The 55,638-nt window shown below is 62.8% G+C and carries 56 protein-coding genes and 2 pseudogenes (1 of these 58 only partly in view); 20 read left to right on the forward strand and 38 right to left on the reverse strand.

The window, feature by feature from the left end; translation table 11 throughout:
* Nucleotides 1-216 precede the first annotated feature (216 nt).
* Nucleotides 217-702 (forward strand): acyl-CoA thioesterase, encoded by a 486-nt coding sequence (locus LOY69_RS30055; RefSeq protein ID WP_102862374.1) that lies wholly within the window; start codon nt 217-219, stop codon nt 700-702.
* A gap of 261 nt (nt 703-963) precedes the next feature.
* Nucleotides 964-2,358, forward strand: coding sequence for an APC family permease (locus tag LOY69_RS30060; protein WP_265073955.1), 1,395 nt, complete (start codon nt 964-966; stop codon nt 2,356-2,358).
* A gap of 21 nt (nt 2,359-2,379) precedes the next feature.
* Here LOY69_RS30060 and pdxY read toward each other — a convergent pair whose 3' ends face one another.
* On the reverse strand, nt 2,380-3,252 hold the full coding sequence (pdxY, locus tag LOY69_RS30065; RefSeq protein WP_102862376.1) for a pyridoxal kinase PdxY: 873 nt from the start codon (nt 3,250-3,252) through the stop codon (nt 2,380-2,382).
* A 117-nt stretch (nt 3,253-3,369) separates the two neighbouring features.
* On the opposite strand from pdxY, the gene LOY69_RS30070 reads away from it, so the two are divergent.
* Nucleotides 3,370-3,762, forward strand: a complete 393-nt coding sequence (locus tag LOY69_RS30070; RefSeq protein ID WP_102862377.1) for a DUF3301 domain-containing protein — start codon at nt 3,370-3,372, stop codon at nt 3,760-3,762.
* A 21-nt stretch (nt 3,763-3,783) separates the two neighbouring features.
* On the opposite strand, the gene LOY69_RS30075 is transcribed toward LOY69_RS30070, so the two are convergent.
* From LOY69_RS30075 to dksA, 4 genes are all read right to left on the reverse strand, one after another.
* Nucleotides 3,784-4,746, reverse strand: a complete 963-nt coding sequence (locus LOY69_RS30075) for a CobW family GTP-binding protein (RefSeq protein WP_170001399.1) — start codon at nt 4,744-4,746, stop codon at nt 3,784-3,786.
* A gap of 168 nt (nt 4,747-4,914) precedes the next feature.
* The gene (locus LOY69_RS30080; RefSeq protein ID WP_102881364.1) at nt 4,915-5,622 is read right to left on the reverse strand and encodes a DUF1826 domain-containing protein; all 708 of its coding nucleotides are present in this window, start codon (nt 5,620-5,622) and stop codon (nt 4,915-4,917) included.
* Nucleotides 5,622-6,830: a zinc metallochaperone GTPase ZigA gene (zigA, locus tag LOY69_RS30085; RefSeq protein ID WP_102862380.1), complete on the reverse strand. Its 1,209-nt coding sequence runs from the start codon at nt 6,828-6,830 to the stop codon at nt 5,622-5,624. Before zigA ends, LOY69_RS30080 begins: the two co-directional genes overlap by 1 nt.
* Nucleotides 6,831-6,860: 30 nt before the next feature.
* The gene (dksA, locus tag LOY69_RS30090; protein WP_102862381.1) at nt 6,861-7,265 is read right to left on the reverse strand and encodes an RNA polymerase-binding protein DksA; all 405 of its coding nucleotides are present in this window, start codon (nt 7,263-7,265) and stop codon (nt 6,861-6,863) included.
* A 122-nt stretch (nt 7,266-7,387) separates the two neighbouring features.
* Here dksA and LOY69_RS30095 point away from each other — a divergent pair, with 122 nt between their 5' ends.
* A complete protein-coding gene (locus LOY69_RS30095; protein WP_102881365.1) occupies nt 7,388-7,765 on the forward strand; it encodes a glutamine synthetase in 378 nt (125 codons plus the stop codon).
* Between the two features lie 36 nt (nt 7,766-7,801).
* On the opposite strand, the gene LOY69_RS30100 is transcribed toward LOY69_RS30095, so the two are convergent.
* Nucleotides 7,802-9,025 (reverse strand): N-acetylmuramoyl-L-alanine amidase, encoded by a 1,224-nt coding sequence (locus LOY69_RS30100; protein ID WP_253084129.1) that lies wholly within the window; start codon nt 9,023-9,025, stop codon nt 7,802-7,804.
* Between the two features lie 130 nt (nt 9,026-9,155).
* Here LOY69_RS30100 and folE2 point away from each other — a divergent pair, with 130 nt between their 5' ends.
* From folE2 to thrS, 8 genes are read left to right on the forward strand one after another with little or no spacing between them, the layout of a single operon-like run.
* The gene (gene folE2, locus LOY69_RS30105) at nt 9,156-10,049 is read left to right on the forward strand and encodes a GTP cyclohydrolase FolE2 (RefSeq protein WP_102862384.1); all 894 of its coding nucleotides are present in this window, start codon (nt 9,156-9,158) and stop codon (nt 10,047-10,049) included.
* Nucleotides 10,049-10,717, forward strand: coding sequence for a metal ABC transporter ATP-binding protein (locus tag LOY69_RS30110; protein ID WP_213664476.1), 669 nt, complete (start codon nt 10,049-10,051; stop codon nt 10,715-10,717). The genes folE2 and LOY69_RS30110 overlap by 1 nt, the downstream gene beginning before the upstream one ends.
* Entirely contained in the window at nt 10,717-11,583 is an 867-nt protein-coding gene (locus LOY69_RS30115; RefSeq protein ID WP_213664477.1) for a metal ABC transporter permease, read from the forward strand. Before LOY69_RS30110 ends, LOY69_RS30115 begins: the two co-directional genes overlap by 1 nt.
* A gap of 11 nt (nt 11,584-11,594) precedes the next feature.
* Nucleotides 11,595-12,479, forward strand: a complete 885-nt coding sequence (locus LOY69_RS30120; RefSeq protein WP_265073956.1) for a metal ABC transporter substrate-binding protein — start codon at nt 11,595-11,597, stop codon at nt 12,477-12,479.
* Complete coding sequence (hisI, locus tag LOY69_RS30125) at nt 12,476-12,919, forward strand: phosphoribosyl-AMP cyclohydrolase (RefSeq protein ID WP_102862388.1); 444 nt, start codon at nt 12,476-12,478, stop codon at nt 12,917-12,919. Before LOY69_RS30120 ends, hisI begins: the two co-directional genes overlap by 4 nt.
* A complete protein-coding gene (locus tag LOY69_RS30130; protein WP_102862389.1) occupies nt 12,909-13,469 on the forward strand; it encodes a carbonate dehydratase in 561 nt (186 codons plus the stop codon). The genes hisI and LOY69_RS30130 overlap by 11 nt, the downstream gene beginning before the upstream one ends.
* Before the next feature lie 2 nt (nt 13,470-13,471).
* Nucleotides 13,472-14,806: a dihydroorotase gene (locus tag LOY69_RS30135; protein ID WP_265073957.1), complete on the forward strand. Its 1,335-nt coding sequence runs from the start codon at nt 13,472-13,474 to the stop codon at nt 14,804-14,806.
* 30 nt (nt 14,807-14,836) lie between these two features.
* On the forward strand, nt 14,837-16,726 hold the full coding sequence (gene thrS, locus LOY69_RS30140) for a threonine--tRNA ligase (RefSeq protein ID WP_265073958.1): 1,890 nt from the start codon (nt 14,837-14,839) through the stop codon (nt 16,724-16,726).
* A gap of 94 nt (nt 16,727-16,820) precedes the next feature.
* Here the strand turns inward: thrS and LOY69_RS30145 are convergent, their stop codons facing one another.
* Nucleotides 16,821-17,345 carry a DUF3617 domain-containing protein gene (locus LOY69_RS30145; RefSeq protein ID WP_102862392.1) on the reverse strand — a complete coding sequence of 175 codons (525 nt, stop codon included), beginning with the start codon at nt 17,343-17,345 and terminating at the stop codon, nt 16,821-16,823.
* A 132-nt stretch (nt 17,346-17,477) separates the two neighbouring features.
* Here LOY69_RS30145 and cls point away from each other — a divergent pair, with 132 nt between their 5' ends.
* Nucleotides 17,478-18,917 carry a cardiolipin synthase gene (gene cls, locus LOY69_RS30150; protein WP_102881371.1) on the forward strand — a complete coding sequence of 480 codons (1,440 nt, stop codon included), beginning with the start codon at nt 17,478-17,480 and terminating at the stop codon, nt 18,915-18,917.
* Between the two features lie 36 nt (nt 18,918-18,953).
* On the opposite strand, the pseudogene cfaB reads toward cls, so the two are convergent.
* The 5 genes and pseudogenes from cfaB to LOY69_RS30175 all read right to left on the reverse strand — a co-directional run bounded on the left by cfaB (nt 18,954) and on the right by LOY69_RS30175 (nt 22,472).
* Nucleotides 18,954-20,140 (reverse strand): annotated as a pseudogene (cfaB, locus tag LOY69_RS30155) (C17 cyclopropane fatty acid synthase CfaB).
* A gap of 54 nt (nt 20,141-20,194) precedes the next feature.
* Nucleotides 20,195-21,013, reverse strand: a complete 819-nt coding sequence (locus LOY69_RS30160; RefSeq protein ID WP_265073959.1) for a DNA-binding domain-containing protein — start codon at nt 21,011-21,013, stop codon at nt 20,195-20,197.
* On the reverse strand, nt 21,004-21,849 hold the full coding sequence (locus LOY69_RS30165; RefSeq protein WP_102862396.1) for a DUF692 domain-containing protein: 846 nt from the start codon (nt 21,847-21,849) through the stop codon (nt 21,004-21,006). Before LOY69_RS30165 ends, LOY69_RS30160 begins: the two co-directional genes overlap by 10 nt.
* A gap of 65 nt (nt 21,850-21,914) precedes the next feature.
* Nucleotides 21,915-22,166: a hypothetical protein gene (locus LOY69_RS30170; protein ID WP_102862397.1), complete on the reverse strand. Its 252-nt coding sequence runs from the start codon at nt 22,164-22,166 to the stop codon at nt 21,915-21,917.
* 147 nt (nt 22,167-22,313) lie between these two features.
* Complete coding sequence (locus tag LOY69_RS30175) at nt 22,314-22,472, reverse strand: hypothetical protein (RefSeq protein ID WP_185021130.1); 159 nt, start codon at nt 22,470-22,472, stop codon at nt 22,314-22,316.
* Between the two features lie 472 nt (nt 22,473-22,944).
* Between LOY69_RS30175 and LOY69_RS30180 the strand changes: the two genes are divergently transcribed.
* Genes LOY69_RS30180 through LOY69_RS30205 form a run of 6 tightly spaced genes read left to right on the forward strand, consistent with a single transcriptional unit; the run spans nt 22,945 to nt 28,694 of the window.
* A complete protein-coding gene (locus LOY69_RS30180) occupies nt 22,945-23,568 on the forward strand; it encodes a CDP-alcohol phosphatidyltransferase family protein (RefSeq protein ID WP_102881374.1) in 624 nt (207 codons plus the stop codon).
* Between the two features lie 10 nt (nt 23,569-23,578).
* The gene (locus LOY69_RS30185; protein WP_213664481.1) at nt 23,579-25,336 is read left to right on the forward strand and encodes a bifunctional alpha/beta hydrolase/class I SAM-dependent methyltransferase; all 1,758 of its coding nucleotides are present in this window, start codon (nt 23,579-23,581) and stop codon (nt 25,334-25,336) included.
* Nucleotides 25,336-26,682 (forward strand): phosphatase PAP2/dual specificity phosphatase family protein, encoded by a 1,347-nt coding sequence (locus tag LOY69_RS30190; protein ID WP_265073960.1) that lies wholly within the window; start codon nt 25,336-25,338, stop codon nt 26,680-26,682. Before LOY69_RS30185 ends, LOY69_RS30190 begins: the two co-directional genes overlap by 1 nt.
* On the forward strand, nt 26,672-27,127 hold the full coding sequence (locus tag LOY69_RS30195; protein WP_102881376.1) for a hypothetical protein: 456 nt from the start codon (nt 26,672-26,674) through the stop codon (nt 27,125-27,127). The genes LOY69_RS30190 and LOY69_RS30195 overlap by 11 nt, the downstream gene beginning before the upstream one ends.
* Before the next feature lie 9 nt (nt 27,128-27,136).
* The gene (locus LOY69_RS30200; RefSeq protein ID WP_102881377.1) at nt 27,137-27,760 is read left to right on the forward strand and encodes a lysophospholipid acyltransferase family protein; all 624 of its coding nucleotides are present in this window, start codon (nt 27,137-27,139) and stop codon (nt 27,758-27,760) included.
* A gap of 1 nt (nt 27,761) precedes the next feature.
* Nucleotides 27,762-28,694, forward strand: a complete 933-nt coding sequence (locus tag LOY69_RS30205; RefSeq protein WP_102881378.1) for a phosphatidate cytidylyltransferase — start codon at nt 27,762-27,764, stop codon at nt 28,692-28,694.
* A gap of 75 nt (nt 28,695-28,769) precedes the next feature.
* Here LOY69_RS30205 and LOY69_RS30210 read toward each other — a convergent pair whose 3' ends face one another.
* Complete coding sequence (locus LOY69_RS30210; protein ID WP_011064366.1) at nt 28,770-29,243, reverse strand: Lrp/AsnC family transcriptional regulator; 474 nt, start codon at nt 29,241-29,243, stop codon at nt 28,770-28,772.
* Between the two features lie 160 nt (nt 29,244-29,403).
* On the opposite strand from LOY69_RS30210, the gene LOY69_RS30215 reads away from it, so the two are divergent.
* Complete coding sequence (locus tag LOY69_RS30215) at nt 29,404-30,018, forward strand: LysE family translocator (protein WP_222933553.1); 615 nt, start codon at nt 29,404-29,406, stop codon at nt 30,016-30,018.
* Between the two features lie 206 nt (nt 30,019-30,224).
* Here the strand turns inward: LOY69_RS30215 and LOY69_RS30220 are convergent, their stop codons facing one another.
* From LOY69_RS30220 to LOY69_RS30340, 25 genes and pseudogenes are all read right to left on the reverse strand, one after another.
* Nucleotides 30,225-32,360, reverse strand: coding sequence for a hypothetical protein (locus LOY69_RS30220; RefSeq protein ID WP_265073961.1), 2,136 nt, complete (start codon nt 32,358-32,360; stop codon nt 30,225-30,227).
* A complete protein-coding gene (locus LOY69_RS30225) occupies nt 32,347-33,549 on the reverse strand; it encodes a DUF3142 domain-containing protein (protein WP_265073962.1) in 1,203 nt (400 codons plus the stop codon). Before LOY69_RS30225 ends, LOY69_RS30220 begins: the two co-directional genes overlap by 14 nt.
* Nucleotides 33,550-33,705: 156 nt before the next feature.
* A pseudogene (locus tag LOY69_RS30230) lies at nt 33,706-34,581 on the reverse strand (pyridoxamine 5'-phosphate oxidase family protein); the annotation flags it as partial.
* Nucleotides 34,582-34,606: 25 nt separating this feature from the next.
* Nucleotides 34,607-35,236: a glutathione S-transferase family protein gene (locus LOY69_RS30235; protein ID WP_265073963.1), complete on the reverse strand. Its 630-nt coding sequence runs from the start codon at nt 35,234-35,236 to the stop codon at nt 34,607-34,609.
* 125 nt (nt 35,237-35,361) lie between these two features.
* A complete protein-coding gene (locus tag LOY69_RS30240; RefSeq protein WP_253129045.1) occupies nt 35,362-36,264 on the reverse strand; it encodes a LysR family transcriptional regulator in 903 nt (300 codons plus the stop codon).
* 70 nt (nt 36,265-36,334) lie between these two features.
* Nucleotides 36,335-36,655: a hypothetical protein gene (locus LOY69_RS30245; protein WP_253163585.1), complete on the reverse strand. Its 321-nt coding sequence runs from the start codon at nt 36,653-36,655 to the stop codon at nt 36,335-36,337.
* Between the two features lie 98 nt (nt 36,656-36,753).
* A complete protein-coding gene (glmS, locus tag LOY69_RS30250) occupies nt 36,754-38,586 on the reverse strand; it encodes a glutamine--fructose-6-phosphate transaminase (isomerizing) (RefSeq protein WP_265073964.1) in 1,833 nt (610 codons plus the stop codon).
* A 10-nt stretch (nt 38,587-38,596) separates the two neighbouring features.
* A complete protein-coding gene (locus LOY69_RS30255) occupies nt 38,597-39,364 on the reverse strand; it encodes a DeoR/GlpR family DNA-binding transcription regulator (protein WP_265073965.1) in 768 nt (255 codons plus the stop codon).
* Between the two features lie 187 nt (nt 39,365-39,551).
* A complete protein-coding gene (gene glmU, locus LOY69_RS30260) occupies nt 39,552-40,919 on the reverse strand; it encodes a bifunctional UDP-N-acetylglucosamine diphosphorylase/glucosamine-1-phosphate N-acetyltransferase GlmU (protein WP_265073966.1) in 1,368 nt (455 codons plus the stop codon).
* A gap of 115 nt (nt 40,920-41,034) precedes the next feature.
* Nucleotides 41,035-41,460 (reverse strand): F0F1 ATP synthase subunit epsilon, encoded by a 426-nt coding sequence (locus LOY69_RS30265; RefSeq protein WP_011064380.1) that lies wholly within the window; start codon nt 41,458-41,460, stop codon nt 41,035-41,037.
* A gap of 45 nt (nt 41,461-41,505) precedes the next feature.
* Nucleotides 41,506-42,882 carry a F0F1 ATP synthase subunit beta gene (gene atpD, locus LOY69_RS30270; RefSeq protein WP_007924510.1) on the reverse strand — a complete coding sequence of 459 codons (1,377 nt, stop codon included), beginning with the start codon at nt 42,880-42,882 and terminating at the stop codon, nt 41,506-41,508.
* 27 nt (nt 42,883-42,909) lie between these two features.
* Nucleotides 42,910-43,770, reverse strand: a complete 861-nt coding sequence (gene atpG / locus LOY69_RS30275; RefSeq protein ID WP_011064382.1) for a F0F1 ATP synthase subunit gamma — start codon at nt 43,768-43,770, stop codon at nt 42,910-42,912.
* Between the two features lie 50 nt (nt 43,771-43,820).
* A complete protein-coding gene (gene atpA / locus LOY69_RS30280) occupies nt 43,821-45,365 on the reverse strand; it encodes a F0F1 ATP synthase subunit alpha (protein ID WP_102862412.1) in 1,545 nt (514 codons plus the stop codon).
* Between the two features lie 21 nt (nt 45,366-45,386).
* Nucleotides 45,387-45,923 (reverse strand): F0F1 ATP synthase subunit delta, encoded by a 537-nt coding sequence (locus tag LOY69_RS30285; protein WP_102862413.1) that lies wholly within the window; start codon nt 45,921-45,923, stop codon nt 45,387-45,389.
* Nucleotides 45,924-45,935: 12 nt separating this feature from the next.
* Nucleotides 45,936-46,406, reverse strand: a complete 471-nt coding sequence (locus LOY69_RS30290) for a F0F1 ATP synthase subunit B (RefSeq protein WP_011064385.1) — start codon at nt 46,404-46,406, stop codon at nt 45,936-45,938.
* Between the two features lie 57 nt (nt 46,407-46,463).
* Complete coding sequence (gene atpE / locus LOY69_RS30295) at nt 46,464-46,721, reverse strand: F0F1 ATP synthase subunit C (RefSeq protein ID WP_002555987.1); 258 nt, start codon at nt 46,719-46,721, stop codon at nt 46,464-46,466.
* 133 nt (nt 46,722-46,854) lie between these two features.
* Nucleotides 46,855-47,727 carry a F0F1 ATP synthase subunit A gene (atpB, locus tag LOY69_RS30300; protein WP_102862414.1) on the reverse strand — a complete coding sequence of 291 codons (873 nt, stop codon included), beginning with the start codon at nt 47,725-47,727 and terminating at the stop codon, nt 46,855-46,857.
* 16 nt (nt 47,728-47,743) lie between these two features.
* Entirely contained in the window at nt 47,744-48,151 is a 408-nt protein-coding gene (locus LOY69_RS30305) for a F0F1 ATP synthase subunit I (protein WP_016964883.1), read from the reverse strand.
* 148 nt (nt 48,152-48,299) lie between these two features.
* Nucleotides 48,300-49,172 (reverse strand): ParB/RepB/Spo0J family partition protein, encoded by an 873-nt coding sequence (locus LOY69_RS30310; RefSeq protein ID WP_011064387.1) that lies wholly within the window; start codon nt 49,170-49,172, stop codon nt 48,300-48,302.
* 9 nt (nt 49,173-49,181) lie between these two features.
* On the reverse strand, nt 49,182-49,979 hold the full coding sequence (locus LOY69_RS30315) for a ParA family protein (protein ID WP_011064388.1): 798 nt from the start codon (nt 49,977-49,979) through the stop codon (nt 49,182-49,184).
* An 18-nt stretch (nt 49,980-49,997) separates the two neighbouring features.
* Nucleotides 49,998-50,633, reverse strand: coding sequence for a 16S rRNA (guanine(527)-N(7))-methyltransferase RsmG (gene rsmG / locus LOY69_RS30320; protein ID WP_265074927.1), 636 nt, complete (start codon nt 50,631-50,633; stop codon nt 49,998-50,000).
* Between the two features lie 5 nt (nt 50,634-50,638).
* Entirely contained in the window at nt 50,639-52,531 is a 1,893-nt protein-coding gene (mnmG, locus tag LOY69_RS30325) for a tRNA uridine-5-carboxymethylaminomethyl(34) synthesis enzyme MnmG (RefSeq protein WP_170001381.1), read from the reverse strand.
* A 560-nt stretch (nt 52,532-53,091) separates the two neighbouring features.
* A complete protein-coding gene (locus LOY69_RS30330) occupies nt 53,092-53,430 on the reverse strand; it encodes a hypothetical protein (protein WP_265073967.1) in 339 nt (112 codons plus the stop codon).
* Nucleotides 53,431-53,552: 122 nt separating this feature from the next.
* Nucleotides 53,553-54,374: a phytanoyl-CoA dioxygenase family protein gene (locus LOY69_RS30335; RefSeq protein ID WP_265073968.1), complete on the reverse strand. Its 822-nt coding sequence runs from the start codon at nt 54,372-54,374 to the stop codon at nt 53,553-53,555.
* 48 nt (nt 54,375-54,422) lie between these two features.
* Nucleotides 54,423-55,638, reverse strand: partial view of an amino acid permease gene (locus LOY69_RS30340; protein ID WP_265073969.1) — the 3' portion only. Its footprint extends 173 nt past the window's final position; 1,216 of the gene's 1,389 nt are visible here — the last part of the coding sequence; its start codon lies off the right edge, out of view — the gene reads right to left on this strand; the stop codon is at nt 54,423-54,425.

Here is a 55,638-nt window from a genome sequence, read left to right on the forward strand (position 1 = left end):
TATCCAAAAAATTAGAGGAAAAAGCCCTGAAACGGGTGTTTCGCAGGTTAACACCGGGACTTCTGGCAGAAAGGCGATGCAATATTAGGAAACAGATCCACCGGAGCGTGACGGCACGACGCGGCCCGGCGTCCCGTTATCGATGGTTTGAAAATCCTTGAAACCAGCACCCGCAGAGGTGCTCCAGCAACCCCTGCCTTGAACCGTGAGTGTGCTATGGAACCCGGAAACGCCCAGCTGTCGATGACGGTATTGATGACCCCTGACATGGCCAATTTCTCTGGCAATGTCCACGGCGGCACCCTGCTCAAGTACCTCGACGAAGTCGCCTATGCCTGCGCCAGCCGTTATGCCGGCCGCTACGTAGTGACCTTGTCGGTGGACCAGGTGATCTTCCGCGAGCCGGTGCATGTCGGCGAACTGGTGACCTTCCTGGCCTCGGTCAACTACACCGGCAACACCTCCATGGAGGTGGGCATCAAGGTGGTGACCGAGAACATCCGCGAGCGCTCGGTGCGCCACACCAACAGCTGCTTCTTCACCATGGTGGCGGTGGACGACCAACGCAAACCGGCCCAGGTGCCACCGCTGCAGCCCGAGACCGCCGACGGCAAACGCCGCTATATCCAGGCCCAGCAGCGTCGGCAGATCCGCCAGGAGCTGGAAAAGCGCTACCAGGAAATCAAGGCCGACGGCCCTTGATCCTCAGACAGATACGCTGATTCAGCAGGACCACGGACGGTCCCCTCGCCACGCCCCTGCAAAGCCTTGCGCACTCGCCCCCTCTCCTTCCGCTGCTCCAGGCAGTCTTCTGCGGTCATCCCGAATGGCCACATCCATCCCTTTTTGACCACATAGAGAGTTATGCCCCAGGGGCACCGCTGCCAGAATCGTTGGGCAAGGCACAAGCGCACTCCCCGTTTGGGGAGCCTTCGAACCCACGAACGCGTGAGAACAATAACAATGCCCAGCGCCAATACTCTCTCCGACAATCCCGCCCTCGTCCCCAGCGATTTCACCCACAGTGCCCAGGGCACCTCCCTGCGCCGCATCCTCGGGCTGCCGGCCCTGGTGTTCTTCGGCCTGGTGTACATGGTCCCGCTGACCGTCTTCACCACCTACGGCGTGGTCACCCAGATCACCGGCGGGCGTACCGCCGCCGCCTACGTGATCACCCTGCTGGCCATGATCTTCACCGCCCTGTCCTACAGCGTCATGGTCAGGAAGTACCCGATTGCCGGCTCGGCCTATTCCTACGCCAGCCTCAGTTTCGGACCGGGCATCGGCTTTCTTGCCGGCTGGTCGCTGCTGCTGGATTACCTGTTTCTACCGATGATCAACTACCTGGTGATCGGCCTGTTTCTCAACCTGGCCTTTCCCGCCGTGCCGGCCTGGGTCTTCGTGGTGGCGACCATCAGCCTGGTGACGCTGCTGAACATTCGCGGCATCGGTTCGGTATCGAGCATGAGCAACCTGATCGTCTGCGCGCAGATGGTGTTCGTGGTGGTGTTCGTGGCCCTGGTGATTCGCCAGTTGGCCGGGGCCGAGAGCCTGGACCTGAGCGCGCCCTGGATCGGCGACGGCAGCCAGAGCGGACTATTGCCGTTGATGGCCGGAGCGGCGGTGCTGTGCCTGTCGTTCCTCGGCTTTGACGCGGTGTCGACCCTGGCCGAGGAAACCCGCGACCCGCGCCGGGACATCCCCCGGGCCATTGTCATCACCACCCTGGGCGCAGGCCTGCTGTTCATCCTGCTGGCCATGACCAGCCAGCTGGCCTTCCCCGGCAGCAGCTTCAAGGACGCCGATTCGGCAGCCAGCGAGGTGATGCTGCACGCCGGCGGACGTTTCCTGGAGATGTTCTTCACCGCCACCTATGTCGCTGGCGCCGCCGGTTCGGCCCTGGCGTCACAGGCCTCGGTGTCGCGCATCCTGTTCAGCATGGGCCGCGACGGCATCTTGCCACGGCGAGTGTTCGGCACCCTGTCCGAGCGCTACAAGACCCCGGTGATCGCCATTGTCCTAGTGTCGCTGGTGTCCTTGCTGGCAGTGGTCATCGACCTCACCACCCTGGCGTCGATGATCAGCTTCGGCGCGCTGGTGGCGTTCTCGGTGGTCAACCTGGCGGTGATCAAGAGTCACCTGGGGCAGGGGCAGCCGCGCACGGGGGCGCGACTGCTGCAGTACGGCCTGCTGCCGTTGATCGGCTTCGGCCTGATCGTCTGGCTGTGGACCAGCCTCTCGGCCCTGACCCTGGGGATTGGCCTGGCCTGGTTCGCCTTGGGCCTGGCGTACCTGGGCGTCCACACCCGGGGCTTCCGTCAGCCGGCGCCGACGGTGCAATTCTCCGAACAGGCCTGACTCAGCGCCCGCCGGTCGCCATCAGAAGCCGATCGGCGTGGCCTCGAACCGTACTCGCGGATGGGCAATGCGATCCTGGGCCCGCACCAGCTCCAGCTCGTAGCTGGCGCAGGCCTGGGTTTCCAGCAGCACTTCATGCACCGCCGCGGCGGTGAATTCGAACGCCGCCACCAGGCTGTCACCCAACAGCACCCGGGCCAGGAACAGACCCGACGTCAGGTCGCCCACTCCCACCGGCTGGCGCGGAAACGCCAGCAGCGGGCGCCGCAGGTGCCAGCTGCCCTCGGCGGTCACCAGCAGCATCTCGAAGCCTTCCGCCAACTTGCCGGGGTAGTCCAGGTGCTTGACCAGCACCGCCTTGGGGCCCTTCTCCAGCAGCGAGCGGGCCATGCCCAGGCAATCGAACAACGATTGCGGCTTGCGTCCGCAGAAGCTGTCCAGTTCCAGCTGGTTGGGGCAGAGAAAATCCGCCATGGCCACCGCTTCATCCAGCAGGAAGTCGCTGACCTCCGCCGGCACGCTGCAGCCCTTCTCCGGATGACCCATCACCGGGTCGCACAAGTACAAGGCCTTGGGGTTGGTCGCCTTGATCCGCGCCACGCCACTGAGAATCGCCCGGCCCTGGGCCGCGCTGCCCAGGTAACCGGAGAGAATCGCATCGCAGTTGCCCAACTCGCCGATGGCGGCGATACCTTCCACCAGCTCGGGAATCTGCTGGGGCGCCAACACTTCTCCGGCCCAGTGACCATACTGAGTGTGGTTGGAGAACTGTACGGTATTCAGGGGCCAGACATTCACCCCGACCCGCTGCATGGGAAACACCGCAGCACTGTTACCGGCGTGGCCGAAAACCACATGGGACTGGATCGCAAGCAGGTGGGGCGTACGTTTCATGCAGGATTTTCCATAAAACCGGTGGAATTCAAGCCGCGCAGTATGCGACTAAACGCAGCCTGTACGACAGACCGGAGACGCAGTTAAGCTGACGCCACTTCGTTGGAGCAAACCTTCATGCTGACCCTTGGAAACATTTTTGTGCTGATGCTGCTGGCGACCGGCGCCGCCTGGCTATGGCACAACCACGGCCTGCGGGAGCGGGCGCTGGCGCGGGTCAAGCAGCACTGTGCACGGCTCGACATCGAGCTGCTGGACGGCAACGTCGCACTCAAGCGCATCGGTTTGGTCAAGGACGCCAACGGTCGTCGGCGCCTGGCGCGAATCTACAACTTCGAATTCACCGTGACTGGCGAAACCCGCCACGCCGGAACCATCACTCAGTTCGGAGCCCACAGCGCGCACATCGAGCTGGCACCCTATCCATTCGAAGTGAAAGAGCCGTTGCCCAGCGCCGAGGTGATCGAGCTGAGCCAGTGGCGCGAAGAGCATCGCAAGTTCAAGCCGTGAGATGCGCAGGCAAGCCTGCGCCTACAGGCGGCAAGCGCTGAGGCTGGCTTGCAGGGCGGCCATGTCCTGAGGGGCACTGAAAATCAACTCCAGGCGCGAATCCCGTCGCCATTCGCTGGGCAGCCAGTTCAGCGGTGAATTATCCAAGCCATTGCCCGAGCGCCAGCCCTCATCGCTGTGGATCACCAGTTTGGCCCGACGCCAGTCGAGGTTCTGCAGCCAGTGATCGACCCGGGTCAGGTCGAACTGCTGGCTCGGGTGCCAGCGCCAGCCGATGCTCCAGCCCTCCTCTTGAGACTGACTGAGGCAGATCGGCAACGCCGGATCGCTCCACACCGCCGGTAACTGTGCCAGGCCCTGGGGAACATCCAGGTGCTCCAGCGCCGCCCCGGCGCTGGCCTCCAGGCCCGGTAGCTCGGCCAGGGGCAAGGCGGCGTGGCGCGTCCAGAACAAGGGCAGGTCCGGCAACTGCTCCAGCACCCGCAGCCGATCGCTGTCGCTGAGCAGTTCGTCCTTGTTCAACACCAACAGGCCGGCGCTGGACAGGGCGTCCTGCTGGGCCTGGGGCAGCGGCTTGCCGGCCGCCAGGGCCTGGGCGTCGAGCACCAGCACACAGGGCTGCAACGCCAGCACCCCTTGCCAGGGCGCGACGCTCAGTTGCTTGAGCAATTGCGCCGGGTGACCGAGGCCGGACGGCTCGATGAACAGACGATCCGGCTTGGCCTTGCGCAGCAGGCGCCCCAAGCCCACCTGAAACGGTGCGCCGTTGACGCAGCACAGGCAGCCGCCGGCCACTTCGCCGAGGGCGATGCCATCGTCATCCCGAGTCAGCAAGGCCGCGTCCAGGCCGATCTGGCCGAACTCATTGATCAGCACCGCCCAGCGCTCATGGGCCGGGCGCTGGCTCAGCAGATGACGGATCAGGCTGGTCTTGCCGGCCCCCAGGGGGCCGGCGATCACATGGGTAGGAATGTTCTGCAGCATGGGAAGGGGGTCCGGAAAGCCTGTGAGGTGATGCTACGCCCTTCCCGTGCAGGGCGAAAATCCGCGCGCTCAAGAACGACGCCGCAGCAGACGCCGTTCTTGAGCGCACTGAAGGTCCTGCGGACCTTGGCGCAGCCTCACAGGCTCGGCAGCGGCTACACGCCTGACTCAGCCCAGCCAATCAAGGGTAAGGATCAGCCGGCGCTCCCCCGGCGCCGGTTGCGGCGAGCGGTGGATCAGGCCGAAACCTTCGTTACCGTGCCACTTCTCGCCCTTGAACAGCGCCACCTCACCGCTGCCGATCTGCTGGATCAGCGCCGGGTCTCGGGGTTCAGCGCTGGCCTGTCCCAGTTGCCGACGGTCCATCGCCCCTTCGCGCAACCACTGGCTGCCAATCCCGGCATAGGTGGTGATCAGGCGCACGGGCACATGGTCGACGTGAAAGCGCGGGCACATGGCCTTGTCCAGCACCCGCAAGCGCAAGCCCACGCGCTTGGCGCCCAACAGGCAGGCAAAGGCGCTGACCAGCCAGGAAACGTCGGCGATAAAGCCGTCATAACCGTGCAAGTCGCTGAAGCGCGAGGCCAGGCCCCGCAGGTTCGGTGGGCAATCCTCATCCGGCAGTTCCAGGGACAGGGACTCGGCCAAGGGCTCGTTGAGGGACAACAGCAACTGGCCGAAGTCCTCGATGTGCGCCGGCAACTGGCGCTGCCAGAGGCCGAGGTTGACCTCGTCGTCCAGCACCTCGGCCAGGACCGCCGGGGTCGGGCCAATGGCCGCGCGCCGGGAAACCAGCGGCACCGCACAAGGCAGCAGCAAGCTCCTGGCCGCCAATGGAATGCTCAGTGGAGTCACCGGGGAACTCAGGGTCAGCATCAGGCCGCCTCCTCTTCATGCCAGGCACCGAAAGGGTCGGTCATCAGGCTCCAGCCCTCGACACCCAGGGCCATTTCATCGTCATCCAGCAGGCACAGGTCGAGCTCGGCACAGAGCCGGGTGAAGTCGATGTTCTGGCCGATGAACACCAGCTCCTGGCGACAGTCGCCCGTGGCCGGGGTCCAGTTGTGCAGGATCGCCGCCATGCTTTCCTCGTCCTGGGGCCATTGCTGCTTGGGCACGAAGCGCCACCAGCGCCCGGCAAAACCGTGGCGCATCAAGCCACCGGCCTGGGACCAGCTGCCCGCCTCCTGGTACTTGCTGGCCAGCCAGAAGAAGCCTTTGGAGCGTAGCAGCTTGCCGTTGACCCAGGGCCGGTTGATGAAGTTGAAGAAGCGCTGCGGATGAAAGGGACGCCGCGCCCGATAGGCGGTTGAAGCGATTCCGTACTCCTGGGTTTCCGGCACGTGCTCGCCGCGCAACTCCTGCAGCCAGCCCGGCGCCTGGGCCGCGCGTTCAAAGTCGAAGCGCCCGGTATTGAGGATCTTGGCCAAGGGCACCTGGCCCATGACCATGGGGATGATCTCTGCCTGGGCGTTGAGCCGCGCCAGGATCGCCATCAGCTCCTGGCGCTCGGCGCTGCTGATCAGGTCGATCTTGCTGACCAGGATCACGTCGGCAAACTCCACCTGCTCGATCAGCAGGTCGGTGATCGAACGCTCGTCTTCCTCGCCCAGGGTTTCACCGCGACTGGCGAGGCTCTCCGCCGCCTGGTAATCCAGCAGGAAGTTCATGCCGTCGACCACAGTCACCATGGTGTCGAGGCGGGCGATGTCCGCCAGGCTCTGCCCGGCCTCATCGCGAAAGGTGAAGGTTTCCGCCACGGGCAGCGGCTCGGAGATCCCGGTGGACTCGATCAGCAGGTAGTCGAAGCGCCCGTCGCGGGCCAGCTTGCCCACTTCCTCCAGCAGGTCTTCGCGCAGGGTGCAGCAGATGCAGCCGTTGCTCATCTCCACCAGCTTCTCTTCGGCGCGGTTGAGGCTGACATCGCGCTGCACCTCGCTGCCGTCGATGTTGATTTCGCTCATGTCGTTGACGATCACCGCTACCCGCAGGTTGTCGCGATTACGCAGGACGTGATTGAGCAGGGTGCTTTTGCCCGCGCCAAGAAAGCCGGACAGCACGGTAACGGGAAGACGCTCGGTCATGGGGGGTTCCTCATCAGGTTCGCGGCTGGGTCAAAGCGCCCGTTGGTGGCGTTCGCGCAGCTCTTGGCGTTCTTTGGCCTCGATACACAAGGTGGCGGTGGGCCGCAGCAGCAGGCGCTGCAGGCCGATGGGCTCGCCGGTGTCGCGGCACCAGCCGTACTCGCCGCGGGCCAGGCGCTCCAGGGCCTCGTCGATCTTGTCCAGGAGCTTCTTTTCCCGCTCCAGCAGGCGCAGTTGCCATTGCCGCTGCTCTTCGGCGCTGCCGATGTCGGCGGGGTCGCTGTGGGGTTCCTGCTCGCGCAGTTGGTCGAACTCAGCGGCAATGCGCTCCTGTAATTCGCTGCGCTGGGCCAGCAGCAGATCGCGGAAGAAGCCCTGCTGGGCGTCGTTCATGTAATGCGCCGAGGGTTCGGCGAGGAGCTCTTGTTCAGTCATGGCGGGGGTCACGGGTCAGGCTTTATTTTATGTTATATTATAACAATGCAGATTAGCCAATACTCCCTTGCCGACCACGACGAAGGGCGCAATGCTGCGCCCCTGTCGCAACGAGAACTGCCATGCGCCTTGTCCTGCCCACCCTGCTTTCAAGCCTGATGCTGCTGGCCGGCCACGCCACAGCCGCCGTGCCCAGTACCTTGGCCACCTGCACCCGCAGCGCCACCCTGCTGGCCTGCGTCGATCCCTTGGGCAACGCCTACAGCGTCGCCACGGCGGGCAGCACCACTTACTTGCGCGGGTTCGAGGTGATCGGCAAACGCTACTGGGCGCAGACCAACAGTCGCTACGGGCAACTGACCTTCTTCACCGGCCTGGCCTCCGATGGTGAAGCCTGGGTGGGCTACAGCCAGCGCGTGGGCTGGACCACCCGCAATCGCTTTTCCAGTTCTGGCGGCAGCAGCGCCAAGTTCACCTGCAGCCGCATTAGCGGTTGCTAGCCGCCCCCACATCGCGCCCGGTGCAGGCGCTGGTGGCTACACGGTGCGGTTGTTCTTTGTTTCCTGGAGCCAGGCCAGATAGCTGTTGGCCGGCGGGTTCTTTTCGAAGTAGCGCTGCAAACCCTGGAACAGGCCGTCGGCAATCGCCTGCTGATGCCGCGTGGTGACCAGTTGCTGGCTGTCGCGGCGGTTGGAGATGAAGCCGGTTTCCACCAGGATCGATGGCACGTCTGGCGACTTGAGCACCGCGAACCCGGCCTGTTCCACGCGCTTCTGATGCAGGGTGGTGATCCCCGACAGGCTGTCCAGCACCGTGCCCCCTAGCTGCAGGCTGGCGGCAATAGTGGCATTCATCGACATGTCGAGAATCACCCCCGCCAGCATCGGGTCCTTGTCCTTGAGATTGAGCAGGCTGCTGGCCCCCAGCAGGTCGGCATCGTTTTCCCGCTGGGCCATGAAGCGCGCAGTGGCCGAAGTCGCCCCGCCTTCGGACAAGGCATACACCGAGGCACCGGAGGCGCTAAGGCGCGGCGCCGCATCGGCGTGCACCGAGATGAACATGTCGGCCTTGTGCTTGCGGGCTATCTCCACCCGCTTGCGCAGCGGCACGAAGAAGTCGTCGTTGCGCACCAGCTTCACGGCAAAGCCCTTCTCGCGCTTGAGCCGCTTGGCCAGCAACTGGGCAATGGACAGCACCACATCCTTCTCTCGCTCACCCTTGGCCCCCACGGCGCCGGGGTCCTTGCCACCGTGGCCGGGGTCCACCACCACGATGATGTCGCGCTTAGGATGAGGCTTGCCCGGCGACGCCTCGGGTTTGGCCAGGGGCGCAGCGGCCGCGGCGATCTGCAACGGCGCCTTGCCGGGCGCAGACAGGTCCAGCACCAGTCGATGGCCCTGCCCATCCTGGGGCGGCAGGAGAAAACTGTTGAGCTGCACCGGCTCATTCAGGTCGAGGACGATCCGCGTATCGCCCTGGCCAAAATGCCCGGAGCGGATCGCACGGATCACCGTACGGGCCAGGGGCAACTGACTGAAATCGCCACTCAGGCGAGCGCCGTTCAAATCGATGATCAAGCGCTCCGGTGCGCTCAGAGTGAAGGTCTTGTACTGCACCGGGCCACTCAGATCGAGCACCAGCCGCAGCTTGTCGGCGTCTTTCCACAGCCGCGCATTACGGATCTGCGCGGCAGAAACAGCCCAGGGCAACATCAGGGCCGTACCGGCCAACAGCAGGTTGAGCAATTGACGTCTGTGCATGACAAATACCGCAGATGAGGGAGTGTCCGTACTCACAAGAACAGGCCAAAGAACCGCCGAGGAAAAATGTTTCATCGGATGTATTGTTATAATATAACATGCAGAAATATTCCTAACGACGGACCTGTTCATGAACGCGCTGACTCTGCCGGATATCGCCGCGCAGGCCTCACGCCAAGCCTTGCCCCTGGAATGGGTGGGCATGTGCGGCATTGCCTTACCTGTACTGATGGACAGCCAACGGATCGCTGCCAAAGCGGACGCCGGAGTCAGCCTCGACGACGGCGAGGCGCGAGGCATTCATATGTCGCGGCTGTACCTAGCCCTGGAAATGCTCGAACAGGACAACCTCACGCCTGCTCTGCTGCGCCAAGTGCTACAGCGCTTTCTCGACAGTCACGAAGGCCTGGCCAACAGCGCCTACCTGCGCCTGCACTTCGATCTGCTGCTCAAACGCCCGGCATTGGTCAGTCCTTTGGCCGGTTGGAAGAGCTATCCGTTGAGCATCGAAGCACGGCTGAAAAACGCGATGTTCCACGTGGAACTAAAAATTGTCGTGCCTTATTCCTCCACTTGCCCTTGCTCGGCCGCCCTGTCCCGTCAGTTGATCCAACAGCAATTCGTCGACGATTTCGCCAACCGGCCACTGCAGCACGCCGAGATCCTGGCCTGGCTGGGCTCGACCCAAGGCATAGTTGCCACGCCCCATAGCCAACGCAGCAACGCCGAACTGCACCTGCGCCTGGACGACTTCCTCGACGAACTGCCGTTGATTGCACTGATCAACGACGCGGAAAACGCCCTGGGCACTGCCGTGCAGACGGCGGTCAAACGCGCCGATGAACAGGCCTTCGCCCTGGCCAACGGACAAAACCTGATGTTCTGCGAAGACGCCGCCCGCCGGCTGAATCTGGCCCTGCGTCGCTCCCCCGGGGTCAACGCCTTCCAACTGCGGGTCGTGCATGCGGAAAGCCTGCACGCCCACGACGCCGTGGCGCAAAGCCGCTGGAACTGGGAGGCCTGATGATCCGCTGTCGAGGTTTGCGCTGGGGCGCGCCGGGCCAACCCCTGACTCCAGCCCTGGACCTGCACCTGCCCAGCGGCAGCCTGAGCGCCATCATCGGCGCCAACGGTTCGGGCAAGAGCAGCCTGCTGAAAGTCCTGGCCGGGCTGCAAAAACCCTTGGCCGGCAAGGTCGATCTGGCGGCGCCCAAACGGGGCGGCTTTTCGTTTCTGCCGCAACAGCAACACCTCGATCGCCAGTTCCCTATCAGCCTTGAAGCGCTGGTGGCCGGTGGCTTCTGGGGCAAGCGTGAACCCGCCAGGGCCCGGGCAGAAAAACTTCAGGCGGTGCTCGAAGACTGGCATTTGAGTGGCTTGGAAAGCCGCCCGTTGATGGCCCTTTCCGGTGGGGAATTACAGCGCGCGCTGCTGGCCCGACTGAGCCTGACCGAAGCGCCTCTGCTGTTCCTGGACGAACCCCACGCCGCCCTCGACGAAGCGGGCCAGACCCTGCTCTGGCAACACCTGCACAGCTGGCACGCCCAGGGCCGAACGCTGGTAGTGGTTTGTCATGACCTGGCCGCCGTGCGCCAGCACATCCCTCAGACCTTGTGGGTCAAAAGCAGCGGCTGTGTCTTGGGCCAGAGCCAAGAACTGATCGCCCCGCCCTTCCAGACGCAGGTGGCGTGATGCAGTTCGCCGCACAGCTCTGGCAGCCCTTCAGCGAATTCGTGTTCATGCGCCGGGCCTTGCTCGGCGGTTTGGTCCTGGCCTGCAGCACCGCCCCCCTGGGCGTCTTCCTGATCCTGCGGCGCATGAGCCTGATCGGCGATGCGGTGGCCCACGGCATCCTCCCCGGCGCCGCTCTGGGTTTCTGGTTCGCCGGTCTCAGCTTGCCGGCCCTGACCCTCGGCGGCCTGGGCGCCGGCTTGGGCATGGCCGGCCTCGCGGCCTGGATCACCCGCCGCACCGGCCTGCGGGAAGACGCCAGCATCGCGGCTATCTACCCCATCTCCCTGGCCAGCGGCGTGTTGATCCTCGGGCTGGCGGGCAAACGCCTGGACCTGTTGCACCTGCTGTTCGGCTCGGCCCTGGCGGTGGACGGCCCGACCCTCAACGGCATGCTCCTGGTCTCGGCCTTCAGCCTGCTGGCCATGGCCCTGATCTACAAACCCCTGCTGCTGGACACCCTCGACCCACTGTTCCTGCACAGCGTCAGTCGCCTGGGTCCCCTGGCTCACGGCCTGTTCCTGACCCTGGTGGTGCTCAATCTGGTGATCGGTTTCCAAGCCATCGGCGCCCTGATGGTGGTGGGGCTGATGATGCTGCCGGCCGCCGCCTCGCGCTTCTGGAGCCGGCGGCTGCCGCTGCTGATGGGCATCGCGGCGCTGCTGGGTTGTCTCTCGGTGTGGCTCGGCCTGTTGCTGTCATTCCATTACTCGCTGCCCAGCGGACCGGCCATCGTGCTGGTGGCGGGCAGCCTGTACCTGCTGTCCGTGGTGTTCGGTCCGGTACACGGTCTGTTGCACCGCCCGCCGTTGCTCACATCCCCATGAGGTGTTTCCCGATGCGCGCTCTACTCGTGCTGTTCAGCCTGCTGCTGCCACTGTCGTGGTCCACCGCCCAGGCCGCGGACAAGCTGGCCGTGGTCACCAGCTTCAGCATCCTCGCCGACATCACCCGCCAGGTCGGCGGCGAGCATGTACAGATCACCAACCTGGTAGGCGCCGATGAAGACGCACACACCTACGAACCCACGCCGGACGATGCCAAGGCCCTGCTCAAAGCCCGGCTGATCATCAAGAATGGCCTGGGCTTCGAACCCTGGCTGGATCGCCTGGTGGCCAGCTCGGCCACCAAAACTCCAGTCATCACCGCCAGTCGCGGGGTGATTCCACGGACCCTGGACGAGGACGGCGAACAGGTGCCCGACCCGCACGCCTGGCACAACCTGGCCAACAGCGAACGCTATGTGAACACCATCACCCAGGCGCTGATCGCCGCCGACCCGGCCCACCAGGCCGACTACCAGCGCAACAGCCAGGCCTACCTGCAACAGATCTACCGCCTGCTGGCCGAGGCCAAGACCAAACTCGGCGCCCTGCCCCCGGGCAACCGCAAGATCGTCACCTCCCACGACGCCTTCGGCTACCTGGGCCAGGCCTACGGTATCGACTTCATGGCGCCCCAGGGTCTGTCCACCGAACGCGAACCCTCGGCCGCCGAAGTCGCGGCGCTGATCACCCAGATCCGCAACGCCAAGGTCAAGGCGGTGTTCATGGAGAACATCAAGGACGCCCGCCTGCTCAAGCAGATCGCCGACGAAAGCGGCGCCCATATCGGCGGCACCCTGTACTCCGACGCGCTCTCCGCCACGGGTCCGGCCAGCACCTTCATCGGGCTGTTCGAATACAACCTCAACACCCTGTACGACGCCCTGAGCCGACCATGATCCAACGCCCGCCGCTGACACTGCTGGACCTGGAAAGCGCTGCCCAGGGCAGTCGCTGGCCGCTGACCGCGGTGCTCGATGCCCTGCCCTGGAACAGCGACGGACTGATCGCCGCCATCGCCCAGCAACACGACAGCGGCGAGGTGCTGATGCTGGCCTGGATGAACCGCCGGGCCCTGGCCGAAACCCTGGCCAGCGGCCAGGTCTGCTACTGGTCGCGCTCGCGCCAGTGCCTGTGGCGCAAGGGCGAAAGCTCGGGCCACCGCCAGCGCCTGATCGAAGCGCGCCTGGACTGCGATGGCGACGCCGTGTTGCTGCAAGTGGAGCAACAAGGCCCCGCCTGCCACACCGGCCGCCCCAACTGTTTCTACAACGCCATTCGCGATGGCGCGGTGGAAGTCATCAGTTCCCCCTTGAAGGACTCGCGCCATGATTCGTAAAAACCCTTCCGGCGATCTGCCGGTAATCGCCGAATCCGCCTACGTGGACAAGACCGCCATCATCTGCGGCAAGGTGGTGATCGGCGACAACGTGTTCGTCGGCCCCTACGCGGTGATCCGCGCCGACGAGGTCGACGCCAGCGGCCAGATGGAAGCCATCACCATCGGCGCCAATTCGAACATTCAGGACGGCGTGGTGATCCACTCCAAATCCGGCGCCGCCGTCACCATCGGCCAGCACACCTCCATCGCCCACCGCTCCATCGTCCACGGCCCCTGCGTGGTCGGCGACCGGGTGTTCATCGGTTTCAACAGCGTGCTGTTCAACTGCGTGGTGGGCGACGGCAGCGTGGTCCGCCACAACTCGGTGGTGGACGGTCGCGACCTGCCCCCAGGCTTCTACGTGCCCTCCACCACCCGCATCGGCCCCAAGACCGACCTGGCGCAGTTCCCTCCGGTGAGCATCAGTGCCTCGGAGTTTTCCGAGGACGTGGCCCGCACCAACGTCGATCTGGTCCGCGGCTACAAGGCCCTGCAGAACGAGTTTTGAGCATGAGCCGAATCCTTATCCGCAATGCCCGCCTGGTGAACGAAGGACGGGAGTTCGACGCCGACCTGCTGGTCAATCACGGGCGCATCGAGACCATCGGCAGCCTCGACCACCTCAGCGCCGAACTGGAAATCGACGCCCAGGGCCAATGGCTGCTGCCGGGGATGATCGACGACCAGGTGCACTTTCGCGATCCCGGCGCCCCGGAAAAAGGCAGCATCCATAGCGAGTCGCGCGCCGCAGTGGCCGGTGGCATCACCAGCTTCATGGACATGCCCAACACCTCGCCGGCGACCTTGACCCTGGCCGCCCTGGCCGACAAGAAACGCCGCGCAGCGATCACCTCGGTGGCCAACTACGGCTTTCACTTCGGCGTCAGCAACGACAACCTCGACACCGTCGCCGCCCTCGACCCCACCGAGGTCGCCGGGGTCAAGGTGTTCATGGGCGCCTCCACCGGCAACATGCTGGTGGACGATCCGCACGTGCTGGACCGGCTGTTTCGCCAGGTACCGACCCTCCTCCTGGCGCACTGCGAACACACCCCGAGCATCCAGCTCAAGCAACAACGCTGGCAGCAACTCTATGGCGAGCAGATTCCCGCCGCAGCTCACCCACGCATTCGCGACGCCGAGGCCTGCTACCGCTCCTCGTCCCTGGCGGTGGAACTGGCGAAGAAACACGGCACCCGCCTGCACGTCCTGCACCTGACCAGCGCCCGGGAACTGGCCCTGTTCGAGGACCGGCCCCTGGCCGAAAAGCGCATCACCGCCGAAGTCTGCCTGCACCACCTGCTGTTCGATGACCGCGACTACTCGCGTCTTGGCCACCTGATCAAATGCAACCCGGCGATCAAGACCCAGGCCGATCGCGACGCCTTGCGCCAGGCCCTCAACAGCCAGCGCCTGGACATCATCGGCAGTGACCACGCGCCCCACACCTGGGAACAGAAACAGCAGCCCTACACCCGTGCGCCCGCCGGACTGCCTCTGGTGCAGCACGCCTTGCCGGCCTTGCTGGAACTGGTGGCGGACCAGGTCCTGCCCCTGACCACCCTGGTGGCCAAGACCAGCCACCGGGTCGCCGACCTGTTCGCCATCCCCGACCGTGGCTACCTGCGCGAAGGCTACTGGGCCGACTTGGTGCTGATCCGTGCCGAGCCCGAGGGCCTGGCTGTGGACCGCCAGCCGATTCTTGCCCAATGCGGCTGGACGCCGTTTGCCGGCCAACGCTTTCGCCATGGCGTCGCCACCACCCTGGTCTCGGGTCAGCTCGCCTGGCACCAGGGGCGTCTGTACGACCACTGTCAGGGCCTGCCCCTGCGCTTCATCCGCTAATCCCCCAAGCCTGACCAAGGACCACCGAAGATGATCCGCATCACCCTGCCTGATGGCGCGTGCCGTGAGTACGACCAGCCGTTGTCCGTGTTCGAAGTGGCCGCCAGCATTGGCAGCGGCCTGGCCAAAGCCGCCGTGGCCGGACGGGTCGATGGCCGGCTGGTGGACTGTGACTACCTGTTGGACACCGACAGCCGCCTGAGCATCGTCACCGCGACCGATGCCGATGGCCTGGAAGTCCTGCGTCACTCCTGCGCCCACCTGCTGGCCATGGCGGTGAAGCAGCTGTATCCATCGGCCCAGGTCACCATCGGCCCGGTGATCGAGGACGGCTTCTTCTACGACTTCGCCTACGAGCGCCCTTTCACCCCCGAGGATCTGGAACTGATCGAGGCGCGCATGCACAGCCTTGCCGCCACCAATCACACCTTGCGCCGCCGCGAGCTGTCCCGGGAGCAGGCGCTGCAACACTTCGCCGACCAGGGCGAGCACTACAAGGTCGAGCTGATCCGCGACCTGCCCCCGGAGGCCGTGCTGTCGCTGTACCGCCAGGGCGATTTCGAAGACCTGTGCTGCGGCCCCCACGTGCGTACCACCGGCCAGTTGCGGGCCTTCAAGCTGACCAAGGTGGCCGGCGCCTATTGGCGCGGCGATGCCAGCAACGCGCCGTTGCAACGGATTTACGGCACCTGCTGGGCCACCCGCCAGGATCTGGACGCCTATCTGCTGCGCCAGGAACAGGCCGCCAAGCGCGACCACCGCAAGCTGGGGCAGCAACTGGACCTGTTCCACTTCGACGATTGCGCGCCGGGTTCGGTGTTCTGGCACGCCAAGGGCTGGACCCTGTTCAAGCTGTTGATCGGCTACATGCGCCAGCGCCAGGAACAGGCCGGCTACCAGGAAGTGAACACCCCGGACGTGATGGACCGCAGCCTCTGGGAAACCTCCGGGCACTGGCAGAACTACCGCGACCACATGTTCACCACCAGCACCGAGGACCAGCGCACCTTCGCCCTCAAGCCCATGAACTGCCCCGGCGCGGTGGCGATCTTCGGCCACGGCTTGAAGAGCTACCGCGACCTGCCCCTGCGCATCGCCGAATTCGGCAAGGTCCATCGCTACGAACCTTCAGGGGCACTGCACGGCTTGCTGCGGGTCCGCCACTTTACCCAGGACGACGCCCACATCTTCTGCACCCCGGAACAGATGCAAGACGAATGCGCCCGCACCATCGCCCTGGTGTTCGACATCTATAAGGAGTTCGGTTTCGAAGACGTGGCGGTGAAGCTCTCCACGCGCCCGGCCAATCGCATCGGCAGCGACGAGACCTGGGATCAGCTGGAAAGCGCCCTGGTCGGCGCCCTGCAAAGCATGCAGATCGACTATCGGCTCAACCCGGGAGAAGGCGCCTTCTACGGTCCGAAACTGGAGTTCGTGCTGCGCGACGCCATCGGCCGCGACTGGCAGTGCGGCACCCTGCAAGTGGATCTCAACCTCCCCGAGCGCTTCGCCATCAGCTACATCGCCGACAACGGCGAACGCCGGCAACCGGTGATGCTGCACCGCGCGCTGTTCGGTTCACTGGAGCGCTTCATCGGCATCCTCATCGAGCACCATGGCGGCGCCCTGCCCTTGTGGCTCGCGCCGCAGCAGGTGGTGGTGCTCAACATCAGCGAGGCTCAGGCGGACTATGCCTGGGAAATCAGCGAACGCCTGCGCCGAGAGGGGCTGCGGTCCAGTGCCGACCTGCGCAACGAAAAGATCGGCTACAAGATCCGTGAGCACAGCCTGCAGAAAGTGCCCTATCTGCTGGTGATCGGGGACAAGGAAAAAGCCGGAGGCTACGTCAGCCTGCGCAGCAGAAATGGCGAGGATCTGGGACAGCTGACGCTGGAGCAGGTAGTGGAACGGATTAGCTAGCCGGTGCCCGGGCTTGTCGGCGAGGGCCCTGGTCCAGGTGACTGGAGGGCCGCTTCGCCGGCAAGCGCAGCGGCCGTCGCTGCTACAGGGTTGGTCAGGAAGCGCGAGGTTTGACCGTGCCGCAGTCCTGGCCCAGCCATACGGCGCGGGTGTCCATGCTGCCTTTTTGCTGCAGGCCGGTGGCATTGAAGGTGCCAATCACGTTGGTGGTGAACTCGCGATCACTGATGAACTTGGCCACCCCGTTGCCCTGGGCCTTGGGACAACTGAAACGAAACTTCCATTGATTGCCGTTGCGCTCGGTGACCTGCTGCTGGCAACCCGATTGCGGGTCCTGCAGCGGAATGGTGTCGGATTTCACCTGGTCCGGCGTCAAGCACACCCGAATACCCTTGCCGCCCATGGTCACGCCCTGTTTCTCCAGCATCGCCCGTTGTTCCGGGGTCATCTGTTGCTGCAGTTGGCCAAGAATCAGCGACAAGTCCGGCAAGTTCTGGTCATCGACCTTCATGTTGCTGCTGGTCAGTTCCCACAAGCCCGGTTGCAGCATCTGCGCCTGCGCAGCCAGTGGTAGCGCCAATCCCGCCGCCAAGGCCCAACCCAGTAAACGAAGTTTCATCGAATGACTCCTAGACATTAGTGGCCGTTAGACTTCGGCCAAGGCACGGCGTTGCATGCAGAATAAAATAGCGACATTCGCTGTGGAACATGGTCTGTTAGGCATTGAATCTTCAGGAGCAAAGGTTGCCCCATGGATTATTTTGGCCCGCACATCTTCGGCTATCTCATCGCGCTGTTGCATTTTCTCGGGCTGATCGCCGCGATCCACGCGGTGCTGACCGTCAGGACCGCCCAAGGCGCCATTGCCTGGGCCCTGTCACTGATGTTCATGCCCTACCTGACCCTGATTCCCTACCTGGTGTTCGGCCGCAGCACCTTCGATGCCTACATCCAGGCCCGGCGCCAGGCCAACGTGGAAATGCACAAGGCCATCAATGAGCTGAACTGGCGGCCCTGGGTCGAAGAGGCGCTCACTGCCCGTGCCTCCCAGGCCTATGCCACGCTGCGGGCCATGCCCAAGCTGGGGCGCATGCCGTGCCTGGCCAACAATCAGGTGCGCCTGCTGGTCAACGGCGACGCCACCTTCGAAGCGATCTTCAATGCCATCCGCCGCTCCCACAAGGCGGTGCTGATCCAGTTCTTCATCATTCACGACGACGAGCTGGGCCGGCGCCTGCAACGCCTGCTGCTGGAAAAGGCCGCCGAAGGCGTCTCCATCCACTTGCTCTACGACCGCATCGGCAGCCATTCCCTGCCCGCCGCTTATGTGCAGACCCTGCGTGACGCCGGGGTCCAGGTGCATGCCTTCGCCACCCGCAGTGGCTGGCTCAACCGCTTCCAGGTGAACTTCCGCAATCACCGCAAGATTGTGGTGGTGGACGGCTTGCTGGGTTTTGTCGGCGGGCACAACGTCGGTGACGAATACCTGGGCAAGAAACCGCCCCTGGCGCCCTGGCGCGATACCCACGTGCAGGTCAGCGGTCCGGTGGTGGCCTGCCTGCAGGAGTCCTTTGCCGAAGACTGGTTCTGGGCGGCCCGGGAACTGCCGCCGCTGATCCTTCCGGACACCTACCCGGATGACGGCGTGCTCTGCCAATTGCTCGCCAGCGGCCCCGCCGATGCCTACGAAACATGCTCGCTGTTCTTCGTCGAAGCGATCCATGCCGCCACCGAACGGGTGTGGATCACCAGCCCGTATTTCATTCCCGATGAAGCGGTCTTCGCCGCCCTGCGCCTGGCCGTGCTGCGGGATGTGGACGTGCGCATCCTGCTGCCCTCGCGCCCGGACCATCGCATCGTCTACGCCGCCTCCAGCCTCTACGCCTTCGAGGCGGTGCGCGCCGGGGTCCGGGTCTTCCGTTATCAACCGGGGTTCCTGCATCAAAAGGTGGTGTTGATCGACAACGAGATCAGCGCCATTGGCAGCGCCAACCTGGACAACCGTTCGTTCCGCTTGAATTTCGAAGTGATGCTGCTGACCGTGGATGACGACTTCGCCACCGAGGTGGAGCAGATGCTGGAAGCCGACTTCGCCAAGGCCCGGGAAATCGCCCGGGAAGAAAGCCGCCAGACCCACCGCCTGCAACAACTGGGCATGCGGGTCGCGCGGCTGATTTCACCGATCCTGTAGGGAGCCACTCAGGGTCTGCAGCAAACGCTGCCGGGCCTAGGGGTGATAGAGGTCGTCCCGGGTCCAGGGCAACTCATGACTGCCATCGGCATGGGTCTTGACCGCGAGGATCTGGTGCAGATTGATCCAGCCCTTGGCAAACGCATAGGCGCAACCCGCCAGGTACAGCCGCCAGATCCGTAGCGCTTGCGGCGGCACCTGCTGGCCGGCCGCCTCCAGGTTGTCCTCCAGGCGCTCGCTCCAGTGATCCAGGGTGCGGGCGTAATGCAGGCGCAGGCTTTCGACATCGACGATTTCCAGCCCGGCCTCGCTGATTTGCGCCGAGATCATCGCCAGGTGCGGCAGCTCGCCATTGGGGAATACATACCGCTCGATGAAATCCCCGGCGCCCCGGCCCACGGGACGTCCGTCGGTGTGCTTGGCGGTGATGCCGTGGTTCATCACCAGGCCGCCCTCGCGCACCGCGTTGAACAGGGTCCGGCAGTATTCCGGCAGATTGGCATGGCCCACATGTTCGAACATGCCGACGCTGACCACCTTGTCGAAGCGGCCGTCCTGAGGCAGGTCGCGATAGTCCAGCAGCTGCAGCTCCACCAGATCGTCCAGGCCTTCGGCCCTGACCCGTTCACGGGCCAGGGCCAGTTGTTCCTTGCTCAAGGTGATGCCAAAGACCTTGGCGCCGAACTCGCGGGCAGCGTAACGGGCCAGCCCGCCCCAACCGCAACCGACATCCAGCAGGTAATCCCCGGTTGCAGGCGCAGCTTGCGGCACAGGTGGCGGAATTTGGCTTGCTGGGCCTGTTCCAGGGACTCGCTGCCGGTCTCGAAGTAGGCGCAGGAATAGGCCATGTCACTGTCGAGCCAGAGCTGATAGAAGGCGTTGGAAAGGTCGTAATGGTAGGAAATGGCCGCCGCGTCCGTGGCCTTGTCGTGCTGCGTGCGCACCGGCTGATCGTCGTCATCCTCATTCAGCAAGGCCTGGCTCAGCTCATCGCACACCCGGATGACTTCACTGATGGAGCCTTCGAGTTCCAGCTTGCCCTCGACAAAGGCGCCCCCCAGTGCGTCCAGGCTGGGATGGGTAAATTGCGCAACCAGCTGCGGGTCCTTGACCACGATGGTGACGCTGGGCTCCGGCCCAAGATTGAATTCATGGCCATCCCAGAGCCGCAGGCGCAAGGGTAATTGCAGATTCTGTAAGGCCGGTGGAAGTTGCGCGAGCATGAAAAATCCCCCCTGTTTCAGACGTCTGAAATGAGGGTAGACCATCTTGGAAAATTAGCTGGCTATCGAATTTCCAGCGGTTTTCCAGGACTCGCGGCGTACCACCAGGCCGTCTTCGACCCACTGTTTGAGCCAGGTAACGGCCTGCAACGGGGCCCCCTCAAGGTAAGTGACGGCCAGCTCGGCACAGAGTTCCGCGAAACTCCACTGCGCCTCGATCATGCCTCGCAACCCTTGGGCTTCTGCTGACGACAAGCTGCGATAGCGGCAGACCCGATCCACCCGCCATACCAGGCAAGGCTGCTCTTGTTCGAGTAAAGCACTCTCGGGGAAATCCGCCCGATCCTTGACCGCGCGCCACTGGGCGAGGCTGTTGTAACGGCAGTCCAGCCACTGCACACAAGGCGCCAGTTGCAGTTGCAGCAGCGGCCACTCTTCGGCGTCCAGGGCCGCCATGTCCGCCACCGTCAGCACCTGGGCCTCGGCGGCGTCGAAGGCCAGGGTGAACGCCCACTCCAGGCGCGCCAGTTCCGCCAGGGGCAGGCCCTGCTCCGGCACCAGATGGCCCTGGATGAACTCGGCGAAGCCCTGCCCCAACCAGCGCAGGCTGAAATGCCGGGAGGGAGATTGGCGTATATAAGCGCCGGCCAGTGACGCGAACTCCTCATCGCCGAGCCACTGCAGGATCGTCGGAAAGTCCGCCGCCATGACTTCCAGCAGCCGCGCCTGGTAGGCGTTGTGGTAAATCGCCAGACCGGTGGCGACACTCAGGGTCGGTCCGCCGATCAGGCTGTTGCCCAGCAGGCTGTCCGCCTGGGACTGCTCGGCCAGCAGGTAGCGTTCAAAGGCCAGTTGCCATTCGTTCAGGCGCATTCAAGCCTCCCGGACAGCGCCCGTTGCCCCAGCGCGCGAGCCTTGTGCAGTTCGCCGAGCAGTTCGCTCAACGGCGGAAAATGATCGTCACGCTCCAGCAGGGTCGCGACCGGCCCAAGGTGTTGCAGGGTGCGCTGATACAGCGCCCAGACCGGATCGCACACCGGCTGGTCATGGGTGTCGATCACGTAGTCGCCATGATCCTGATGCCCGGCCAGATGCAATTGCCGCACCCGTTGCGCCGGCAGCCCCTGGATGAACTGCCAGGGATCGAAACCGTGATTGCGTGAACTGACGTAGACGTTGTTCACGTCCAGCAACAGCTCGCAGCCACTGAGCTGGCTCAAGGCGGCCAGGAACTCCCACTCGCTGAACTGATCGGCGGCGGCGCGCACATAGCTGGAGACGTTCTCCAGCACCAGGGGACGCTCCAGCACCTCCTGCACCTGGCGCACCCGGCCCGCCACGTATTCCAGGCTTTCCTCGGTGTAGGGCAAGGGCAGCAGATCGTGCAGTTGATGAGCGTTGCCGCGGCTCCAGCACAGGTGATCGGAAATCCAGGCCGGCTCAACCCGCCGGGCCAGTTGCTTGAGTTGCTTGAGGTAGTCCAGGTCCAGGGCGTGGGGACCGCCGATGGACAACGACACCCCATGCATCACGATGGGGTAACGCTCGGCAATGGCGTCCAGGTAGTAAAGGGCCTTGCCGCCCTCGACCATGAAGTTCTCGGACACCACTTCAAACCAGTCGACGTCCGGTGCTTCATCGAGAATCTGCTGGTAGTAGGCGCTGCGCAAACCCAGGCCATAGCCCAGGCAGGAAGAAAGGTCAGACATAGCGAACTCCTCGCAAGGTGGCCGCAGTGGTCGTCAGTCCCACTGCGGCTGCACGGATTCGCCGCTTACTCGCCGACTTTGCCGCCGGCTTTTTCGCACTCCGACTGGGTCATCGCCTTGAAGCCCTGGCCTTTGCAAGCGCCCATGCCTTTGCAGGCGTGGTCTTTGGTCTTGCAGTCGTTCTGGCCTTTGCAGCCGTTGACGCCATAACAATGAACCTGGGCATCAGCTGCCGACGCCTGAGTGGCAACACCGGCAAACAGGGTGGCGGCAGCGAAAGCCAGGGCAGCACCAGCAGCGGTTTTCTTCATGTTCATTTTTTGTTCCTCAATAATCGCAGGGGACGACGGGAGGCGTGTGCAATCCCGTCATAGCACTAGAGAGAGGAAGCTCCCCGGCGTTACAGCCGGGATAAAAAAATTCTGCGCGGCGGCCTTTCGCCGGTAACCCGGCAGCTACAGGCTTCAGCAACGGTTCCTGAAACCGCAGCAGGTGCCGCGGGTCAGCAGCACACACACCGCAGCAGCCAGTACCTCGACAGCAAACAGAGCGATAAACGCCAGACGACCGGCGGGAATCCACGGGCTACCCAGTTCATGTGTTCCACGTGGAACCTTACTCATGACTGCGATCCGGATGCTTTGCTCGGCAGGCTCGGCGGACCATCCACCAGTACCCGGAACTGCGCGCCGATCAATACCGCCAGGCGCGCCGGCGCTGCGGATAACGCTGGGACAATGCGTTGCTGTATAAGCCATCGAGTGAATTTTTTGTCGCACGCCATGCCTTTTCATCTACGGCGTGCGTCGTAGTCTCTGTACGAACAGTTTTGAGACGAAGGTCAGGCAAGGCGAAAACGGTCGAGGAACGGCCAGGGTCGCGTTCGACTTTACGGGGTGTAAATGAGCATTCCGATCGGACTCGCGCACGAGACCGTTTTCAACGCAGCATCACCGAGTATCCAGGCTTTTCGTACAGAGCCCAGACACCACTGTGGCAGCCAGTTGCTCACGCAGAAACTTCTGATGTCAGCCCCTGGCATTTATGGCAATAATCCAGCCCTGCTCACCGCGTGCGACAAGGAACCGTCCCATCATGCTCTCGATTTACCAGCTCAAACCGCGCTTTCAAAACCTGCTGCGGCCGTTGGTGCAGCGCCTGTACGACAACGGCACCACGGCCAACCAGATCACCGTCCTGGCCGCCGTCATCTCACTCCTGGTCGGCACCGTCATCGCCCTGTTCGCCAGCCACACCTGGCTGTTCGCCCTGATTCCGCTGTGGATGATCCTGCGCATGGCGCTCAATGCCATCGACGGCATGCTGGCCCGGGAATTCGGCCAGCAATCGCGCCTGGGCGCCTACCTCAATGAACTGTGCGATGTGGTCGCCGACAGCGCCCTGATCCTGCCCTTCGCCCTGCTCCCGGGCGTCAGCCTGCTGCTGGTGCTGGCGGTGACCCTATTGGCGCTGTTCAGCGAATACGCCGGGGTGCTCGGGCCGATGGTCGGCGCCTCACGGCGCTACGACGGGCCCATGGGCAAAAGCGACCGGGCCTTCATCCTCGGCGTGCTGGCCACCGGCATCGCCCTGGGCTGGCTCGGCGCCCTGTGGATCAACGGCGTGTTGGCACTGGTCGCCGCACTGCTGGTCTACACCCTGATCAATCGGGTCCGCCAGGGCCTCAAAGAAGTTCAGCACAACGCTCCCTCTGCATAAGGAAATGGTAATGCGCGACGCTCAACACCAGACGTTCCGGACCCATGACGGCGTCGAACTGTTTTACCGCCACTGGCCGGCCACTGAAGTGTCCCCAGGCGAACCGCGGCAGGCGGTGATGCTGTTCCATCGCGGTCACGAACACTCCGGGCGCATTGCCCATCTGGTGGACGAGCTGAACCTGCCGCAGGTCGACTTCTTCGCCTGGGACGCCCGTGGCCACGGCCAATCGCCGGGCGCCCGGGGCGACAGCCCGAGCTTCGCCACCAGCGTGCGCGACGTGCAGACCTTCTGCGACCACCTGGGCAGCGCCCACGGCATCGACGAAGAAAACATCGCCGTGGTGGCTCAGAGCGTCGGTGCGGTGATCGCCTCCACCTGGGTCCACGACTACGCCCCACGGATTCGCTCCCTGGTGCTGGCCTCGCCGGCGTTCAAGGTCAAGTTGTACGTGCCTTTCGCCCGCCCGGGCCTGGCCCTGATGCGGCGCTTTCGCGGCAACTTCTTCGTCAACAGCTACGTCAAGGCGCGCTTCTTGAGCCACGACCCGGAACGGGTCCACAGCTACGACGCCGACCCGCTGATCACCAAGGCGATCTCGGTCAACGTGCTGCTGGGCCTGTATGAAGCAGCCGACCGGGTAGTAGCCGATGCCCAGGCCATTCAGGTGCCGACCCAACTGCTGATCTCCGGCTCGGACTTCGTGGTGCACCGCAAGCCCCAAGAGCAGTTCTTCGAACGCCTGGGCAGCCTGCACAAGGAAAAACACATCCTCCCGGGCTTCTTCCACGACACCCTGGGAGAAAAGAACCGCGCGCCGGCCATGGCCAGCATCCGCCGCTTCATCCTGCAGAACTTCGCCCGCCCGCTGAACCGCCCTGCCCTGCTGGACGCCGACCGCCTGGGCGTGACCTGCGCCGAGTCCGAAGCCCTGGCCGCGCCGCTGCCCCACAACTCCCTGCGCGACCTGTACTGGCGCGCCACCCGCGCCAGCATGCGCCTGGGCAGCCAGCTGTCGGCGGGGGTCAAGCTGGGCTTCGACACCGGCTTCGACTCCGGCAGCACCCTGGACTACGTCTACCGCAACCAACCCACCGGGCATTCCGCCCTGGGCCGGCTGATTGACCAGAACTACCTGAACTCCATCGGCTGGCGCGGCATTCGCCAGCGCAAGCTGCACGTGGAAGAGTTGCTGCGCCAGGCCATGGAAAAGCTCCGTGAGCAGGACAGCGAAGTGCGCATCGTCGACATCGCTGCCGGCCACGGCCGCTACATCCTCGAAGCCCTGCAAGGGGTCAGCCCGCTGCCGGAATCGATCCTGCTGCGCGACTACAGCGACATCAACGTGCGCGACGGCAGTGCCCTGATCCAGGAAAAGGGCCTGGGTGACATCGCGCGCTTCGTCAAAGGCAACGCCTTCGACCGTGAGGACCTCGCCGCCCTTGATCCCAAGCCGACCCTGGCGGTGGTCTCCGGGCTCTATGAACTGTTCGCCGACAACCAGATGGTCGGCGGTTCCCTGGCGGGGCTGGCCAGCGCCGTGGAACCCGGCGGCTACCTGGTGTACACAGGCCAGCCGTGGCACCCGCAACTGGAACTGATCGCCCGCGCCCTGACCAGCCACCGCGAAGGCCAAGCCTGGGTCATGCGCCGCCGCACCCAGGCGGAAATGGATCAGCTGGTGGAGGCCGCGGGCTTTCGCAAGATCACCATGCGCGTGGATGAGTGGGGGATCTTCAGCGTGTCCCTGGCGCAACGGGTGCAATGATGAGCGCAGGCGCCTTGCCAGCGCGGGAGCCAGGCCTGCTGAAACCGGCGGTGCTCTGGCTGCTGCTCTTGGCACCGCTGTTCTTCAGCACCTACGGCTTCGCCACCTGGGTCACCGCGCAACGGGACGACGTCGGCAGTCTGGTCTTCGACTGGGAGCGGCATATGCCGTTCTGGGCCTGGACCATCGTGCCCTACTGGTCCATCGACCTGCTCTACGGCTTCTCCCTGCTGCTGCCGCGCAGCCGGGACGAGCTCAAGCGCCACGCCCTGCGCCTGCTCACCGCCCAGGTGATCGCGGTCAGTTGCTTCCTGCTCTGGCCGCTGCGCTTCACCTTTGCCCGACCAGAGCTGGACGGGGTGTTCGGCTGGCTGTTCGAGGTGCTGGCCGGCTTCGACAAACCCTTCAACCAGGCCCCTTCCCTGCACATCGCGCTGCTGGTGGTGCTATGGGTCTGCTACGCCCGGCATAGCCAGGGCTTCTGGCGCTGGCTGGTGCATGGCTGGTTCGGCTTGATCGGGGTGTCGGTGCTCACCACTTATCAACACCACTTTGTCGATGTGCCTACCGGCGCCCTGGCCGGCTGGCTGTGTGTCTGGCTGTGGCCGCTGGATCGCCCCAGCCCGCTGTTCAGCGCACAGCGGGCCCAAGACCCGCGGCGCCGCCAACTGGCCTGGCGCTACGCCCTGGGCGCGGCGCTATTGGCGGTGGCCGCCTTCACCTGGGGCGGCACCGGGCTGTGGTTGATCTGGCCCGCCGTGGCGCTGTTGCTGGTGGCCCTGAACTACGCGCTGCTCGGCGCCGCAGGGTTCCAGAAACGCGAGGACGGACGCTTGAGCCCCGCCGCCCGCTGGTTGCTGGCGCCCTATCTGGCGGCAGCCTGGATCAACTCGCGGCTGTGGACGAAAAAACATCCACAGCCGGATCAGGTTGTGGATAACGTCTGGCTCGGCCGCCTGCCCACCCCAGCCGAGCTCAAGGACAGCCCCTTTGTCGCGGTGCTCGACCTGTGCGCCGAGCTGTCCCTGGACCGCCGTGGCTTGCAGGCCTACAAGAGCCTGCCGGTACTGGACCTGTGTGCCCTCAGCCCCGAGCAGTGCCTGGCTGCGGCGCAAGCCGTTGAACGCCTGCGCCAGCAAGGCCCGCTGCTGGTGTGCTGCGCCCTGGGCTATTCCCGCAGTGCCACGGCCATTGCCGCCTGGCTGCTGCACAGCGGCCGCGCCGCCACCGTGGACGCGGCCATCGTGCAGATCCAGCGGGCACGCCCGCAGATCGTCCTGCAAGCGGCCCATCGGCAGGCGCTGGAAACCCTGATCAGTAGCAAGAGAGCGGCCCATGTCCAGTGAGATGCAGCTCTACAGCGTCGCCAGCCTGCTGCGCCGGGGCCGGGCCCTGGATCAGTTATCCACAGGCCTGACCCTGCTGGGCGCCCTGTATGGCCTGGGCCAGTACCTGCTGGCCAGTGTCAGCCTGGGAGGCTTGATCGTCAGCCTCGCCCTGGTGCTGCTGGGGCTGGTGGAAAAGTACCTGGCGCTGCGCGTGGCCTTCGACGCCGACCTGTTTCAGCGCGTGGCCGATGGCCCCGCGTCCCTCGAACACAGCACCCAGGCCCTGGATCAGGCCCTGAGCGCCCTCGGCCTGCAACCTGCGCAGCGCGGCGGCCGGCCCTGGAACGAACGCAGCCGCGGTGCCCTGGGCCTGCTGCGCCGCCAGGCGTTGCTGCTGGCGGCACAAGTGCTGGTGCTGTTGAGCTTGATCCTGGCCAGCCCCTGGCTGACCTTCGCCGGATAAGGAATGCCCATGTTCGAACCCCTGGTTGCCAACCTCATCACCTCCGCCGCCCGCAGCATCACTGGCGCCCGCAGCCTGTGGCTCGGCTCCGCGCCGCGACCGGTGCAGCGGATCTACTTCGCCAACCACAGCAGCCACGGCGACTTCGTGCTGCTCTGGGCCTCGCTGCCGCCGGCCCTGCGCAAACTGACCCGGCCCGTGGCCGGTGCCGACTACTGGCACAAAAGCGCCCTGCGCCGCTACATCATCAACCGGGTGTTCAACGGCGTGCTGATCGACCGCGAGCGCAAGGAGGCTGTGGATAACAATCCGCTGCAGCCGATGCTCGATGCCCTGGACAACGGCGACTCGCTGATCATCTTTCCGGAGGGCACGCGCAACCTGGAAGACGGCCTGCTGCCGTTCAAGAGCGGGATCTACCACCTGGCCAAACGTTATCCACAGGTGGAGGTGATTCCGGTGTGGATCGCTAACCTCAACCGGGTCATGCCCAAGGGTCGCTTCCTGCCCCTGCCCCTGCTGTGCACCACCAGCTTCGGTGCGCCACTGACCCTGGAAGAGGATGAAAGCAAGGAACACTTTCTCGAACGCAGCCGCGCCGCGCTGCTGGCCATGGCTCCGGAGCACAGCTGAAATGGATAAGCAGACCCTGATGTTGTTCGGCGGCATCGGCGCCATTCTGGTGCTGGCCTCGCTGATCGGTTTCATCCTCAAGTGGCGCACCCGCGGCGCGCCCAACCCGGTGATCGACAACCTCAATGCGCGGATCAATGCCTGGTGGGTGATGGTGCTGGTGATCGGCATCGCCTTCTGGCTCGGCACGGCGGCGGTGATCCTGCTGTTCTACGCGGTGTCGTTCTACGCCCTGCGTGAATTCCTCACCCTGACCCCCACACGGCGCAGCGACTACCCGGCCCTGGTGGCGGCCTTCTACCTGGCCCTGCCCCTGCAGTACCTGCTGATCTACTCCGACTGGTACGGATTGTTCTCGATCTTCATCCCGGTCTACGTCTTCCTGCTGCTGCCGATCCTGGCGTCCCTGGGGGGCGACAGCACGCACTTTCTGGAACGCGCCTCCAAGGTTCAGTGGGGACTGATGATCGCGGTGTTCTGCGTGTCCTTCGTGCCGGCCCTGCTGACCCTGGACATCGCCGGCTACGAAGGCCGCAACCTGTTGCTGATCGCCTATCTGGTGATCGTGGTGCAGCTCTCGGATGTGCTGCAGTACGTCTGTGGAAAACTCTTCGGCAAACGCAAGATCGCCCCCAACCTGTCACCGTCCAAGACCGTCGAGGGCTTTGTCGGCGGCATCCTCCTGGCGTCCTTGATCGGCGGCGCGCTGTTCTGGATCACCCCGTTCAACATCTGGCAGTCGTTCCTGATCGCCCTACTGATCAACCTGCTGGGCTTTGCCGGCGGCATCGTCATGTCGGCGATCAAGCGCGACCGCGGGGTCAAGGACTGGGGACACATGATCGAGGGCCACGGCGGCATGCTCGATCGCCTGGATTCGGTGTGCTTCGCCGCGCCGATCTTCTTCCACCTGGTGCGCTACTGGTGGACCTGAGACAGGTCCACCAGTAGCGGGTTTGCGCCCGCTACGCGGTCATGCGCGAACAAACGCCCCGGCCAGCGCTGTTGATCACCCCGGTAGATGCCCCAATGGCAGGGGCCCCGGGGTTTTCACCGTATGAATGGCGAAGTTACTGCGGATGTCGCTGACCCCGGGGATCTTCAGCAAGTGGCCAGTGAGGAAACGGTCGTAACCGCGCAGATCCGGGACCACCACCTGCAGCAGGAAGTCCGATTCGCCGGAGACCAGGAACGCCGAGATCACTTCCGGCAACTGCAACACCGCCTGGCGGAAGGCTTCGGCCTCGGCGTCGTTGTGCCGTTCCACCTTGACCCCGACGAACACCGTCAGCCCCAGCCCCACTTCATCCCGGTCCAGGGTCGCCTGGTAGCCACGGATCACCCCCGCCTCCTCCAGCATGCGCACCCGGCGCAAACAGGGTGACGGCGACAGGCCGATCTCCTCGGCCAGTTGCACATTGCTCAGGCGGCCGTCGCGCTGCAGGGCGGCGAGGATCTTGCGGTCGTAGGCATCGAGTTTCATGTTTGGCATATCCGGATGGTCATTCCATTGAAAGCTGGAACATTATGCCAATTTTCACCGCCTTGCTGGTTGATTACGCAAGCACCTGCCCGCCCCTGTGGCCCTAAACTGGGCACACCGACTCGACAACGAATGGGGGTGCAAGGTGGCGCAACTGTGGATGTATTTCCTGGCTCTGGCGGTGGTCTACCTGCTGCCCGGACCTGACATGATCCTGCTGCTGCAGACCGGTGCCCGCCAGGGCAAGGCCCAGGCGCTGGCCACGGCCCTGGGGCTGGCTGTCTCCCGCGGCTGTCATGTGGCCCTGGCCGCCCTGGGCCTGGCGGCGCTGTTCAAGGCCGCCCCCTGGACCTTCGACGTGGTACGCCTGGCGGGCGCCGCCTACCTGCTGTGGATCGGTATCCAGTGCCTGCGGGCCAACCTCCTGCCCAACCTCGACAGCGCCGGCACGGCGGCCACGCCCCTGCGCTGGCGCCAGGCGATCCAGCGCGGCCTGCTGACCAACCTGCTGAACCCCAAGGCATTGCTGTTCTGCTCGGTGCTGCTGCCGCAGTTCATCGATCCCCAGGCGGGTGCGGTAGCCCCCCAATTCGTCACCCTGGGTGTGTTGCTGGTGGCGGTGGGAGGGCTGTTCGACTGCTGCTACGCCCTGGCCGGCGCCGGGCTGGGCCGCTGGATGCAGCGCAGCCCCTCGGCGCAACGTTTGCAGCAATGGCTGTTCGGCAGCCTGCTGATCGGCTTTGCCTTGCGCCTGACATTCGTCCAGCAGGCCTGACGAGCCCAAGGATCGCCGCCACTTCGATCTCTGCTACACCGATCTCTGTAGCCGCTGCTGAGCCATAGCGAAGCTGCGAAAAGGCCCAAAGGGCCTTGCCTGGCAATCTCCCGACAGCATGCGCACGCCCCAACAATCGCCGCGACCGCTGCGTCGGAGTGCCGCCCAGCTCGTTCGCAGCCTGCGGCAGCGGCTACAGGTCTTTTTTAGGCCTTTTGGACGCGGCGGCGCCACAGCCAATAGGCAGCCCCGAGCACCACGCCGGCCCCCGCCCCCGTCGCCAGCTTGTGCTCGCTCATCGCCGTGCGCGAGGCCGACAGCCACTGGGTCAGGTAGCGCTTGTTGGCGCTGCCGAAGTCCGGCTCCTGGCAGTTCATGCCAAAGTTGCCGGCCCACTCCACAAAGGGACCGTTTTCCACGTAGCGCCGGTAGTAGGTGATCTCCGCATCGCTGCCCCGGGTCCAGCGCGCCGCCTTGCACAGCACCGCGGCATAGGCCTGGCTGGTGTGAGGCAGGAAGTCCGCGGCCTGGTTGCCCAGCTCCCCGGCCAGGTAGCGGTAGTGGTAACGCACGTCGGGCGCGGCGGTGGTGGCTTGCTGACGCTGCACTTCATCGGCGCTGACAAAGGGCCCGGCCTGCACTGGCGGGATCTCCAGGCTGTAGCTGCCCCAGAGGCTGTGATAGTCCGGGCCCATTTCGTAACCCAGGATCTCCATGCCCGAGGCACGGGCCAGCTTGCCGGCCTGGTAATAGGCCTCGGCCCGGCGCGTGGGCAACCAGGCCGACTCGGCGCTGCGCCGGTACTCACCGTAAGCCTTGGCGATGGCCTGGCGCTCCGGGCTGTCGAAGTAGCCCCAACCCTCTTCGTAGCGGCCTTCGCGCAGCAGGCGCCGGCCGAGCAATTCGCGCACCTGGGCGGCAATCGGCAGGGTTTCGTAGTAGGCGTCCGGCTGCTTGGGCGTCGGCGGCGGTGCGGGTACCTGGGTATCGACGAACTGCTTGAGTTCATCCAGGGTCAGCACCCGCTCCGCCACAGTGGCTGCGTCGTGCCAGTAGATGTCGCCGCTGCGGTAGAGCAGCTCGAAGGCTTGCACGTAGTCGCCACGATCCAGGGCCAGCAAGGCGCTTTCACCCTCTACCCGGCAACCGGGCTTGAGGTCTTCATAGTTACCGTCATAGTCGCCGCGAAAGCCCCAGCTCTCGTCTCGGGGGAAGGCCGCGGCGGCCTTGGCGTATGCGGCGGCAGCAGCCACCTTGTCGCCATCACGTAGGGCCATCTTGGCCCGCAGCCACCAGGCCAGGCCGCCATCGCCGGCATGCTCCAGCAACTGCTGGGCGGTGGCGAAATCGCCATTCTGGTAATTCAGCGCCGCCAGCCGGTCGGCGTTGTCGAAGCTGCCCGCAGTGCCCTGGCTCAGCAGCTTGATCAGTTTCACCTCCGACTCGGGCCGCTCGCCAAAGGACCAGGCCTGGTGCGAGATCAAGGAGGCGGTGAGCAAGCGGGCTACGGAAGGATGCTTGAGCTGCTCCAGCAATTGCGCGTCCGGCAGGCCGCTCAGTTCGCCCACCACCTGCTTCAGGGAGCTGTAGCCGACCTCCGAACCCAGCTGGTTCTGGATGGCATACAGATCGATAGCCTGGCTCCAGTCGTTCTGATCCTTGAGGATGCGGGCCTCCTCCCCCAGGCTGGCGACGCCCAGGCTCAAGGGGTCGCTGAAGGCGTCGATGCTCAGCTGACGGGTCTGGGCGAACGCCTGACGCGCCGACTGGCGCATGTCGCGCCGGCCCTGATCGTCCAGCTCGTTGGCTTGCTCGCTGATAAAGGACAGGGCCCGCCCCAGGGAATAGGCCGCCCAGGTACTGCGCAGGGCGCGTTGCTCGGCGGGCAGCGCCAGCACCTTGCGGAAATACTCCGCCGCCAACTCATGATCCCCGGCGCTGAAGGCCACGGCGCCCGCGGTGTAGAGGTTGATCTCCAGCGGCAGGCTGGCCCCTTGTTGCTCCGCTACGCGTGCGTCATTGAGCTTGCGCAGCTGGCCGACCAGGGTTTGCTGAGCCTGGTCCAGCCCTTGCTGTTCGGCCCAGTTACGCTCTTGCACCGAATAGCTGTCAGGCAGGCTGTAATCGACACTGAAGCCATTCTTGGCGACGGGCATGAGCCCGACGATGGGCTGACCCAGGCGGCTGATCTCGAACTGGAAACTGCCTTCGGGCAGCTGCGCCAGCGTCTGTGGGCGGTCGTCCAGCAGGCGCATGGGGAAAGTCGGTCCGCAGGCCAGGGCCGGAGCCAGGGGCAGGCACAGGCTCAGGCACAGCAGGTGACGAGATCTAGGGACGAACATGCGCAGCTCCTTGGTCAATTTTTGTACAGCGGGCCCAGCCCACGGCGCGGCTGGCGCCTGCGGCCAGGCGGCCGCTCTGTTGCCGGGTCAACCGCAGTTGGCCGTCGCGCAGCTGCGCGGCATAGCCGCCCAGCCCGTCGAATCCGTCGCATTGGGCAACGGCCAGGGTCAGTTGTTCAGGCAAGGGCTGATCGAGGTTGCCCGCGTTGCTCAAGCGGATGTCGAACAGGCCGTCCTGTTCCTCCAGGCGGATGCCCAGTTCGCCGGCCAGGGTATCGCCCCGGGCCACCGCCCGCAGGGTCTCCAGGCTCCAGGCCCGCACATCGCCCTTGAGGGGCAGGCGAAACCAGATCAGGCCGGCCAGATGCGGCGGCGGGTCGTTGCGCAGAGTTCTGGCCAACTGGCTCAGTTGCTCGGGGTCAGCCATCAGCTCCTGGCGCTGACCGCGCCGTCGCAGCGGCGCCTCGCTTTCCACCAGGGGCGCGCCTTCGGCAGCGGGGAGCAAGGCGACGCCGTAGGCGGGCAAGGCCAGATAGAAGGGTTTGTCGCTGATGCGCGCCCAACGCCTGGCCCACTGTTCGGCTTGTCGTGGGTCGAACAGGCCCTGCCGAGGATCACTCACGGCGTGCACCTGCAGCACGCTGCTGTCGACCTTGGCCAGCAGGCCCGGCAACTCGCGGCTGTCGAGCCAGGCCGGCAAGGCGGTGATGCTCAGGGCCAGGTGGCTCGGCAGTACAGCCCGCAAGCGCTCAAGCAGCTTGGCGTAAGCGGCCAATCGCGCGCTGCCGGCATCGTGGTCGATCTCGATCCCGGTCAGGGTCAGGCCCTGCTCCTGCCAGTCCGTCAGCAGTTGCTGGACCTGACGAATGATCTCGTCCTGATCCAGGGACGGCAGTTGCCCGTCGAGGCGGATCACCGCGATCAACGGCCGGGCATCCTGCTTGAGCAAGCCGGCGTCGATCCGCGCACGGCTCCAGCCAGCCTGTGGAAAAGCCTGCAGGGCCAGGACCCGGGCTGTGGAAAAGTCGGCCCGGGAACCGGCCAGGGCTTCGGCGTGGGCGGGCGTCCACTGCCGTTGCCAGATGTAGAGTTGTTGATCCAGAGGGGGGACGTCTTCGTGGCGGCAGGCGCTGAGCAGCACCGAGCAAAGCAATAGGGCGAAGAGGCGGAGCAAGACCCGGGGCAGCATGAATCGTTGATTCCCTTTAACGCAACAAAGCCCCGGCGTGCCGGGCGCTCTGCAGATGATCAACCTTGAGATCGCGCCAGCCTACGCAGGGCCGCGGCTGGCGGCAATCGCTGGCGAGGACTTTTTTCTGCAGGCGCCCAGGGCCCGTTACAAGCCCCGCAGGGACAGGGCTGCCGGCCGCCGCACCAGCCGCTCCACGGTAAAGCGCCACACGCGCTCAGCCCCCTGAAAGGTGCTGACCAGCGGGCCGTCTAAGATGATCTCGGTGCGCCCACTGAGTTGCAGCAACTCGCCACTGTGAAAGTCGATGAACAGCAAACCCGCCCGGGGATTGAGCAGCAGGTTGCCCAAGGTATTGAAATGCAGGTTGCCGGCGAAATCCGGGATGGTCAGGCAGTTGCCTTCGACCCGAACGAACCCGGCCGGGCCGCCACGATGGGAGACATCTACCGCACGCTGGCCCTCCACATCGACATAGCTGGAGACGAAGAAGGTATCGGCGGCGCCGATCAGGGCCCGGGCCGCCGGGTCTAGGTCCTGTCGGTGCTGGGCCGGGCGGCTGGCCGGATCGCTCAAGGGCACCCGTTGCAGATCGCGCAACTGGATGTAGCGCGGGCAGTTGCCAAACGACTGCTGCACCCTGAGGCAAAAGCCTCGGCTATCGAGCTCACCGATACGACCGTTGAGACGATTGCGTCGCCGGGTATGCAGTTCGATCCCCAACAGGCCCAGGGCCGCACCTTCCTGCAACTGCAGCGGATCATCGGCGGCCGGCAGGCTGGCAAGGCGCAGCAGGTTGGCTTGCGGGGCCTGGGCAAAACCGGGCGGACCTTCAAGCAGGCTCGCCCAGGGATCGCCGTGGGCATCCACCGCGCCCACCAGGATGAACGGCAGTTGTCCGAAAAACTGCTGGTGCTGCTCGGGCATGGCCGGACGGATGACTTTGGCGCCGAAGGCTTCCATGCGCTCGGCCACCCCAGCCTGGATCTGCAATTGCCGTTCGCCGGCATGCCAAGGTGAATGCGTGCTCATGTGGTGGCCTCCGCAGAGTGGCTCTTCAGGCGCTTTTCAAACCCGCCGCCGTGGATGGCATGGGGACAAAGCCGGGCAAGGCTTCAATACGCTGCAGCCAGGCCCGTACATGGGGGTAAGCGTCCAGGGACACGTTGCCTTCCGGGGCATGGGCGATGTAGCTGTAGCCCGCGACATCGGCAATGGTCGCCTGCTGCCCTACCAGGAAGGGCCGGCTCGCCAGCTCCTGATCCATGATCTTGAGCAGCGCGTGGGCACGGGCGATGACTTCCTCGGCATTGAACGAGGCGCCAAACACCGTGATCAACCGCGCCGCCGCCGGTCCAAAGGCGATCTGCCCCGCCGCCACCGACAGCCAGCGCTGCACCTGGGCCGCGCCCACCGGATCGCTGGGCAACCAGCGGCCCTGACCATAACGCTGGGCCAGATACACCAGGATCGCATTGGAATCGGCCAGCACCACGCCCTGGACATCGATCACCGGCACTTGGCCAAAGACGTTGAGGGCGAGGAAGTCCGCCTGCTTGTGGGCCCCCTTGGCCAGGTCGACAAAGATGGTTTCGCTGGGCAGGTCCAGCAGGGACAGCATCAGCTCGACCCGATGGGCATGCCCGGAACGGGGAAAGTTGTAGAACTTGATCGGCAGCAGGGACATGGTCGACTCCGCGAACGAGGCGCGGTCGAAGTGCCGCGCTGGGAGCCCCATCTTGATCCCTGGGAAAAAACAACAGAATCACCAGAAATCGCAATCCATCCTTTCATCCAGCGCAATAACGCTAATCAAGGATTGAGCGATGGATGCTCACGCAGGGCCTGTACGGCGAAGTCGACAAAGCTGCGCACCCGCGCCGGCGCCTTGCGCCCGCCCTGGTACACCACATGGATCGGCAAGGGCGCCAGCTCGAAGGCCTGGAGGACAATTTCCAACTGCCCCGCCGCGACCTGGTCGGCGACCTGATAGGACAGCACCCGGGTCAGGCCCAACCCCAGACAGGCAGCACTGATGGCTGCCTGGTTGGCACTCACCAGCAACCGCGGCTCGGGCCGAATGCTCAGGGGCCGACCGGCATCGTTGAACTGCCAGTTGCGCGCCTGGCCCACGGACGACGGCGCGATCACCGGCGCCTGGCGCAGGTCATCGGGATGCTGGGGACGGCCGTGGACGGCAAGAAACTCCGGCGCGGCGCAGACAACGCGGCGCACTTCGCCGACTCGGACGCTGTGCTGGCCACTGTCGGGCAACTCACCAATGCGTATCGCCACGTCGATGCCCTCCTCCACCATGCTCGCCACCCGGTCCAGCAGCAGGGCGTTGACCTTGACCTGTGGATAACGTTGCAGGTAGCGCACCAGCAGCGGAGTGACGAAAAGATCGCCAAACAGCACCGGCGCAGTCAGGGTCAATTGGCCCCGGGGCTGGGCGTGGATGCCGGCGGCCGAAGCCTCGGCGTCCTGGACCTCGGCCAGAATGCGCCGGCAATCCTCCAGATAGCCTTGCCCGGCTTCACTCAGGTGCACGCTGCGAGTGGTGCGGATCAACAACTGAGTACCGATGCGCTGCTCCAGCGCGGCGACGGCTCGGGTCACACTGGCGGCCGACAGACTCAGGCGCCGAGCGGCAGCAGCGAAGCCTTGCTCCTGAGCGACGCAAACGAACACCTGCATTTCCTGGAACCTGTCCATGCCCTACCTCAGCTGCCGGCGCCTGCCCGGTGAGCGCCGCGAGCCAGCAGCATAATCCAGGGCTCCGGCTTCAGGGGATACACCAGGTGCCGACATCGTGCCGATCGAATCCCGGGCACGGGTTGTTCTTGGCAATCAGCCGGTAGGGCTGATCTTCGGCGTAGGAAAAATAGAAGTAGTAGTGCCGATCTTCCCCGTACAGCCAATAGGAAGAAGAACCCTGATTAATCAGGGTCGGCTCGAAGGTCCAGATGGAGGATTCGGCGGGAATGAAGTTGGCCCGATCCTTCAGCAGCAACAGGCTGTTGGACAGCACCGGGGTCAGCCCGCCCAGCAGCAGGACAATCAGCATCAGGACCAGCGTCCATCCATAAATCAAACGCAGCTTCATAGGTTTTCCACAGCTCAATAAAAAGTCCCGGCCTGTGCACAAGCCGGGACTTTCTGGGTGATGGGTTCACAGCCGCCTGGCAGGCAGCTGTGGATAACTCACTCCACGGTCACCGACTTGGCCAGGTTGCGCGGCTGGTCGACGTCGGTGCCCTTGAGCACGGCAACGTAGTAGGACAGCAGTTGCAGCGGGATGGTGTAGAGGATCGGCGAGAGGATGTCGTGGATGTGCGGCATCTGGATCACGTGGGTGCCTTCGCCATTGGTCATGCCGGCTTGTTCGTCGGCAAACACGATCAGCTCGCCGCCACGGGCACGCACTTCCTGCAGGTTGGATTTGAGTTTTTCCAACAGCTCGTTGTTCGGCGCCACGGTAACCACTGGCATGTCGTTATCCACAAGGGCCAGGGGACCGTGCTTGAGCTCACCGGCCGGGTAGGCTTCGGCGTGGATGTAGGAAATCTCCTTGAGCTTGAGCGAGCCTTCCATCGCCACCGGGTACTGGGCGCCACGGCCGAGGAACAGGGTGTGGTGCTTGTCGGCGAACAGCTCGGCGGTCTTTTCCACCACGCTGTCCATGGCCAGGGCTTCGCCCAGGCGGATCGGCAGGCGACGCAGTTCTTCCACCAGCTCGGCTTCGACGCCGGCGGCCAGGGTGCCACGTACCTGGCCCAGGGACAGGGTCAGCAATAGCAGGCCCACCAGTTGAGTGGTGAAGGCCTTGGTCGAGGCCACGCCGATTTCGCGACCGGCCTGGGTCAGCAGGGTCAGATCGGACTCGCGCACCAGGGAGCTGATGCCGACGTTGCAGATGGCCAGGCTGGCGAGGAAGCCCAGCTCTTTGGCGTTGCGCAAGGCCGCCAGGGTATCGGCAGTTTCGCCGGACTGGGAGATGGTCACGAACAGGGTGTCGGGCTGCACCACCACCTTGCGGTAGCGGAACTCGCTGGCCACTTCCACTTGGCAGGGGATGCCGGCCAGTTCTTCCAGCCAGTAACGGGCGACCATGCCGGCGTGATAGCTGGTGCCGCAGGCAACGATCTGCACATTGCGCACCTTGGCGAACAGCTCGGCGGCTTGTGGACCGAAGGCCTGGACCAGCACCTGATTGGCGCTCAGGCGACCTTCCAGGGTGCGCTGCACCACGGATGGCTGCTCGTGGATTTCCTTGAGCATGAAGTGACGAAACTCGCCCTTCTCCGCCGCTTCGGCGCCGTCGCGGTACTGCACTGCTTCGCGCTCAACCGCTTTGCCGTCGATGTCCCAGATCTGCACGCTGTCGCGGCGGATCTCGGCGATGTCGCCTTCTTCCAGGTACATGAAACGGTCGGTGACCTGGCGCAGGGCCAGTTGGTCGGAGGCGAGGAAGTTTTCCCCCAGGCCCAGACCGATCACCAGCGGGCTGCCGCTGCGGGCTGCCACCAGGCGGTCCGGCTGGCTGGCGCTGATCACCGCCAGGCCATAGGCACCGTGCAGTTCCTTGACGGTGGCCTTGAGAGCCACGGTGAGGTCGCCCAGGTCCTTGAGCTTGTGGTTCAGCAGGTGGGCGATGACTTCGGTGTCGGTGTCCGAGGTGAACGCGTAGCCCAGGGCGCTGAGCTGCGCGCGCAGGGCTTCGTGGTTCTCGATGATGCCGTTGTGCACGATCGCTAGGTCACCGGAGAAATGCGGGTGGGCGTTACGCTCGCACGGCGCGCCGTGGGTGGCCCAGCGGGTGTGGGCGATGCCCAGACGGCCGACCAGCGGCTCGCTGGCCAGGGCCTGTTCCAGTTCGCTGACCTTGCCCGGGCGGCGCATACGCTCAAGCTTGCCGGCGTTGGTGTAGACCGCCACACCGGCGCTGTCGTAGCCGCGGTATTCGAGACGTTTGAGGCCTTCCAGCAAAATGGCGGTGATATTGCGTTCAGCAACGGCGCCAACAATTCCACACATGGTTTTTCTCCTAGCTGACAGCCGCGCAAATCAGAGTTATGCCGCGGGTCTGGATTTGGTCGCGGACCTCAAAGGGCAGGCGATCATCGGTAATAAGGGTATGGACGCTGCTCCATGGCAGCTCCAGGTTGGGAATCTTGCGGCCGATCTTGTCGGATTCGACCATCACCACCACTTCACGAGCCACTTCGGCCATGACCCGACTCAACCCCAGCAATTCGTTGAAGGTGGTGGTGCCGCGGGCCAGATCGATGCCGTCGGCACCGATAAACAGCTGGTCGAAGTCGTATGAGCGTAGAACCTGTTCAGCCACCTGGCCCTGAAAGGACTCGGAATGGGGGTCCCAGGTGCCGCCAGTCATCAACAGCACGGGTTCGTGCTCCAGCTCGCTCAGGGCGTTGGCCACATTCAGCGAGTTGGTCATCACCACCAGGCCGGGTTGCTGGCCGAGTTCGGGAATCATGGCGGCGGTGGTGCTGCCACTGTCGATGATGATTCGTGCGTGTTCCCGGATGCGCTGTACCGCGGCCCGGGCAATCGCCTGCTTGTAGAGGGACACCGGCTGGCCAAGGTCGCTGACCAGTTCCTGAGGCATGGTGATGGCGCCGCCGTAACGACGCAGCAGCAAGCCATTGCTTTCCAGAGCGGCCAGATCCTTTCGAATCGTAACTTCAGAGGTTTCGAAACGCTTGGCCAAAGCATCAACGCTCACTTCGCCCTGTTCATTGAGCAAGGCAAGGATATTGTGGCGGCGTTGGGGGGTATTGCGCTTCGACATGGCGGCTTAAGTTTCGATTCGAAAGATAACAGGCGCAATAAAAACCTATGATCGAAACTTCGTCAAGCGGGGGAGGTGAAAAAATCGCTGTTGTTGGGTTGGAAGTTATCCACATTCAGCCAGCCCCTACCGCTGAGCATAGGGGCCTGCTGACCGGCGAACAGGTCCGCCGCGGTTGTGGATAACCTCAGTCTTTCTTGATCTTCTCCGGCCGCTTCCAGCCGTCGATGTTCTTCTGCCGGGCCCGACCCACTGCCAGTTGGGCTGGCGCCACGTTCTGGGTGATGGTGGAGCCGGCGGCCGTGGTAGCACCGGACAAGATATCCACAGGTGCCACCAGGGAGTTGTTGGACCCGATGAACACGTCTTCGCCCATGACAGTCTTGTGCTTGTTCACCCCGTCATAGTTGCAGGTGATGGTGCCAGCGCCGATGTTGGTGCGAGCACCGATCACCGCGTCACCCAGGTAAGTCAGGTGACCGGCCTTGGCGCCCTGGCCCAGGTGGGCATTCTTCAGTTCGACGAAGTTACCCACATGGGCACGGGCCTCCAGCACGGTGCCGGGGCGCAGACGGGCGAACGGGCCGGCATCGCTGCCCTCGCCCATTACCGCGCCGTCGAGGTGACTGTTAGCCTTGATCACCACGCCCTTGCGCAGGGTACTGTCCTTGATCACGCAATTAGGGCCGATCACCACGTCGTCCTCGATCACCACTCGGCCTTCGAGAATCACGTTGATGTCGATCAGCACGTCGCGGCCGACCGAGACTTCGCCGCGCACGTCGAAACGCGCGGGGTCACGGAGGGTCACGCCCTGGGCCATCAGCCGGCGCGCCGCGCGCAGCTGGTAGTGACGTTCCAGTTCCGCCAACTGCTTGCGGTCGTTGGCGCCCTGCACTTCCATGGCGTCGTGGGGCTGCTCGGTGGCGACAATCAGGCCGTCGCTGACCGCCATGGCGATCACGTCGGTGAGGTAGTACTCGCCCTGGGCGTTGTTGTTGGACAGGCGGCCGGTCCAGTCGCCGAGGCGTTTGCCGGGCACCGCGAGAATCCCGGTGTTGCCTTCGGTGATCGCGCGCTGGGCTTCATTGGCATCCTTCTGCTCGACGATGGCGGTGACCTTGCCACTGGCGTCACGGACGATGCGCCCGTAGCCGGTCGGGTCATCCAGCTCGACGGTGAGCAGGCCCAGTTGTTCCGGACCCACTTGCTTGAGCAGGCGCTGCAGGGTCTCGACTTCGATCAATGGCACATCACCATAGAGGATCAGCACCGTGTCGGCGGTAATGAAAGGTACAGCCTGGGCCACCGCGTGGCCGGTGCCCAGTTGCTTGTCCTGCAACACGAAATTCAGGTCATCGGCCGCCAGGCGCTCACGCACCGCGTCCGCGCCGTGGCCGATCACCACGTGGATGCGCTGTGGGTCGAGTTGCCGGGCGCTGTGGATAACATGCCCGAGCATGGAGTTGCCGGCGACCGGGTGAAGCACCTTCGGCAGCGCCGAGCGCATACGAGTGCCTTGACCCGCGGCGAGGATAACGATTTCGAGAGACATGACTGGCTACCAATCCTGGGGGGCCGGCGACTGCGACCAAGGGGGGTGAATGGCGGAAAATAAAAAGGGTAGCCGAGGCTACCCTTTTTAATCAATCACACAGAAAGCCTGCGACTTAGCCGCCGAACTTCTTGCGGATCTGCTGGACGGTACGCAGCTGAGCTGCGGCCTCGGCCAGACGTGCAGCAGCAGAACCGTAGTCGAAATCTGCGCCTTTTTCATTCAGGGCCTTCTCAGCAGCCTTGACGGCTTCCTGAGCGGAGGCTTCGTCCAGGTCGGCAGCGCGTTGCACGGTATCGGCAAGAACCTTGACCATGTTCGGCTGAACCTCGAGGAAACCACCGGAGATGTAGAACACCTCGGCTTCCCCGCCCTGCTTGATCAAGCGGATCGGACCTGGCTTCAGGTTGGTGATCAGCGGTGCGTGACCCAGAGCGATACCAAGATCACCCAGTTCACCGTGCGCAACCACCATCTCCACCAGACCGGAGAAGATTTCCCCTTCCGCGCTGACGATATCGCAATGGACTGTCATAGCCATCTGCTTGCCTCAACCTAAATTAGCGCCCGTTGCCGGGCGCCGGGATTACAGTTTCTTGGCTTTCTCGATCGCTTCTTCGATGCCGCCGACCATGTAGAACGCTTGTTCTGGCAGGTGGTCGTAGTCACCGTTGAGGATGCCTTTGAAGCCAGCGATGGTGTCTTTCAGGGAAACGTATTTGCCTGGAGAACCAGTGAAGACTTCAGCCACGAAGAACGGCTGCGACAAGAAGCGCTGGATCTTACGAGCGCGGGATACCAACTGCTTGTCGGCTTCCGACAGTTCGTCCATACCCAGGATCGCGATGATGTCCTTCAGCTCTTTGTAACGCTGCAGTACGTACTGAACGCCGCGAGCGGTCTCGTAGTGTTCGTTGCCGATCACGTTCGGGTCCAGCTGACGGGAAGTCGAGTCCAGTGGGTCTACCGCTGGGTAGATACCCAGGGAAGCGATGTCACGGGACAGAACGACGGTGGCGTCCAAGTGGGCGAAGGTGGTCGCTGGCGACGGGTCGGTCAAGTCGTCCGCAGGTACGTATACCGCTTGGATCGAGGTGATCGAGCCTTGCTTGGTCGAAGTGATACGTTCTTGCAGAACGCCCATCTCTTCGGCCAGGGTCGGCTGGTAGCCTACTGCGGAAGGCATACGGCCCAGCAGTGCGGATACTTCGGTACCGGCCAGGGTGTAACGATAGATGTTGTCGACGAACAGCAGAACGTCGTTACCTTCGTCACGGAACTTCTCGGCCATGGTCAGGCCGGTCAGCGCTACGCGCAGACGGTTTCCTGGTGGCTCGTTCATCTGGCCGTAGACCAGAGCAACCTTGTCCAGAACGTTGGAATCCTTCATCTCGTGGTAGAAGTCGTTACCCTCACGAGTACGCTCACCCACACCGGCGAACACGGAATAACCGCTGTGCTCGATGGCGATGTTACGGATCAGTTCCATCATGTTTACGGTCTTGCCTACACCGGCACCACCGAACAGACCGACTTTACCGCCCTTGGCGAACGGGCAAACCAGGTCAATTACCTTGATCCCGGTTTCCAGCAGGTCGTTGCCGCCTGCCTGTTCTGCGAAGGAAGGAGCTGGACGGTGGATGCCCCAACGCTCTTCTTCACCGATAGGACCGGCTTCGTCGATTGGGTTGCCCAGTACGTCCATGATCCGGCCCAGGGTCGCTTTACCGACCGGTACGGAGATGGCTGCGCCAGTGTTGTTGACGTCCAGACCGCGCTTCAAGCCTTCGGTGGAGCCCATCGCAATGGTACGCACCACGCCGTCGCCCAGCTGCTGCTGAACTTCCAGAGTGGTTTCGGCGCCTTGAACCTTCAAGGCGTCGTAGATGCTCGGTACGCTGTCGCGTGGAAATTCCACGTCGATAACGGCGCCGATGATTTGAACGATACGTCCGCTACTCATAGCTGGATCCTCTGAATATTTGAACCGTTAAACCGCGGCAGCGCCGCCGACGATTTCCGAGATCTCTTGGGTGATCGCAGCCTGACGCGCCTTGTTGTAGATCAGCTGCAAATCGCTGATCAAATCACCGGCGTTGTCGGTAGCGTTCTTCATTGCGATCATCCGCGCCGCTTGTTCAGCTGCGTTGTTCTCGACCACCGCCTGGTAGACCTGCGACTCCACATAACGGACCATCAAGCCGTCCAGCAGCTCCTTGGCATCCGGTTCGTAGAGATAGTCCCAGTGGTGCTTGAGTTCTTGATCCGGGGTTGCCTCCAGTGGAATCAACTGCTCCACGGTCGGCTGCTGAGTCATGGTGTTGATGAACTTGTTGGATACCACGGACAGGCGGTCAATCCGGCCTTCCAGGTACGCATCCAGCATCACCTTGACGCTGCCGATCAGATCATTGATCGACGGCTCTTCACCCAGATGGCTGATAGCTGCAACGACGTTACCGCCGAAGTTGCGGAAGAAGGCCGCACCCTTGCTACCGACCACACACAGATCGATCTCGACGCCTTGTTCGCGGTTTACCGCCATGTCCTTGACCAGAGCCTTGAACAGGTTGGTGTTCAAGCCACCACACAGACCACGGTCACTGCTCACCACAACGTAACCGACGCGCTTGATAGCACGGTCGATCATGAATGGGTGACGATATTCCGGGTTGGCGTTGGCCAGATGACCAATAACCTGGCGGATGCGCTCCGCATAAGGACGGCTAGCAGCCATGCGCATTTGTGCCTTGCGCATTTTGCTGACCGCCACTTTTTCCATGGCGCTGGTAATTTTTTGCGTGCTTTTGATGCTCGCAATCTTACTGCGAATCTCTTTTGCGCCTGCCATGTAACACCTATCAGGTTAGCAAGCGGGAGCCTTGCGGCTCCCGCTGCGGCTTACCAGGTTTGGGTGGCTTTGAACTTCTCGATACCGGCTTTCAGGCCAGCGTCGATTTCGTCATTGAAGTCACCCTTCACGTTGATCTTCGCCATCAGGTCGGCGTGATCGCGGTTGAAGTAAGCAATCATGGCCTGTTCGAAGCTACCAACTTTGGCAATCTCGACGTCCGTCAGGAAGCCACGTTCAGCGGCGTACAGGGACAAGGACATGTCGGCGATGGACATCGGCGCATATTGCTTCTGCTTCATCAGCTCGGTAACGCGCTGACCATGCTCAAGTTGCTTACGGGTCGCTTCGTCCAGGTCAGAAGCGAACTGGGCGAATGCCGCCAGTTCACGGTACTGAGCCAGAGCGGTACGGATACCACCGGACAGCTTCTTGATGATCTTGGTCTGAGCGGCACCACCCACACGGGATACCGAAACACCGGCGTTCACAGCCGGACGGATGCCGGAGTTGAACATGGCCGATTCCAGGAAGATCTGACCGTCGGTGATGGAAATCACGTTGGTCGGAACGAACGCGGAAACGTCGCCAGCCTGGGTTTCGATGATCGGCAGAGCGGTCAGGGAACCGGTCTTGCCAGTCACTGCGCCGTTGGTGAACTTCTCTACGTACTCTTCGGAAACGCGGGAAGCGCGCTCCAGCAGACGGGAGTGGAGATAGAACACGTCACCTGGGTAGGCTTCACGGCCTGGTGGACGGCGCAGCAGCAGGGAAATCTGGCGGTAAGCCACTGCTTGCTTGGACAGATCGTCATAAACGATCAGCGCGTCTTCACCGCGGTCGCGGAAGTATTCGCCCATGGTGCAACCGGAGTACGGTGCCAGGAACTGCAGTGCAGCCGATTCGGAAGCACTGGCAGCAACGATGATGGTGTTAGCCAGGGCACCGTTTTCTTCCAGCTTGCGAACCACGTTGGCGATAGTCGATTGCTTCTGACCGATCGCTACGTAGACGCAGAAAATGCCGCTGTCTTTCTGGTTGATGATCGCGTCGATCGCCAGAGCGGTTTTACCGATCTGACGGTCACCGATGATCAGCTCACGCTGGCCACGGCCGACTGGGATCATGGCATCGACAGCCTTGTAGCCAGTCTGTACAGGCTGGTCTACCGACTTACGCCAGATCACGCCTGGAGCAACTTTCTCGACCGCATCGGTCTCGGTGTTGTTCAGCGGACCTTTGCCGTCAACTGGGTTACCCAGTGCGTCGACTACGCGACCCAGCAGTTCCTTACCAACCGGAACTTCGAGGATGCGGCCGGTGCACTTGGCGCTCATGCCTTCAGCCAGACTGGTGTACGCGCCCAATACAACGGCACCTACGGAGTCTTGCTCCAGGTTGAGGGCCATACCGTAGACGCCGCCCGGAAACTCGATCATCTCGCCGTACATGACGTCGGCCAGACCGTGAATCCGCACGATGCCGTCAGATACGCTGACGACAGTGCCTTCGTTACGGGCTTGGGAGGTCACATCGAGCTTGTCGATGCGGCCCTTGATAATTTCACTTATTTCGGAAGGATTGAGTTGCTGCATTGCTCTGCTGCCCCTTCAAACTCAAGATTTCAATGCTTCGGCAAGGTTCGCGAGTTTGCCGCGAATCGAGCCATCGATAACCAGGTCGCCGGCGCGGATTACGACGCCACCAATAAGGCTGGCATCCTCCGCAGCGTGCAGTCGCACTTCCCGGCCGAGCCGTGCACTGAGAACCTTGGCGAGTTTGTCTTGCTGTTCTTGGTTCAATGCGAACGCACTGGTTACATCCACATCCACCGATTTCTCTTGCTCGGCCTTGTACAGGTCGAACAGAGCGGCGATCTCCGGCAACAGCAGGAGACGGTCGTTCTCGGCGGCAACGTGAATGAAATTCTGTGCCTGTGCATCAAACTTGTCGCCACACACTTCGATAAAAGTGTTGGCCTTTTCTGCGCTCGTCAGTCGCGGGGCCTTAAGCACGCGCTGCATGGTGTCATCTTGTGACACCGCTGCAGCCAGGCCGAGCATGGCTGACCAAGAGGCCAGCTGCTGGTGGGCCTGAGCGTGCTCGAAGGCCGCCTTAGCGTAAGGTCGGGCCAACGTGGTCAGTTCTGCCATGATCGCCCTCGCTTAAATTTCAGCAGCCAGTTTGTTAACCAGCTCTGCGTGCGCGTTTTGATCGATTGTGGCACCCAGGATCTTCTCTGCGCCATTGACTGCCAGGCTACCCAGTTGGGCACGCAGCGCGTCTTTGACACCGTTCAGTTCCTGTTCGATCTCGGCCTGAGCCTGAGCCTTCACACGTTCAGCTTCGACACGAGCCTGTTCACGGGCTTCGTCGACGATCTGAGAACCGCGCTTCTTGGCTTGCTCAATGATTTCAGCTGCCTGAGCTTTAGCTTCGCGCAGTTGCTGACCCGCTTTATCTTGGGCCAGTTCCAGGTCACGAGCTGCTCGGCTGGCAGCGTCCAGTCCATCCGCGATCTTCTTTTGACGTTCGTGCAAAGCAGCAATGACCGGAGGCCAAATGAACTTCATGCAGAACAATACAAAAATTAAGAACGCAACGGACTGGCCAATCAGGGTTGCATTAATGTTCACGCCAACACCTCGCTCGTTCGTTGTCCGTCACACCAATCAACTCGAATACTCGAGTGATTAGCCAGCGAGTTGACCAACGAAGGGGTTTGCGAAGGTGAAGAACAGAGCGATACCAACACCGATCATGGTTACGGCGTCGAGCAGACCGGCAACGATGAACATTTTAACTTGCAGCATTGGAACCATTTCTGGTTGACGCGCAGCGCCTTCCAGGAACTTGCCGCCCAGCAGGCCGAAACCAATTGCGGTACCCAGTGCGCCCAGGCCGATCAACAGTGCAACAGCGATAGCGGTTAGACCAACTACAGTTTCCATCTTTCCTCCCGACTTTTACGTCGTATGGTTTAGGTTTTTTAGATTAAAGCGGTAAAACAAATCGTTTCATCGAGCCCGAGACGGGCCCCCTCTCGCCGCAACGAGAGGGACATCAGACTAGTCGAGACTGGTCTTAATGGTTCTCTTCGTGCGCCATCGACAGGTAGACGATGGTCAGCATCATGAAGATAAAGGCCTGCAGGGTAATGATCAGGATGTGGAACACAGCCCACGCCCATTGCAGAACCACACCCATGCCGCTGAGCCACAGCAGACCGCTGCCGAACATCACAGCGATCAGGATGAACACCAGTTCGCCGGCATACATGTTGCCGAACAGACGCAGTGCCAGAGAGATCGGCTTGGCAATCAGGGTCACGAATTCCAGCAGGAAGTTCACCGGAATCAGCAGCGCTTGAACGAAGATGTTCTTGCTGCCGAACGGATGCAGGGTCAGTTCGCCGATGAAGCCGCCGATGCCCTTGATCTTGATGCTGTAGAAAATGATCAGCGCGAACACCGACAGGGCCATGCCCAGGGTGGCGTTCGGGTCAGTGGTGGAAACGGCACGGAATGGAATGTGCGGATCGCCCGAGATCAACATGGCCAGTTGCGGAATCCAGTCCACCGGTACCAGGTCGATGGCGTTCATCAGGAACACCCAGACGAAAATGGTCAGCGCCAGCGGTGCGATCACCGGGCTGCGGCCGTGGAAGCTGTCCTTCACGCTGCCATCGACGAAGCCAACCATGACTTCAACGAAGTTCTGCAAAGCGCCCGGCACGCCGGAAGTCGCCTTCTTGGCCGCCATGCGGAACAGAAGAATGAAGATCACACCCAGTGCGACAGACCAGCCGAGGGTATCGACGTGGAATGCCCAGAAGCCCATTTCCTTGGCTTCTGCTGCGGAGTGGGCAAAGCCCCAGCTCCCATTGGGTAGCTGACCGAAGGTCAGGTTCTGCAAGTGGTGCTGGATATAGCCCGAAGCGGTTGTTTCTGCTGACATGGTTGCCTCAAACGCCCTAAGGTCTCGAAAGTCTTGTTCTCATTAGCAGGGGAGCGAACCAGCTGACCAGTTGGGTCAGCACGAAGACGCCGAATACAGCCAGCGGCGCCAGTGGCTTCACACCTGCGAACGTCAGTGCAAACAGCACCGCCGTCAAAATCAGTTTGCCCGCCTCACCGGCATAAAAAGACCGGACTATGGCTTGGGCCGCTCGAGCGCCGGAAAACCGAAATGCCCTGTGAGCGAAATACACATTGGGTAGCAAGGCTATCAGTCCTCCGCAAAGGCCTGAGTACCCGGCAACGACTCCACGCCATTGCCAAAGCGCCAGAGCGGCTATCAGCAGAATGACCAACTGAGCCAATAAAACCGGAAAAACCGCCAAGCGATGAAACGGCAAGCGGTTTGGCGTGCGGGTTTCCATCGCTCTTGCTCCTCAAGGGTCGGCCGCCAGAATTCAATAACTTGGCATAATTTGTGCCGACAAAATGCGCGCAGAGTATAGGGGCGGTTCAGCCCCTATTCAACTGCCGGGTAGTGATTTCCGACTGCGCGCTACATGAGGAAATGTTTCAGCGAATGTGAGCGAGGACGCCTTGCAGCTCATCCAGGGAGTTATAGCCGATCACCAGCTGTCCCTTGCCCTTCTTCCCATGACGAATCTGCACCGCAGAGCCTAGGCGCTCGGCCAGGCGCTGCTCGAGACGGGCGATATCCGGGTCTGGCTTGACCGGTTCAGCAGGCTCCTGTTTGCCGCTCAGCCACTGGCGAACCAGCGCCTCGGTCTGACGTACAGTGAGACCTCGTGCGACAACGTGTCGCGCCCCTTCAACCTGTTGATTTTCCGGCAATCCGAGCAAGGCACGGGCATGACCCATTTCCAGGTCGCCGTGGGACAGCATGGTCTTGATTACCTCAGGCAAGGCAATCAGGCGCAGCAGGTTGGCCACACTGACGCGGGACTTGCCCACCGCTTCGGCGACCTGTTGCTGAGTCAGCTGAAATTCCTGCTGCAGGCGCTGCAGGGCCACCGCTTCCTCGATGGGATTGAGGTCTTCGCGCTGGATATTCTCGATCAGCGCCATGGCGATAGCGGTTTCATCCGGTACATCGCGGACCATCGCCGGGATGGTTTCCTGGCCGGCCTGCTGGCTGGCGCGCCAGCGGCGTTCACCGGCGATGATCTCGAAACGACCACCACCAATGGGACGGACCACGATCGGCTGCATCACACCCTGGCTCTTGATCGAGTTGGCCAGTTCTTCCAGTGCCTGTGGGTCCATGTCCCGGCGTGGCTGGTACTTGCCACGCTGGATCAGGTCCAGGGGCAGGTGCTGCAGCTCACGCTGGTCGGCCTGCACCGCTTGTTCTTCCAGTGCGCTGACAGTCGGACCACTCAACAGTGCATCCAGTCCACGTCCGAGACCTCGTTTCTTGACGGCCATGGGGATTCCTTAAGTTGGCTGGGCGGCTGCGACGCGCGATTGTTTACGTTGCCGGCGAACCATCTCGCCCGCCAGGGCCAGGTAGGCCAGCGCGCCACGGGATTGTTTGTCGTACGCCAATGCCGGCATGCCGTAGCTCGGCGCCTCGGCCAAACGGATATTGCGCGGAATCACGGTGTCGTACAGCTGATCGCCGAAGTGTTCCTTGAGCTGCGCGGAAACATCGTTCATCAGGCTCAGGCGCGGGTCGAACATGGTACGCAGCAAGCCTTCGATCTTCAGCTCGGGGTTGAGCAGTTCAGCGATACGCTTGATGTTATCCACAAGGTCGCTCAAGCCTTCCAGCGCGTAGTACTCGCACTGCATGGGGATAATCACCCCATCGGCGGCCACCAGGGCGTTGAGGGTGAGCATCGACAGCGACGGCGGGCAGTCGATCAGGATGTAGTCGTAGTTTTCACGAATCGGCGCCAGGGCGCTGCGCAGACGGCTTTCCTTCATCTGCATTTCCAGCAGCACCACTTCCGCGGCCGTCAGGTCGCGGTTGGCCGGCAGCAATTGATAACCACCGTGTTCGGAGAAGTGCATGGCCTGGGCCAGGTCGCATTCACCAATCAGCAGGTCATAGACCGAGTTTTCCAAACCGTGTTTATCCACACCGCTACCCATGGTGGCGTTGCCCTGTGGATCGAGATCGATCAACAGCACCCGGCGCTTGGTCGCTACCAGGGATGCTGCGAGGTTGATGCAGGTGGTGGTCTTGCCCACACCACCTTTCTGGTTCGCTATCGCGAATACCTTAGCCATTCTTGCTTGTGTTCCCAATCATGCCGTGCGGCGCAGTATCAGCAGATGGCGTTGGCCTTGGCAACCGGGTACGGCCAAGGCGTGTTCGCTATCGAGGTGGAAGTCTGCCGGCAATGCTAACAGCTCATCCGAGGGATGGACGCCCTTCATTGCCAGCCAGCGTGTATCGCGGTCGCCCAGGTGGCGGGTCCAGCTGGTGAAGTTCTCCATGCTGCTGAACGCCCGGGAAATGATCCCGTTGAAAGGCTGTTCAGGCGTGAAGGCTTCGACCCGGCTGTGGATAACTTGCAGGTTATCCAGCTTGAGTTCGAGTTTGACCTGTGTCAGGAAGCGGGTTTTCTTGCCGTTGCTGTCCAGGCAGGTGACTTGCGACTCGGGAAACAGGATTGCCAGAGGGATACCAGGCATCCCGCCGCCACTGCCAACATCCAGCCAGCGGCCGTTTTCGATGAACGACATTACGCTCAGGCTATCGAGCAGATGGCGGGAGACCATTTCATCCGGGTCGCGCACCGCCGTCAGGTTGTAAGCCTTGTTCCACTTGATCAACAGGGCCAGGTAACCCAGCAGCAATTCGTGCTGGGCTGCGCTCAGATTGACACCGAGCTGGAGAGCGCCTGTGGATAACTCATCCGCGTGTTGTGGGGTGACCATAGAACTCAAGCGCTTTGCTCCAACTGACGGCCCGCGCCGCGTTTTTTCAAGTGAATCATCAACAGGGAAATCGCCGCGGGGGTCACGCCGGGAATCCGCGACGCCTGGCCCAGGGTTTCCGGACGGGTTGCGCCGAGCTTGCTCTGGATTTCCTTCGACAGGCCAGAAATGCCGGTGTAATCGATATCCACAGGCAGCTTGGTGTCTTCGCTGGCCCGCAGACGAGCAATTTCGTCCTGCTGGCGATCGATATAGCCTGCGTATTTGGTCTTGATCTCGACCTGTTCCGCGACCTGTGGATCTTCAGCACCATGCCCGGTCACTTCGACCAGACCAGCGTAGTCGATTTCCGGACGGCTCAGCAGGTTCAGCAGGTTGTACTCGTGGGTCAGCGGGGTGCCGAATTTCTGAGCAATGGCATCGCCCTGCTCGGTGCCCGGACGGACCCAAGTGGACTTCAGGCGTTGCTCTTCCTGGGCAATGCCTTCGCGTTTCTTGCAGAAAGCGGCCCAGCGCACGTCATCCACCAGACCCAGCTCGCGACCTTTTTCGGTCAGACGCAGGTCGGCATTGTCTTCGCGCAGAATCAGGCGGTATTCCGCTCGGGAAGTGAACATCCGGTACGGTTCCTGGGTACCCAGGGTAATCAGGTCATCCACCAGCACACCGATATAGGCTTCATCGCGGCGCGGGCACCAGCTGTCTTTGCCCTGGGCACGCAGTGCGGCGTTGGCCCCGGCCAGCAAACCCTGGGCGCCGGCTTCTTCGTACCCGGTGGTGCCGTTGATCTGACCAGCGAAGAACAGGCCGCCGATGACCTTGGTTTCCAGGCTGTATTTCAAATCCCGCGGATCGAAGTAGTCGTACTCGATGGCATAACCCGGGCGCACGATGTGTGCGTTTTCCATGCCGCGGATCGATTGCACGATCTGCAACTGCACGTCGAATGGCAAGGATGTGGATATACCGTTCGGGTACAGCTCGTGAGTGGTCAGGCCTTCAGGTTCGATAAACACCTGATGGCTTTCCTTGTCGGCAAAGCGATGGATCTTGTCTTCGATCGACGGGCAGTAACGCGGGCCAATGCCTTCGATCACCCCGGAATACATCGGCGAACGATCGAGGTTCGAGGCGATGATCTCGTGGGTGCGGGCGTTGGTGTGAGTAATCCAGCAACTGACCTGTTGTGGATGCTGTTCTTTCGAGCCCAGGAACGACATCACCGGAATCGGTGTATCCCCAGGCTGTTCGGTCATGACCGAGAAATCCACAGAACGGCCATCGATACGCGGTGGAGTACCGGTTTTCAGGCGGCCAACCCGCAGTGGCAGTTCTCGCAGTCGTTGCGCCAGGGCAATCGAGGGCGGGTCACCGGCACGACCACCGGAATAGTTCTGCATTCCGATGTGGATAAGTCCACCGAGGAAGGTTCCGGTGGTAAGCACCACGGATTCCGCGAAGAAACGCAGACCCATCTGGGTCACGACACCGCGTACCTGATCCTGTTCAACGATCAGGTCATCTGCGGCTTGTTGAAATATCCACAGGTTCGGCTGGTTCTCGAGGATCTCGCGCACCGCCGCCTTGTACAGAACACGGTCGGCCTGGGCGCGGGTAGCGCGCACGGCTGGGCCTTTGCGGCTGTTCAACACACGAAACTGAATACCGCCTTTATCGGTCGCCATCGCCATCGCACCCCCTAGGGCATCGATTTCCTTGACCAGATGGCTCTTGCCGATCCCACCAATTGCGGGGTTGCAGCTCATTGCTCCGAGGGTTTCCACGTTATGCGTCAGCAACAGGGTTTTGGCCCCCATTCGTGCTGATGCAAGTGCTGCCTCGGTACCGGCATGACCGCCGCCGATGACGATCACTTCAAAACGGGAAGGGAAATCCACCACGCACCTCGTGCCTGCTTCAAGTAGGAGTAATTAGGAGTAGTTGTCGGGTTGGTTTTTGGACCAAGGCGGCAAGTATAGGGACTTAGCCCTTCCTAAAGAACCCTTTGCACAAAATTTAACCAGCTGTGGATGGATCACAGTCAATAGAAATTAAAAGAGAGAAATTTATTAAATCCTTGTTTTTATGTTTATTCTTATGCACATGCCTTTCTGTGGATAGATTGCTACAGGCCTTTATATTCAATATGTACAGAGGTTTTAAACTCTGTGATTAGGTGGCCAGGAGGCCCTTGGATAAGCGGTTTAAACCTGTGGATGAATGGGGTGGTTATCCACAGGCGTGGTTTTCCTCAGTTTTGAAGCCTGGTTATCAACCGATCTGAAGGGCAGTTATTCACAGGGCTTAATCCACAGAAAACATCCGCGTCCAGGGAAACTCAGGCACAGGTCGACCTTGTTGTGGCCTCAACGGCTACAACGGATCGATCAGGAAGAGGGAGAAACAGACAGGCTGCGCGAGCCTGTCTGTGGATAACACCAGGTGATGATTGCAGCGGTTACTCGGGGCGCTTGACCAGGCGACCTTGTATCCACCAACTCAACGCCAGCGTGACAATGACCAGGACCAGCCAGTACTTCTTCAAGCCAGCCTTGGCGCTATCGAGTATCGAGGCGCTGGCCATGTCATTGCCCGCCAGAGATGGGTTCGTCGAGATCCCATCGTTCAAGCTTTCAGCTTCAACCTCTGGGGAGTTCTGGGCCGAAACGGCGGACGGCTCGAAGGCGGCGACACCCTCCGCCACAGGCGCCTGATCCGAGGGAAGTTGAGCCCAACTGCCTTGGCAGACAAGGGCCAGACCCAGTACCGCGAGATAGCTACAAAAGCGCATAAACACCCTTCCATCCATTTGATAGCAGCGACCGCGGATGCTGGCCGGGGCTTGAACGAATGAATATCAGCTGATTCCGATTCTTCCGACGGCTTCAAGCCGCTGATCCGCTGGTTTCTGAACAGGCTTCATTTGCCCTGGCATGTCCACAAGTAAGGGAAAAGCTCATGTTCCATCGGCGCCCCGGCAGGCAGAGCCGTGGCCAGCCCTGGAAACTCGGGCGAGGTGCGCCAGGGTCTGGGGGCATGACGCATGTCATCTCCCAGAAAACGCAGCGAAAATGCCCGACGCCGGCGATCGCCCCCCACACCGCCAGAGGCATGCAGGGTGAGCATGTGGAAGAACACCGCGTCCCCGGGTTCCAGGGCCCAGCCGAGGATATTGAAGGCCGAGCGATCGGCTTCGATGTCCGGCAGGTCCGCCAGACTGCCTTCGGGAAACCATTTGGCCTGATTGTCCAGGAAGGTTCGCGGCATCAGCCAGGGACCACGGTGGGAACCGGCGACAAACTCCAGTGTGGATGCCCGCGCCACCGGGTCCACGGGCATCCACATGCTGCAGTTTTGTTGGCCCTCGACGTTGTAGTACGGCTGATCCTGATGCCAGGGCGTGGCTTGCCGAGTGTTGGGCTCCTTGACCAGCAGGTGATCGTGATAGAGCCGCACGTTGTCGCTTTGCATCAGCTGGCTGGCGACATGGCCTACCCGGCTGTTGAAGATGAAGCGCCTGTAGTCGGGGTTGTCCTGCCAGTTGCAGAAGTCCTCGAAGAACCAGCCAGGATCATCCGCCTGGCTAGCGACCTTGGCCCGCTCGCTGGGGCTGGCCAGGTTGTGTTCGATCCCCCGCTCCAGCAGCGCCACTTCGTCGGCACTGAACAGCTGGCGAATACACACGACACCATCACGCTGAAACGCCTCGATGGTTGAGGGGGGCAGGTGGAACGCTTGCATGGTGTTTTCCTTTTCATCCAATGGAGGGCAGCACAACGGCCGAGATCCTCAGTCCGGGAGGGGCACATCAGTGAGGGCGGTGTTCGGCCTGATCCATACCCAGTAGGCCAGTGACAGCAATGCCAGCCAGCCGACACCGACATAAAGCGCCAGGCGGGTTTGCGCAAAGGCGCCGAGCACCACAAAGATGAACAGCATGAAGAGCACCGCGCAGACCTGGCCAGCGGCGCCGAAAGGCACAGGAAAGCCCAGGGCGGCGATTTCCTCCGGGCTCATGCTGCGGCGCATGGCCATCTGCGAGAGCAGGATCATCAGCCAGACCCAGACCACCGAGAAGGTCACCAGCGAAGCAAACACCAGGAACAATTCCTCGGGTACCAGGTAGTTGAGCAAAACACCGAACAGCAGAGCCACCGACATCACCAGCACCGTCATCCAGGGGACTCCGAAGCGCGAGGTGCTGGCAAACGCCGCAGGGGCCTGACCGATCGCCGCCATGCCGTACATCATGCGGCCGGCACTGAAAATGTCGCTGTTGATCGCCGAGAACACCGCGGAGATCACCACCAGGTTCAGTACCGTTGCCGCCGAATTTATCCCCAGGCCGCTGAAGATCTGCACGAAGGGACTGCCCTGACTGCCGATACCGGACCAGGGAAACAGCATCAGCAACACCAGCAGGGTCAGGATGTAGAAGATCAGAATCCGCAGTGGCACGGAGTTGATCGCTTTGGGAATCATGCGTTGCGGGTCCTTGGCTTCGCCCGCCGTGATGCCAATGACCTCGATCCCGCCAAAGGCGAACATGACAATGGTGAACGAGGCGATCATGCCCTCCAGGCCATTGGGGAAAAAACCACCATAGGCCCACAGGTTGCTCAGGCCCACAGAATGCTGTCCGTCACCCAGCTGGATACCGAACAGCAGCACCGCAAAGCCTCCGCCGATCATTGCGATGATCGCCGCGACCTTGAGCAGCGATAGCCAGAACTCCATTTCGCCAAAGATCCGCACACTGCACAGGTTCAAGGCGCCGATCCCCAGCACGATGCTCAGCACCCAGATCCAGCGGGGCGTATCGGGGAACCACAGGCTCATGTAGACACCAAAGGCGGTGACGTCCGCCAGGCACACCATGAGCATCGAAAAAGCATAACTCCAGCCGGTGAGAAACCCCGGAAAGCGTCCAAGATAACAACTGGCGTAATGCCCGAAGGAACCCGATACCGGGTTTCTGACAGCCATTTCCCCCAAGGCGCGCATG

It is taken from the genome of Pseudomonas sp. B21-059 (assembly GCF_026016285.1).
Lineage (GTDB): Bacteria > Pseudomonadota > Gammaproteobacteria > Pseudomonadales > Pseudomonadaceae > Aquipseudomonas > Aquipseudomonas danubii.

Excerpts from the sequence above, each read along its gene's own strand:
- LOY69_RS30055 (WP_102862374.1), top strand. The coding sequence starts at position 217 with ATGGAACCCGGAAACGCCCAGCTGTCGATGACGGTATTGATGACCCCT.
- LOY69_RS30060 (WP_265073955.1), top strand. The coding sequence starts at position 964 with ATGCCCAGCGCCAATACTCTCTCCGACAATCCCGCCCTCGTCCCCAGC.
- pdxY (WP_102862376.1), bottom strand. The coding sequence starts at position 3,252 with ATGAAACGTACGCCCCACCTGCTTGCGATCCAGTCCCATGTGGTTTTC.
- LOY69_RS30070 (WP_102862377.1), top strand. The coding sequence starts at position 3,370 with ATGCTGACCCTTGGAAACATTTTTGTGCTGATGCTGCTGGCGACCGGC.
- LOY69_RS30075 (WP_170001399.1), bottom strand. The coding sequence starts at position 4,746 with ATGCTGCAGAACATTCCTACCCATGTGATCGCCGGCCCCCTGGGGGCC.
- LOY69_RS30080 (WP_102881364.1), bottom strand. The coding sequence starts at position 5,622 with ATGCTGACCCTGAGTTCCCCGGTGACTCCACTGAGCATTCCATTGGCG.
- zigA (WP_102862380.1), bottom strand. The coding sequence starts at position 6,830 with ATGACCGAGCGTCTTCCCGTTACCGTGCTGTCCGGCTTTCTTGGCGCG.
- dksA (WP_102862381.1), bottom strand. The coding sequence starts at position 7,265 with ATGACTGAACAAGAGCTCCTCGCCGAACCCTCGGCGCATTACATGAAC.
- LOY69_RS30095 (WP_102881365.1), top strand. The coding sequence starts at position 7,388 with ATGCGCCTTGTCCTGCCCACCCTGCTTTCAAGCCTGATGCTGCTGGCC.
- LOY69_RS30100 (WP_253084129.1), bottom strand. The coding sequence starts at position 9,025 with ATGCACAGACGTCAATTGCTCAACCTGCTGTTGGCCGGTACGGCCCTG.
- folE2 (WP_102862384.1), top strand. The coding sequence starts at position 9,156 with ATGAACGCGCTGACTCTGCCGGATATCGCCGCGCAGGCCTCACGCCAA.
- LOY69_RS30110 (WP_213664476.1), top strand. The coding sequence starts at position 10,049 with ATGATCCGCTGTCGAGGTTTGCGCTGGGGCGCGCCGGGCCAACCCCTG.
- LOY69_RS30115 (WP_213664477.1), top strand. The coding sequence starts at position 10,717 with ATGCAGTTCGCCGCACAGCTCTGGCAGCCCTTCAGCGAATTCGTGTTC.
- LOY69_RS30120 (WP_265073956.1), top strand. The coding sequence starts at position 11,595 with ATGCGCGCTCTACTCGTGCTGTTCAGCCTGCTGCTGCCACTGTCGTGG.
- hisI (WP_102862388.1), top strand. The coding sequence starts at position 12,476 with ATGATCCAACGCCCGCCGCTGACACTGCTGGACCTGGAAAGCGCTGCC.
- LOY69_RS30130 (WP_102862389.1), top strand. The coding sequence starts at position 12,909 with ATGATTCGTAAAAACCCTTCCGGCGATCTGCCGGTAATCGCCGAATCC.
- LOY69_RS30135 (WP_265073957.1), top strand. The coding sequence starts at position 13,472 with ATGAGCCGAATCCTTATCCGCAATGCCCGCCTGGTGAACGAAGGACGG.
- thrS (WP_265073958.1), top strand. The coding sequence starts at position 14,837 with ATGATCCGCATCACCCTGCCTGATGGCGCGTGCCGTGAGTACGACCAG.
- LOY69_RS30145 (WP_102862392.1), bottom strand. The coding sequence starts at position 17,345 with ATGAAACTTCGTTTACTGGGTTGGGCCTTGGCGGCGGGATTGGCGCTA.
- cls (WP_102881371.1), top strand. The coding sequence starts at position 17,478 with ATGGATTATTTTGGCCCGCACATCTTCGGCTATCTCATCGCGCTGTTG.
- LOY69_RS30160 (WP_265073959.1), bottom strand. The coding sequence starts at position 21,013 with ATGCGCCTGAACGAATGGCAACTGGCCTTTGAACGCTACCTGCTGGCC.
- LOY69_RS30165 (WP_102862396.1), bottom strand. The coding sequence starts at position 21,849 with ATGTCTGACCTTTCTTCCTGCCTGGGCTATGGCCTGGGTTTGCGCAGC.
- LOY69_RS30170 (WP_102862397.1), bottom strand. The coding sequence starts at position 22,166 with ATGAACATGAAGAAAACCGCTGCTGGTGCTGCCCTGGCTTTCGCTGCC.
- LOY69_RS30175 (WP_185021130.1), bottom strand. The coding sequence starts at position 22,472 with ATGAGTAAGGTTCCACGTGGAACACATGAACTGGGTAGCCCGTGGATT.
- LOY69_RS30180 (WP_102881374.1), top strand. The coding sequence starts at position 22,945 with ATGCTCTCGATTTACCAGCTCAAACCGCGCTTTCAAAACCTGCTGCGG.
- LOY69_RS30185 (WP_213664481.1), top strand. The coding sequence starts at position 23,579 with ATGCGCGACGCTCAACACCAGACGTTCCGGACCCATGACGGCGTCGAA.
- LOY69_RS30190 (WP_265073960.1), top strand. The coding sequence starts at position 25,336 with ATGAGCGCAGGCGCCTTGCCAGCGCGGGAGCCAGGCCTGCTGAAACCG.
- LOY69_RS30195 (WP_102881376.1), top strand. The coding sequence starts at position 26,672 with ATGTCCAGTGAGATGCAGCTCTACAGCGTCGCCAGCCTGCTGCGCCGG.
- LOY69_RS30200 (WP_102881377.1), top strand. The coding sequence starts at position 27,137 with ATGTTCGAACCCCTGGTTGCCAACCTCATCACCTCCGCCGCCCGCAGC.
- LOY69_RS30205 (WP_102881378.1), top strand. The coding sequence starts at position 27,762 with ATGGATAAGCAGACCCTGATGTTGTTCGGCGGCATCGGCGCCATTCTG.
- LOY69_RS30210 (WP_011064366.1), bottom strand. The coding sequence starts at position 29,243 with ATGAAACTCGATGCCTACGACCGCAAGATCCTCGCCGCCCTGCAGCGC.
- LOY69_RS30215 (WP_222933553.1), top strand. The coding sequence starts at position 29,404 with ATGTATTTCCTGGCTCTGGCGGTGGTCTACCTGCTGCCCGGACCTGAC.
- LOY69_RS30220 (WP_265073961.1), bottom strand. The coding sequence starts at position 32,360 with ATGTTCGTCCCTAGATCTCGTCACCTGCTGTGCCTGAGCCTGTGCCTG.
- LOY69_RS30225 (WP_265073962.1), bottom strand. The coding sequence starts at position 33,549 with ATGCTGCCCCGGGTCTTGCTCCGCCTCTTCGCCCTATTGCTTTGCTCG.
- LOY69_RS30235 (WP_265073963.1), bottom strand. The coding sequence starts at position 35,236 with ATGTCCCTGCTGCCGATCAAGTTCTACAACTTTCCCCGTTCCGGGCAT.
- LOY69_RS30240 (WP_253129045.1), bottom strand. The coding sequence starts at position 36,264 with ATGGACAGGTTCCAGGAAATGCAGGTGTTCGTTTGCGTCGCTCAGGAG.
- LOY69_RS30245 (WP_253163585.1), bottom strand. The coding sequence starts at position 36,655 with ATGAAGCTGCGTTTGATTTATGGATGGACGCTGGTCCTGATGCTGATT.
- glmS (WP_265073964.1), bottom strand. The coding sequence starts at position 38,586 with ATGTGTGGAATTGTTGGCGCCGTTGCTGAACGCAATATCACCGCCATT.
- LOY69_RS30255 (WP_265073965.1), bottom strand. The coding sequence starts at position 39,364 with ATGTCGAAGCGCAATACCCCCCAACGCCGCCACAATATCCTTGCCTTG.
- glmU (WP_265073966.1), bottom strand. The coding sequence starts at position 40,919 with ATGTCTCTCGAAATCGTTATCCTCGCCGCGGGTCAAGGCACTCGTATG.
- LOY69_RS30265 (WP_011064380.1), bottom strand. The coding sequence starts at position 41,460 with ATGGCTATGACAGTCCATTGCGATATCGTCAGCGCGGAAGGGGAAATC.
- atpD (WP_007924510.1), bottom strand. The coding sequence starts at position 42,882 with ATGAGTAGCGGACGTATCGTTCAAATCATCGGCGCCGTTATCGACGTG.
- atpG (WP_011064382.1), bottom strand. The coding sequence starts at position 43,770 with ATGGCAGGCGCAAAAGAGATTCGCAGTAAGATTGCGAGCATCAAAAGC.
- atpA (WP_102862412.1), bottom strand. The coding sequence starts at position 45,365 with ATGCAGCAACTCAATCCTTCCGAAATAAGTGAAATTATCAAGGGCCGC.
- LOY69_RS30285 (WP_102862413.1), bottom strand. The coding sequence starts at position 45,923 with ATGGCAGAACTGACCACGTTGGCCCGACCTTACGCTAAGGCGGCCTTC.
- atpE (WP_002555987.1), bottom strand. The coding sequence starts at position 46,721 with ATGGAAACTGTAGTTGGTCTAACCGCTATCGCTGTTGCACTGTTGATC.
- atpB (WP_102862414.1), bottom strand. The coding sequence starts at position 47,727 with ATGTCAGCAGAAACAACCGCTTCGGGCTATATCCAGCACCACTTGCAG.
- LOY69_RS30305 (WP_016964883.1), bottom strand. The coding sequence starts at position 48,151 with ATGGAAACCCGCACGCCAAACCGCTTGCCGTTTCATCGCTTGGCGGTT.
- LOY69_RS30310 (WP_011064387.1), bottom strand. The coding sequence starts at position 49,172 with ATGGCCGTCAAGAAACGAGGTCTCGGACGTGGACTGGATGCACTGTTG.
- LOY69_RS30315 (WP_011064388.1), bottom strand. The coding sequence starts at position 49,979 with ATGGCTAAGGTATTCGCGATAGCGAACCAGAAAGGTGGTGTGGGCAAG.
- rsmG (WP_265074927.1), bottom strand. The coding sequence starts at position 50,633 with ATGGTCACCCCACAACACGCGGATGAGTTATCCACAGGCGCTCTCCAG.
- LOY69_RS30335 (WP_265073968.1), bottom strand. The coding sequence starts at position 54,374 with ATGCAAGCGTTCCACCTGCCCCCCTCAACCATCGAGGCGTTTCAGCGT.